This window comes from Brucella sp. LJL56, assembly GCF_054871705.1.
Window position 1 is genome coordinate 230,393 of record NZ_JBTXLQ010000002.1, and the last position, 57,671, is coordinate 288,063.

The following is a 57,671-nucleotide window of genomic DNA, read 5'->3' on the forward strand; positions in this document are numbered from 1 at the left end:
AACGGCCTCTTCCAGCATTTGCTGGTAAAGCTCGAAACCGACTTCCTTGATATGGCCAGACTGTTCTTCGCCCAGCAGATTGCCAGCGCCGCGAATATCCATGTCATGGCTGGCGAGCTGGAAGCCTGCGCCAAGCGTATCCAGCGATTGCAACACCTTGAGACGACGTTCCGCCATCTGCGTCAGCATCTTACCTGCCGGAAGTGTGAACAGTGCGAAGGCGCGCTGCTTGGAGCGTCCCACACGGCCGCGCAACTGATAGAGCTGTGACAGACCGAACATGTCGGCACGATGTACGATCATCGTGTTCGCAGTCGGAATATCGAGGCCGGATTCCACGATCGTCGTGGAAAGAAGCACGTCGTACTGGCCGTCATAGAAGGCGTTCATAATGTCATCGAGCACGCCCGGCGCCATCTGGCCATGTGCGACGGCGACTTTCAGTTCCGGCACGTTTTCTTTCAGGAATTCTTCGATATCCCCCAGATCGGAAATACGCGGGCAGACATAGAAGCTCTGGCCGCCGCGATAGCGCTCGCGCAGAAGTGTTTCTCGAATGACGAGCGGATCAAACGGGGAAACGAAGGTACGGACCGCCATGCGATCCACCGGCGGCGTGGTGATGAGCGAGAGTTCGCGCACGCCGGTCAGCGCAAGCTGCAAGGTGCGCGGAATTGGCGTTGCCGAAAGAGTCAGCACATGCACATCGGATTTCAGCTCCTTGAGCCGTTCCTTGTGCTTGACGCCGAAATGCTGCTCCTCATCGATGATGAGCAGGCCGAGATTCTTGAACTTGATCGAGTTGCCGAGCAACGCATGAGTGCCGACCACAATATCGACAGCGCCCTCTTCCAAACCTTTCTTGGTAGCAGCCAGTTCCTTGGTGCCGACCAGCCGCGAAGCATGGGCGACGGTGATCGGCAGGCCGTGAAAGCGCTTGGAGAAGGTCTTGAAATGCTGGCGCGACAGAAGCGTCGTCGGCACGACGACCGCCACCTGAACACCACTGAGAGCTGCGATGAAAGCGGCGCGTAGCGCCACTTCCGTCTTACCGAAACCGACGTCGCCGCAGATCAGGCGATCCATCGGTTTGCCTGCCGCAAGATCATCCGCGACGGCTTCAATGGCCGTCATCTGGTCATCGGTCTCGTCATATGGAAAACGCGCGGAGAATTCGGCATAGAGCCCATCCGGCGGCGTCATCACCGGTGCGCCGCGCATCTGGCGCTCGGCAGCGATCTGGATCAGATGGCCCGCGATCTCAAGCAACCGCTTCTTGAGCTTAGCCTTGCGCATTTGCCATGCGCCGCCGCCAAGCTTGTCAAGAACCGCATCGGAGCCTTCAGAACCGTAGCGCGACAGAAGCTCGATATTTTCAACCGGCAGAAACAGCCGGTCATCACCCGCATAGTGGATTTCAAGGCAATCATGCGGCGCGCCTGCTGCCGTGATGGTCTTGAGGCCAATAAAGCGACCAATACCGTGATCGACATGGACGACGACGTCGCCTGCCGTCAGCGAAGCCACTTCCGAGATAAAATCCTGATCGCGCTTGCGGCGCTTGGACCGGCGGATAAGACGGTCGCCCAGAATATCCTGTTCGGCAACGACTGCGAGATCACCGGCATCGAAGCCGCTTTCAACAGCCAGCACCGCAGCAGTCACCTTGTCACGCGACAGCGCCTTGACGGTTGAAAGACGATCAACCGTCTCGATCTTTTCCAGCCCATGCTCGTCGAGAACCTGCAACAGACGGTCAAGCGAGCCTTCCGTCCAGGCGGCAACCAGCACCTTCTTGCCGGAGGCGCGCAGATCGGCAATATGCTTCACCGCTGCCTCGAACAGGTTCACGTCGGTTGCAGCACGTTCCTCGGCAAAATTGCGGCCCTTATGCGCATCGGCATGAACAATGGTGCGGTTCGATGCTTCCGGAGCGCCAAAGGGCGTGAGGTCTATGCGAAGCCCGCTCGCCTGTACCGCATCCTCGACCGCTTGCGGCGTGAGATAGAGCGTTTCCGGCTTGACCGGCTTGTAGGGAACGGCTTCGCTGCCCGCTTCCTTGCCTTCGGCCTGACGCAGCCGCGCTTCATAATGATCCACCACCATTGTGTGGCGCTCGGTCAGCGCTTCGTGCACCAGATGATCGAACACCACCGGCATACCGCCCGCATGGTCGAAGACTGTTTCCAGCCGGTCGTAGAACAACGGCAGCCAGTGTTCCATGCCCGCAAAGCGACGGCCTTCGCTGATCGCCTGATACAGTGCATCGTCACGCTGCGGCGCGCCGAACATCGCCACGTAATTCTTGCGGAAACGGCTGATCATATCCGGCGAGAGCGTGATTTCGCTCATCGGCTGAAGCACAAATTCCTTGCGTGTGCCCGTGGTGCGCTGCGAAGCGGGATCAAAGGCGCGTATCGTTTCCAGCGTATCGCCGAAAAAATCAAGCCGCAGCGGCTCTTCCGCGCCGGGAGCGTAAAGATCGAGAATACCGCCACGCACAGCGAATTCGCCAATATCGCGCACGGTTGACACACGCTCGAAGCCGTTGCGCTCTAGCCTTGAAGCCAACTCGTTCATGTCAAGCTGGTTGCCCGGACGCGCCGAAATCACCTGTTCTGCGATGGCCGCTTGCGGCGGCAGTTTTTGCAGCACGGCATTGGCCGTGGTGAGAACAATGGCGGGATGCGGTGTCTTCTTGAGTGCCGCCAAAGCACCAAGCGCAGTCAGCCTGCGCGCCGATGCGTCGGCACCCGGCGATACACGGTCATAGGGCAAGCAATCCCAAGCAGGCAGATGCAGCACCGGCAAGTCGGGTGCGACAAAGCTTAACACCTGCTCCAGATCGGCAATGCGCTGCCCGTCGCGCACGATATACATGATAGGCCCGCGTTCACCGATCTCATCCGCCAGACGCGCGAGACAGAACGCCTCGAAGCCATCGGCAACACCATCAATGACGATGTGGCGTCCGGCTTTCGTATCCATACTGGGCTTGAGACCAAATTTGCTGAAAACGGGCATGGATTTTTTAAAACTCTATGCGGTCACGGAAAGCGACGATATCGCGGAAAAGGGGTGTGTCATGTTCTGCTGGGACAGGGCTTTCACCTGTCACCCATTTGAGAAGATCACGGTCCAGCACTTCCAGAATTTGTTCAAATTCATCCAACTGGGAATCGGTAAAGCTGGCAATATACTCATCCGCATATTGGCCCAAAATCAAATCCATCTCGCGCATGCCGCGATGCCAGGCGCGAAACAAAAGCTTGCGACGCCGTACATCCAGATTTCCCGTCGCAAGTGTGCTGCCAGTCATGTCGGAACTGCTCCATTTATCAAAATCGCTGCCGGTATATAGCATCTGGAACCAAACAGGGAACCTGTTTATCAGGCAAGAACAAAAAGAGCACGAAAAGATGATGGCGCAGGCTTGCACCTGACAGCGAAGCAGTTAATGCTCGCCGCCATGCGTCCATCCATGCTCGATCCGTTTTTTGCTTCCGTCCGTTCGCTTTCTGGCATTGGCCCGAAGGTGGCGGTTTTGCTTGGTAAACTTCTGGGCACCGAAGTGCCCGGCGCGGAACCGAAAGTCGGCCAGCTTCTGTTCCTGCCGCCGAACAGCGTCATCGACCGGCGCAACCGCCCCGGCATCGCGCTCGCGCAGGAAGGCGCTATCGTCACGCTGGAAGTGGTCGTCGATCAGCATCAGCCCGCGCCGCCCGGCAGAGGGAATGTCCCGCATAGAGTCTATGCCCATGACGATACCGGCGAGATTGCGCTGACTTTCTTCCATGCGCAATTGCCATGGCTGCAAAAAATGCTGCCCGAAGGTGAAACCGTCATCGTGTCGGGCAAGGTCGAATGGTTCAACGGGCGTGCCTCCATGGTGCATCCAGACTATATTGCGAACCTCCAAGATGCCACCAATCTGCCGATGGTCGAGCCGGTCTACCCGCTGACAGCGGGCTTGTCGCCGAAAACACTGGGGCGTGCCGTCAAGGAAGCGCTGACGCGTGTTCCGCCGCTGCCAGAATGGATTGACGGCCCCTTACTGGCGCGCGAGCGTTTTCCAGGCTTCCAGGATGCACTCAACACTTTGCACCAGCCGGAAGATCCGTCCGACATTGCGCTTGAAGGCATCACGCGGCGAAGGCTGGCTTATGATGAATTTCTGGCTGGCCAACTCGCCCTTGCCCTCGTGCGTGCCAAGACACGCCGATTGTCGGGCCGTCCGCTGGAAGGCACGGGCCGTATCGTAACCGAGATCATGCGCCACCTGCCCTATCGCCTGACCCAAGGGCAGGATCAGGCGGTTCGCGAAATCATCGCAGACCTCAAATTGCCGGAGCGCATGCTGCGGCTTTTGCAGGGTGATGTGGGGTCTGGCAAAACGGTGGTAGGTCTGCTCTCCATGGCACATGCTGCGGAATCCGGCGGACAATCCGCCCTGATGGCCCCAACCGAAGTGCTTGCTCGTCAGCATTTCGCGACCATCGCGCCGCTTGTCGAAAAAGCCGGGCTAAAAGCCGCCCTGCTGACTGGCCGCGAGAAAGGTCGCGACCGGAATGCCGTGCTGGAAGGCTTGAAGAATGGCGAGATCGATATTGTCATCGGCACGCACGCGCTGTTTCAGGAAAAAGTTGAGTATCACGACCTCGTTCTAGTCATCATCGACGAGCAACACCGCTTCGGTGTGCATCAACGCCTGATGCTGACCGCAAAGGGCTCAGCCCCCGATATGCTGGTGATGACAGCAACCCCAATCCCGCGCACGCTGGTTCTGACCGCCTTCGGCGACATGGACGTTTCCAAACTGACCGAAAAGCCCGCCGGACGCCAGCCCATCACCACGGCAATCCTGCCGATGGAGCGCATGGGTGAACTGGTGGAGCGCATCCGTAAAGCAGTGCAGGAAGGCCAAAAAGCCTACTGGATTTGCCCCTTGGTGGAAGAATCCGAACTCGTTGAACTGATATCGGCGGAAGAGCGGTTTGAAAGCCTCAAATCCATCTTCGGCGACCGCATCGGCCTTATCCATGGCCGCATGAGCGGCACCGAAAAGGACGAAGCCATGTGCGCCTTCAAGCAAGGCGAAACACGGCTTCTGGTTGCGACTACCGTTATTGAAGTCGGTGTGGACGTGCCCGATGCAACCATCATCGTCATCGAACATGCCGAGCGGTTCGGCCTGTCGCAATTGCACCAGTTGCGTGGGCGCGTGGGGCGCGGCGACAAGCCGTCGACGTGTCTCCTGCTCTACAAGGGACCGCTGGGCGAAATCGGTCAGGCGCGGTTGAAAGTGATGCGCGAGACAGAAGACGGTTTCCGCATTGCCGAAGAAGATCTGAAACTACGTGGCGAAGGCGAGTTGCTCGGCACCCGCCAATCCGGCACGCCGGGCTTCCGTCTGGCTTCCATCGAAGCACATGGCGATCTGCTGGAAATCGCCCGCAAGGACGCCCGCTATGTTTTGACCAGCGATCCCGATCTGGAATCCGAGCGTGGTCAAGCTTTGCGTGTGCTGCTCTATCTGTTTGGACGCGATGAGGCGATAAGGCTGATTCGAGCTGGATAAAAAATGGCCGCTGATGCGGCCATTCTATGAACTTATCAAGAAAATTCTATAACAAGCTGATTTTATTCAACTGTTACCGATTTTGCCAGATTGCGGGGCTGATCGACGTCGGTGCCCATCAGGATAGCGGTGTGATAGGCCAGCATCTGGATCGGCAGCGCATAGATCAACGGTGTAATGAATTCCGGCACGTCCGGTAGGACGATGGTCGCCATCGTATCGACGCTGGCGCTTGCTGCCCCCTTCTTGTCGGTGATCAGAATGATGCGACCGCCACGCGCAGCCACTTCCTGCATGTTGGAAACGGTCTTCTCATAGAGACGATCCGACGGTGCAATGACGATCACTGGCATGGTTTCGTCGATAAGAGCAATCGGTCCGTGCTTCAACTCGCCAGCAGCATAGCCTTCGGCATGAATATAGGAGATTTCCTTGAGCTTCAGTGCACCTTCCATGGCGAGCGGGAAAGACGTTCCGCGGCCGAGATAAAGCACATGATTGACCTTGGCGAGTTCATGGCAGACCGCAGCGATCTGGTCTTCCAGCTTCAGCACCTGATTGAGGAAACGCGGCGCTTCGGAAAGCTGGCGCACCAGCTCCTGTTCGCGCGCATCGTCAATCGTGCTGCGCGCCTTGGCGGCTGCGATGACCAGCGATGCCATAGCCGAAAGCTGGCAGGTGAAAGCCTTCGTAGAGGCAACGCCGATTTCTGGGCCCGCGAGCGTCGGGAACACGGCATCGGATTCACGCGCGATGGTCGAGCCGGTTACATTGACGATGGAAGCAATCTTCAGCCCTTGCGACTTGCAATAACGCAGCGACGCCAGCGTATCCGCTGTTTCGCCCGACTGCGATACGAAAATTGCAAGCGAATCCTTCGACAAGGGCATTTCGCGATAACGGTATTCGGAAGCGATATCGCTATCGACTGGCAAGCGCGCAATCTGTTCGAACCAGTATTTGGCAACCGAGGCGGCATAATATGCCGTACCACAGGCAGAAATCGTCAGACGGTCGATCTTGCTGAAATCAACGCCAACAGCTTCCTGACGCACTTTTCCGGTGGTGAAATCTAGATAATTGGCAAGCGTATGCGAAATCACTTCCGGCTGCTCAAACATCTCCTTTTGCATAAAGTGACGATGATTGCCCTTGGAAACGAGCATATTGGCCGTCTGCGTCTTCTGGATCGGGCGTTCGACCTGGTTGTTGTTCTCATCATAAATGGAAACGCCCTTGCGGGTCAGCACTGCCCAATCACCATCTTCGAGATAAGCAATGGTATCGGTGAACGGCGATAGCGCAATCGCGTCGGAGCCGAGGAACATTTCGCCATCACCATAGCCGACAGCAAGCGGCGGCCCCTGACGGGCGCCGATGAGCAGTTCTTCATCACCTTCGAACAGGAATGCGAGCGCAAAGGCGCCATGGAGCTGCGGCAGGCAATCGCGCACGGCTTCAACCGGCGACTTGCCTTTATCCAGTTCACGGGTCACCAGATGGGCAACAGCCTCGGTATCGGTTTCGGTCTGGAACTTGCGGCCCTCGGCTTCGAGCATGGCGCGCAGCTCGGCAAAATTTTCGATAATGCCGTTATGAACGACAGCAAGGCGCTCTGTAACATGCGGATGCGCATTGCGTTCTACCGGCTTGCCATGCGTGGCCCAGCGCGTATGACCAATGCCGATCACACCGGGAAGCGGCTCACCGGCCAGACGTTTTTCCAGATTGACAAGCTTGCCTTCCGCACGGCGGCGGTCGAGCTTGCCCCTCTGCAAAGTGGCGATACCAGCGGAATCGTAGCCGCGATATTCCAGTCGTTTCAGAGCATCGACCAGAAGCGGCGCGACTTCATCCTTGCCAATAATACCGATAATTCCACACATGCATCTGCTCCAGATCTGGGTCGCTTGCTTTTGCCAGCCGGTTTAAAGATTCTAGAACGGAACGACAAGTCACGCCATCCTCGCTCGGGTCGTCAGATAGTCGATTTACTTCGATGAGGTTTTAGCCGCTTTGATGGCGGCATACTTCTCCCGCAGGATCTTGCCCCGACCTTCCTTGGTTTCCTGCCGTGCGCGACCAAATGCCAGCGCATCAGCCGGAACATTGTCGGTGATCGTGCTGCCGGATGCGATATAGGCGTTGTCGCCGATTTCCACCGGGGCCACCAGCGAGCTGTTCGATCCGATGAATGCGTTCTCTCCAATGATCGTCTTGTATTTGTTGTAGCCGTCGTAATTGCAGGTGATCGTGCCTGCACCGATATTGCTGGATGCTCCGACAATCGCATCACCGATATAGGTCAGGTGATTGATCTTGGCACCCTTGCGCACATCGGCATTCTTCACTTCGCAGAAATTGCCGACCTTGGTTTTTTCACCGAGCTTTGCGCCGGGACGCAAACGCGCGAAAGGTCCGATTTCAGCCTTGGGGCCGACATTCGCCCCTTCCATATGTGAGAAGGAATGAATGAGCGCACCCGATGCAATATGAACGCTGGGACCGAAGAACACATTCGGTTCGATGATGACATCGGCCTCGACCAGTGTATCGTGACTGAAAAACACCGTTTCCGGCGCGATCAATGTCACACCGGCCAGCATCATCTCGCGGCGTTTGCGGCCCTGCCAGATGGCTTCCGCCTCGGCGAGCTCCACACGATTGTTGATACCGATGACATTGTCGACCGGCACTTCGATAGCCGTCACGTTGAGGCCCTTGTCATGCGCAATAGCTACAATGTCAGTCAGGTAGTATTCACCCTTGGCATTATCGTTTCCAACTGCATCCAGCAGCGCCAATGCCTCGCTTCCGCGCACGGCCATTAAACCACCATTGCAGAAGCCGATCTGCTTCTGGGCTTCAGTGGCTTCCTTTTCCTCGACAATAGCAACCAACTGGTCGCCCTCTTCAATCAGGCGGCCGTAACCATGCGGACTGGCCGGACGAAAGCCAATTACCACGATATCTGCACCATCGGCCAAGCGTGCACGGGCGGCTTGCAGTGATTGCGCTTCGATCAGCGGCGTATCGCCGAAGACAATCAGTAAATCGTCATAACCATTTGCAATCGCTTCACGTGCGGCGAGCACGGCATGGGCCGTACCAAGGCGTTCCGTCTGCTCGAACGCGGAAACCGAACCTGCGATTTTCTCGACCGCGCCGCGCACGTCTTCCGCCCCACGCCCGACGACCAGCGCAACATCGCTTTTGCCGGTCCCCTGGATCGCCTTGACCACATGGCAGACCAATGGCAGGCCCGCCACCTGATGCAGTACTTTGGGCAGGCTGGATTTCATGCGTGTGCCCTCGCCAGCAGCAAGTACAATGGAAAGGCAGGTACGATCTGTCATGGTGTCGTCCAGAAAATTGAGATGATCTTCGCTGATAACATCAAAGCATCTATGAAAACTTACGGATTGCCGTCGAACTCTAACCTAGTCGTCCAAGCGCCGGAAAATTTTCGAGCAGCCAGAACGAGAAGGATTGCATGCCACCGGTCAGGAACAAGACACCTGCAGCAACCAGAAGTGCGCCCATGGCTTTCTCCACCTTGCCGAGATGCACACGGAAACGCGAAAGAAACCGCATGAATGCGCCAGAAAAAAGAGCGGCAATCAAAAACGGAATACCAAGGCCAAGCGAGTAGGTCGCCAGCAATAACGCGCCCTCACCGACTGTGCTGCTGCCGCCCGCAAGTGTCAGGATTGGTCCAAGAACAGGTCCGATGCACGGCGTCCAGCCAAAGGCGAATGCGAGGCCCATAATATAGGCTCCAAGCGGCGATGCCGGAGCATTGCGTGCCTGAAAGCGCGCTTCGCGGGACAGGAACGACAGGCGCAAGATACCGAGAAAGTTCAGTCCCATCAGTATGATGACGATGCCGGCAACGATTGCTATCTCCTGCTGCCATGCCCGCAGGAAAGCTCCTATCGATGAGGCGCCCGCGCCAAGCGCCACAAAAACAGTCGTGAAACCGAGAACAAAACAGATTGCCGCAAAGGCGAGTGAACGGCGCGCAGAAGGTGCTGCCACAACCGCTGTGGCTTTCTCTGCGCGGAAATCCTCAACACTCACGCCCGCCATGTAACACAGATAGGGAGGCACAAGCGGTAGGACGCACGGCGATAGGAACGACAACGCACCCGCTCCGGCTGCGGTCATGTATGAAATATCGAGCACCAATACCTCTTTCAATTCATCAAATCACTTGCGGTTCGGCCCAACCGCAGGCTTATATAGACCAACTTCGGCTTTACTTAGAATATTTTCAATGCGGCATCTCGCTCGAACACAAGTTCGCCCTAAATCGAGATCATTGCGCGATTTATAATATATTGCTCCAACCGGACGATGTTCCTATGAGCCTTATTGATGATGACGTGCCTTCAACACCACCTGCAACGTCGACGAGACATTCCGGCTGGTTCAAGCGATACCAACATTTTCTGTTCCCGATAGCAGGTATCGCAATCGCGTTACTTGCGATCTATGTGCTGGAGAATCTGCTCCAGAACACATCTCGCACGGAAACACTCGCTGCGTTCCACAACATCTCGTGGACAACGCTTGGCCTGGCCGTGTTTTTCACGGCTCTTAGCTATGCCGCTGTTGCACTCTACGATGTCGTGGCGGTCGATACGATCGCGCCCAATCAGATACCGCGTCGCCTTGCTGCCATTGCGGGGGCCGCGGGCTATGCGATCTCCAATGCACTTGGCTTTTCCCTTCTGACCGGTGGCGCTCTGCGTTATCGCATCTATGCTGCGGAAGGCGTTAGCCTCGCCGATATCGGCAAGATCGTCGGAACATCGTGGTTCGCGATCTGGTTTGCACTGATCATCATGGTTGGTGCCGCGCTTCTCATCGACCCACAGGATGTTCCGTGGCTCTCCGCCATCGATTCCCGAATCGATATTGCCGCAGGCATCGTCATTCTGGGCGGCATTGGCTGGCTGATCTACTGGCTGTCGCATGGACAACGCAGTTTCACGATTGGTTCGTTCAGTCTGCGCCTGCCGAACTCCAAAGGAGCGTTGACCCAGATATTTGCAGGACTTGTGGATGTGGGCGCCGCAGCCGCTACTCTCTATGTCCTCATGCCCGCCGACGCTGTGCCAAGCTTTGCGGTTTTCGCACTGGTCTATGTCATCGCCATTGTACTGGGAATTGCCAGCCATGCTCCGGGTGGTCTTGGCGCATTTGAAGCAACGATCATTGCAGGTCTCGGCCTTGGCGGGAAGCCGGATGCGATTGCGGGACTTCTTGCTTACCGGCTTATCTATACCGTTATGCCACTCGTCGTGGCGACGGCAGGTATTCTCATATGGGAGATCATGCGTCGTCGCCATATGCTGGGGAAGCAGGCGCGTTTCGCCAAACGTCTGGTCGAGCCACTTATCCCCAGCCTGTCCGCCAGCATCATCTTTCTCGGTGGCATCATTCTTCTCGTTTCCGGTGCGACGCCGGACCTCCGCTATCGCGTGAAACTGCTTTCTGACATCGTCCCCGAGTCCTTGATGGAGATGTCGCATCTTGCCGCCAGCCTGGTCGGAGTAGCGCTGCTCATCGTCGCGCGCGGCCTGTCGAAGCGGCTTGCGCGCGCTTGGGTAGCCGCACAAATCCTTCTTCTCAGCGGCGCTGCTTTTTCTCTGGCCAAAGGTCTCGACTGGGAAGAAGCGACGATTCTCTGCATTTTCGCCTTCACGCTTTGGGGATTCCGCGACTCGTTCTACCGCCGCCCGATTTCTGGACCATTCGACTTAAGCTGGAACTGGATCGCGACCGTCGGCACGACGGTGCTCGTCTCCACCTGGCTCGGCTTTTTTGTCTATCGCCACGTGGAATACTCCAACGATCTCTGGTGGGATTTCGCCTGGAACGGTAACGCGCCTCGATTCCTGCGGGCGACGGTCCTTGTCTTTGCCGTTGTTGCGGCGGTGGGCCTTTATTCCATTATCAACAGAACTGGACACCGCAGACGGAAGGTGGATTATTCGATACCCGATGCCGTGCCAGCTCTCGTCGCTCAATGGCCGCATACCGATGCCGCTCTGGCCCTTCTCGGCGACAAACAATTTCTTCTCGCCCCCGACAAGAGCGCCTTCGTCATGTACGCGCAATCAGGAGGCAGTCTGATCGCGCTTGGGGACCCCATCGGTAATGAGTACACGGGTAAGGAGCTTGCCTGGTCGTTTCACAGTCTCGCCGACAAACTTGCCTTGCGAACCGTCTTCTACGGTGTTGGCCCGCAAAGTCTGCCCCTGTTTCTGGATATGGGACTGATTGCGCTTAAGCTTGGTGAAGTTGCCCGTGTCGACCTCACCAACTTCTCTCTCGAAGGTCCACGTCGTCAGCCATTCCGCTATGCCGATCGCAAGATCGACAAGGATGGCCTGACGTTTGAAATCATTTCGGCAGCGGATGTGCCGCCGCTCGTTCCACGCCTGCGCGAGATTTCCGACGCATGGCTCGATTTCAAGTCAGGCAGCGAAAAGGGTTTCTCTCTCGGTTATTTTGATGACGAGTACATGAAACGTTTCGACGTCGCGGTATTGAAAAGCGACGGAGAAATCGTGGCTTTCGCCAATATGTGGCGCGGTGCTGACAAGTATGAAATCACCGTAGACCTCATGCGTTACATGCCAAATGTGCATAAGCTCTTGATGGACGCGCTTTTCGCAAAACTGCTGATGGCCAGCAAGGAGGAAGGCTACAAGTGGTTCAATCTCGGGGCCGCCCCTCTTTCTGGCCTGAGCGGCAGCAGACTGGCATCCCGCTGGAACCGCTTCGGCTCCTTCATCTACAAGCGCGGCGCCGACCTCTATCATTTTGACGGGCTGAAAGCTTTCAAGGAAAAATTCGATCCGGTCTGGACCCCGCACTACATGGTTTGTCCGGGCGGCCTTGAGACACCGCGCGCCCTTCTCGATGCCACAACTCTCATCAATGGCAGCCCTCTGGAGTTCATCCGCAAATGAAGAAAAAACGCGTTCTCTTTACTGTGCTTGGGCTGGCGCTGGTGGCCGCTACGGGCGTGTATGGCGCAATGCATACAGGCAAAATCGCCCGCCTCTGGACGAAAATTACCGATTCCGACGAACCGGTTATTCATGCCAGCGCCGAAAGGCTGTCCAATATCCCGGTTTATATGCCGAAGAACGATCCCGTCGGCCTGGCAATTCTGTTGAGCGACGACGGTGGCGTTGGCGACCGGGAAAAAAAATTCATGGATGCAATGCTTGCCCGGAATTTGATCGTCCTGCCTGTCGATCTCGGCCCTTGGCGCGCCGCCCTCGATAAAGAGGACGGCGAGTGCAACTATCTGGACTCCGATTTCGAAGCCATCGCCAAGGAAGCGTTACGCGGGCTCGATCTGGGCGTCTATTTTCATCCGGTTCTGACAGGTATTGGACAGGGCGCTACCATTGCTTATGCGGCAGCCTCGGATTCCCCGGACGCGACCGTTGCAGGCGCTGTATCGCTTGATCCGGTTCCGGCCAAAACCCGTCTGCCTTCGTGCACGGAGAAGGCCGACGCCATCAAAGCTCCCGGTGGAGGCTTTACTTATGGCTTCAACGCAGCAATTCCAGCCCCCGCTCTCGTGATCGGTCCCACAGGATTCCCAGTCAACAATCCGGTTACGGCCCGCCAGGAAAATGTCGCCGTACTTCAATCCGCGCCGAAATTCCCCGCGCGTCTGAAAATGGCCGTCGACAATGTTGTCGCCATGGCGGATCAAGATGCGAAGAACGAAGCTCTACCTATCGTAGACCTTCCCGCCAAGGGCGGGAAAGCCGACATGGTTGCGGTTTTCTATTCTGGCGACGGTGGCTGGCGTGACCTCGACAAATCCATTGGTGAATGGCTGCAGGCCCATGGCGTTCACGTCATCGGCGTGGATTCGCTGCGCTATTTCTGGTCGGAGCGGACGCCGGAAGAAATTGCCAACGACACAACGGCCATGATCAAGAAAGCTGACCCGACAAACAAATTGCCGGTCACGGTGTTGGGCTATTCATTCGGCGCCGACACATTTCCGTTTGCATGGAAATATCTCCCCCCTGCCATACAAGAGCGGACAAAAATGATCGGGCTTCTCGGTGTTGAAACGACGACGACATTTCAGGTTTCCATCGAGGGCTGGCTCGGAATGGACGGTGACAAGGACGTAGTTCCGGCCATCTCTACGATCCCGCTTGATCGCGTGGTTTGTGTCTACGGCGAAGAAGAAGATGACACCGCCTGTACCGCTGCCGAGCTCAAAGGTATGGAAATCATGAAACTGGCTGGTGGTCATCATTTTGATGAAAATTATGAACCTATTGCTGCCAGCCTTCTGGAAAAAATGCGAGCCCGTGCCGGACTGCCCCCACGCCCGGCCAGTTGACGGCAACCAGAGCTGACGCCCGCCTGGCGGGCGTCAGCTTGATGCTTCAGCCAATAGCAGGCCTTTGGCCGGCGAATTGCCAGCGCACAAAATCAATCACCAGGAACGCAATCAGACTGATTCCGACCAGTGGCAAAGTCCAACCGATAGTAACAGAAACGATTGCAATCCCGATTTTCTGCAAGACAAAGAGGCGCTTCCAGCTTGCGATCAACGTTCTCGGCATTGATCCGGCAGGCGGACGCCGCTGCCACCAGATGCGATAGCCGTAGATAATCATCACAATAAGCGAAAGGCCAAGTGCACCCATCACGATCTGATTAGCCACACCGAACAGGACGCCCATATGAAGATCGATGCCCCAGCGGATCAATTTTGCGATGATGGGGAAGCTTTCAAAATCCGCACGACTGATAACTCTCATATCCCTTGGGTCGAGAGCAATAGTATCTACCTGTGTCGGCCAGGAACGGTCGTATTCACGCACTAGCCAGCCTTGATCCGATGAACGGGGCAGTCGGATCTCGACCATGGATGAATCGATTCCTGCCTGTCGTGCTGCCAGATAAACACCATCTATTTGCCTGACATAATCCTTCACATCCCCCGCGCCAGACGGCATCGGCATAGAACCATGGCCTTGATGTGAGCCATGTCCTTGCTCGGAATCTGTCACCGTGTTCAAAGCTGTCGAGACCGAAGGCGTAACCCAGCCTGCCGCAGCTCTGAACTGGTCAATTCTTGCCCCAGCCAGTTGTGACCACGTCATACCGGTTGCCGAGAGGAATAGAAGCCCGACAGCACTCCAGATTCCGACCTGACCGTGAAAACGACGAGTCTTCAGGTGTATGTTTTTCGTTTGTTTTTGTTTTCGCCGGATATCCCGCTTCCACCACCAAAGCAGTACACCTCCGAGCGCCGCCATCCAGAGCCAGGATGCAGCAAGTTCGCTGTAATAACGCCCGAAATCCCCGAGCATTAGATTACGGTGCAGATAGTCGATTGCCGCCCGAAACGGCAATGTTCCACTTGTGCCATAGGCAACGAGATCACCCTTCACGGCCAGTGTGACAGGATCAATGAAAACTGCCCGGCTTTCAGATTCTCCCAGTCCAGGCTGGTTGAACATGACCCTTGTGTTCCAGCCAGGGCCGGTCGAAGGCCTCACGGCGAAAAGTTTCGAGCCGTCCCCTATAAATGCCTCCGCGGCTTTCACCTGTTCTGCCAATGGTTGCGGCGTTCCAAGCGACGCGGTACGCAACTGATCACGATAGATGTAGTTTTCAAGCTGTGGCGTGAGAACATAAAGTGTGCCCGTCACGGCTGCGATCAGAATAAAAGGGCCGACAAACAAGCCGACATAGAAATGAAATCGAGTGATAAAGGCGTGGAAGCCGGAGGGCGCAGAACTCGCAGCATTCTGCTGCACCTGTATGCCAGCTTTTCCTTCAAGAAGCGTATTCGTCACCGAACCCTCCTTGAGCATGGAGGACAGCGCAGCGCGTGAGCGGTGTAGTTGCGGGCGCGGCCCGTCGCTACCACCACGATAAGATGATGATTTTGCATTGATATCTCCAAACGATATGAAATTGCCGTCGCGAAGCGGCGGCTTCTTTTTTCAAAGATCGTACGAAGCGGGTGGACCTCTGGCCTGCGCAGCAGTAACAAATTGACCAGGTGGCGCGCGAACAATCAGAGGAAAAGCAACTGTGTCTCTCGTCACAACTGAATCGAAAGACACAGTAAATGGCTGCTCCAGGAGCCCTGTTCCGACAGCACAGGCTGCCTGACACCAGGTCGAACAGCAATGTCTGGCAAGGTCTTTCAGAGGAACGTCGTCATCGCTCTGCGTCGAATGAACCGAACAGATCACAGATGATGGACCGGCACTCCACGCAGTCATGGAGGCTTGCGCATATGCCGTTACCAGCCCCTGCAGAAGAATAACAAGCGCCAACGATACGACCCAAAGGGCTGTATCCGACCGATCGCCAACAATTCTTCTACGCAAGGTCATGATGGCTCATGACATTCTTGCGAAGTAAAGTCACTGCGGCAAAGGTGAAATAAACGGATTTGGAGAAGTGGTGAGCGCGCAGGGATTCGAACCCTGGACCTACTGATTAAAAGTCAGTTGCTCTACCGGCTGAGCTACGCGCTCCCTAGAGGAGCAAATCGCCCCTGGAAGTGCGGCGGAACATAAGGGCGGCTTATTGATTGGTCAACACCATAAAATCAGGTTTCTCCAACATAAATTCAAAAAAAATAAGAGTCTGGGACAGACCGTGTCGTGCTGCGCTGTCATGATGTCGGTAAACTGGCACTTTCCATACTCGTTCAAGACTGACACTCACGGCGGAAAAGTGTTTCTGAAACGCCAGAGGCCCGATACGAGATCAGCCCAGCCTCTTCTCCATGCCAGGCCTTGCCGCCTGATCATGCTACGGCTAGTTTCAAGAAAATGATTTAACAGCGCGGTGTTTCATGTCTCTGGCTACCAAGGCATTTTCTCATTTCCGACGCTCTTTGTCCGGCGTAGGCATAGCACTCGGCACGTTATTTTTCGCTGCCGCACTGACACCAAGCCTCATTCCACGCGCCTATGTAATGCAAGGGATACTGGGAGGGGTCGCCTTCGGAGCCGGTTACGGCATCGGTGTGCTATGGCGGTGGCTGTGGCAATATTTAGAATTGCCCGAACCTCGAAATCGGTTGCGTAGCCGGGTCAATCTCGTCGTTAGTGTTGTCTGTTTTGCGGTGGCTATTACAGCGCTTTATTTCGCCGCAGGTTGGCAGAACTCAGTTCGCGCAGTCATGAACATGGAGCCAGTGCCTAGCGCATACCCAACAAGTGTGTCCGCTTTAGCAGTGCTGACTTTTTTTGTTCTGCTGATTCTGGTTCGTCTCCTCATCCGCTTGGGGAATTTCGTCTCCGCAAAAGTACAACTCATCATGCCGCGGCGAGTTGCAAATGTCCTGGGCGTTACAATTACGGTCGTGCTCATCTGGACCATCGCCAACGGTCTGCTCATCCAGTCTACTTTCAAGATTCTGGACCGTTCGTTTCGGGAATATGATGCTCTAATCGAGCCGGATCGTCCGCAACCCACGGCACCCAATGCCACTGGTAGCTCTGCTTCACTTCTACACTGGAACGAACTTGGGCGGGCCGGACGTGAATTCGTTTCCTCGGGTCCAATGGCTGCAGATATCACGGCATTGACCGGTGAAATGGCGGTCGATCCGATACGGGTCTATGCCGGTCTGCAAGTCGCTGATACGCCTGATCAACGGGCGAAACTTGCGCTTGATGAACTCAAACGGCAGAAAGGGTTCGAGCGCTCGGTGCTGGTGGTCATTACGCCGACGGGTACCGGATGGGTAGACCCTGCAGCGATGGATGGACTGGAATTTCTGCACAACGGCGATGTTGCCAGCGTTGCCATGCAATATTCTTATCTTTCCAGTCCCTTGTCGTTGTTTTTTCAACCAGAATATGGAGCAGAGGCGTCCCGAGCCCTGTTCATTACCATCTATAACTACTGGAAAAATCTTCCACACGACCAGCGCCCTCGTCTGTATCTCTATGGTTTGAGCCTTGGCGCAATGAACTCAGAAGTCTCGGCCGAACTTTTCGAAATGCTTGATGATCCGATCAACGGCGCATTGTGGAGCGGACCACCCTTCCCAAGCCGCGACTGGAAAGCCATGACCAGACGGAGAAACGAGGGAACACCTGAGTGGTTGCCAGTATTTCGTGACGGTTCCTTTGCACGTTTCATGAACCAGAATGGTCAAGCGCCAGGAAATGGAACACGCTGGGGTCCGTTGCGCGTGATTTATCTGCAATATGCCAGCGACCCGGTGACTTTTTTTGAAAGCCAATCGCTCTACCGGCAGCCTGACTGGATGCAGGAACCGCGCGGCCCGGATGTTTCACCGGAATTGCGATGGTATCCCATCGTCACCATGCTTCAATTGGCACTTGATATGGCATTTGGGACGACCACACCGATGGGACATGGGCATGTCTACGCTCCGGAACACTATGTCGAAGCGTGGTTGGAAGTGACCGGCGTTACGGGTTGGAACGCGGACAAGATCACGATGCTCAAGCAGCACTTGCGTCAGAAGATGGATGGGGAAAAAGTCGAAGGCTATGAACAGCGCGGCGGATAAGATGCGTTTCAAATCAAACAATTACCGCCCCGCTGTCCTTTGCTTCACCTATCAGTAATCAGGTGATTTCTGCTGCGTCTGGGAACTGTTCAAGTTCAGCATGGGGATCGCCCCGTTCGGCAGCATCGTGCTTGGCAACTGGCCGTCCCATCGTTCGGCCTGCGTCAGTGCGACAAGCCCCGGATTGTCACGAAGTGCATCGCCACGTGCCTTGATGGCGGTTGCTTCCGCTTCACCCTTTATCTGTATGGCTTCCGCATCGGCTTCAGCCTGAAGACGAACGGCATCGGCTTGAGCCTGAGCTTCGGCGCGACGTGCGTCTGCCTGCGCTTTTGCCTGCGTCACGGTGATTTCAGCCTGCACTTTTTCGCGCTCTGCATTCTGGCGGAGACGCTGCACCTCAACTTCGGCCAGCATGCGCTGTTCGATGGATTGCTCATAGGAATCCGAAAAATCGATATTTTCGATCTGCACTGTATCAATGATAACCGGACCACGTACGCTGTTCTGTATAGCCTCTGCAATTTCCTGATTGAGACGGCTACGCTCCTGAATAGCCTCAACAGCATTGAACTTGCCGAAAACAGTCTTGCTTTCCTCGAAAACGCGGCGCTCGACAAGGCGGGACAAGAGGCCCTCCTCGCCGCCATAGGTCGCGTAGACTTCTTCCACGCGGTCTGGTGGAATACGATAGTTGACCGACAGGTTCATCGTAGCAGGCTGCTGATCGCGGCTGTAGGCTTCCATGCTGTTGTAGATAGCAGCCTTGGATTGCACCGATATACGCACAATCGAATCGATCATAGGAATTTTGAAGCCCAGCCCCGGTTGTGCAACGCCGGAAACAGCACCATAGCGCAAAACAACACCGCGCTCGCCTTCGTCAATCGTGTACCAGGAACCAAGTACTACGCTCAGTATGCTGAGTATAACTATACCGGCCAATGCTTTGGGTAAAATCTGGCGCATCCCGTCTCCTCTAGAGCTTCGTTATGAAATGGGGAGACCGAAAGCGATTCAACAAATGCCCCTGGAATCTTACCCCGACCGCCTTTTAGAATGCACTGATATGGATGACAATTACTGATCGATGCAGTTGATAGACTTAGTCACAAAAACAAAGCCGCCCATAAAAGGGCGGCTCCATTGAGTTTAACGAATTTCCACTATCAGTATGGTGAATAACACTGTTGACGTGGACCGTTATACGGCTGGAACGTGTTGTCTGACGCCCGATAGGACCGATAACGATTATAGCACCACTGGACGTGTGAATTGCTGTAACCGTAAGCTGGCGCGCGGTAGACTGGCGGAGGCGGTGGCGGCGGAGCGGCAATCGCACCACCGATGATTGCGCCAGCACCGAACGCAGCGAGCGGGTACCACCATCCGTCATTATGGCGGCGATAGCCGTGGCGATAATAGCGGTCACCGCGATAGCCATTCCAATAACCCGGTCCCGGACGGTAAGGACGCCCGTGCCAGCCTGGACGAGGCCCAGGCCGGTAGCCGCCCCAGTGTCCATGGCTCGGTCCGCGACGCCAGCGGTCATCACGGACATGCTGAACATTTTCATTACTTGCCGCAGGCGCAGTTGACATGACAGGTGCAGCCGAGACCGGAACCATTGCGCCGATCAGAAAGCTTGCACCGACAAGGCCAACCATCATCTTTTTGAAGGTGTTCATCCTGTGCTTCTCCATTTCAATGATGTCATCATTGCCGTCCGTTTATGAATGCCCGCTGAATACTGCTGGAAAATTACGTGCGCACCTTATTTGCACCTTGCAACACGCAGATGTTTCCTCTGCTGTTTAACGGACGAAACGATAATTCGTTCTGGCTATTCCATTATTTTTGTTAGCAAATTAAGCAACAATCGGATAACTTGCGTGAAGTAGGACAGCTTGTAAGCGTTTTCAGCGAGTGGGGTTTACATTGGCAACAAAAGTACAGCCGTCCGTAAAAGTATTGGGAGCATCCTTCTCCCAGGAAGCGAATCCTTTCACGGCGGCCGTTGAATTGACGCCTATGCCAATGCTCATCACAAATCCCCGTCTGCCGGACAATCCAATCATCTTTGCAAACAAGGCTTTCCAGAACCTGACCGGCTATGAGGCCGATGAAATCATCGGAAAGAATTGCCGCTTCCTTCAGGGGCCTAGCACAGATCCGAGGCATATCGAGACTATCCACGCGGCGCTGGAAGCGGAGCAGTCAATCGATATCGATATTCTAAACTATAAGAAATCAGGCGAACCATTCTGGAACCGGCTACATATCTCCCCAGTCAAAACTGAGGCAGGTGAGCTTCATCATTTCGTTTCATCGCAGCTCGATGTGACACTGGAACTCGGAAAACTCGTTGAACTCGAAAAAGAACGCGAAACGCTTTCAATCGAAAAGCAACGTAGCAACGATCAGCTCCAATATATCATTGAGGTGGCGAATGTCGGTTTCTGGACGCGGGACTATCATACCGGAGAAATCAACTGCTCGGCGGAATACCGGCGCATTTTCGGACTGACACCCGACGAACCCGTTAACTACGACAAAATTATCGAAATGGTGGTACTTGAAGACCGAATGATGCTGATCCAGCGATCTCAGGAATCTTTTGCCACTAACAAGCCCTTCAAGGCTGAGTATCGCATCATCAACAGGTTGGGCCAGGTGCGCTGGGTTGAAACCCGCGCCAAAGCACTCCTCGGTAGGACCCCTGCGCTTCTGGGCATCGTCATTGATGTCACCGAACGCAAAAAAGTCGAGGCAGATAAGGCGCTGGTTACGCGCGAAATATCGCACCGCTTCAAGAACTCAATGGCTATGGTGCAATCGATAGCCAACCAGACCTTGCGCAATGCCACCAATCCCCAAACTGCCAACGAACTGTTCAGCGAAAGGCTTCGAGCACTCAGTCAGGCCCACGACATGCTGCTCAAGGACGATTGGACGGGGACGACGATCAGCCAGATTTGTGAAACCGCCCTCGTCCCGTTTAACAGTACATTCGGTCATCGTATCCGCATGAATGGTCCAGCGCTTGTGGTGAGCGACCGAGTGACAGTTTCACTTTCGTTAGGCTTATATGAACTCGCAACCAATGCCGTGAAGTACGGGGCACTCTCCAATGAAAGCGGCACAGTCGAGTTTGACTGGGAGGTCATAGAAAGACAGGGGGAGCGGAAATTTCACATGCGCTGGGTCGAAAGTGGTGGGCCGACAGTCGAACGTCCCGCACGCCGCGGGTTCGGTCAAAGGCTGCTGTATTCCGTATTGACCGGGGAATTGAAGGCCAATTGTGATGTGAACTTCGCGCCAAGCGGCCTCATCATTGATGTACTTGCGCCCATGACGCCGGATGTTTTCCCGCAAATCGACACTATTTCAGGCACACAAACCGAACCAGTATAAAAAGAGCAGCGAAACCGCTGCTCTTTTCTTTCTTTAATTATGCGGACCGCGACGACGCGGCTCGATATAGACCCGATCACGATGACGGTCGCGATCATGACGCCAACGGCGATCACGGTCCCGTTCTCGATAATAACGTGGTGAATGACGATCCCATCCACGACGATCATCACGCCAGCGGCGATCCGTGACGCAACGACCGCTCGGGGTGCGGACCATGCCGCGACGGCAGCGATAATCAACTTGAATAGCTGAGCCGGCGCTATCGGGCGCAATTACCGGAATCGGAGCCGGAGCAACGGGCGTACCCGCTTCGGCGACAGCGGTAACCGCGAAAAGCGCTACAACTGCAGAAAGTAACTTAAATCTCATTCCGGGTTCCTTTCGAGAATTGGCCAGAATTGGAATCTTGCCCGCAGATAGGTAGGCCAAACAGCCACATGGTAAAGTCACTTAATCTTACGATGCTCTATCAATCTCGAGCGCGACCTACAAAAAATGCCCTCGACTGATCCCAATTATTAACCTGCAATTTTGCGGAGAGATTCTTAAGAAAGTCGAGATATCAGGGGCTTGTTGAGTTCGCACACAGCCCCTTGAAACAAGGGGAAGACCGCAGAATCTCCGATTCGCGAAGCCGATCCGGCGCTGGTTCCAAACCGGTAGCGGGCGGAGCCTTGCGGTCACCGCAAGGAGTAGAAACATGGATTATTCGACCTCTGAAATCGGCGCTACATGGGGGTCGAAAACAGGACTGGGCACCACGCAACTCGAATGGATCGAGCTAATCAACAGCCTGCCCGAAGAACATGCGCGCCTTCTCCGCGATCTGATCAGCCGCCATCGCGAGCAATTTGTCGGCGTTTTCTATAGCCGCCTCATGAGCAACCGCGATGCCGCGACTTTTCTCTCCCAGAAAATGGTACAGGAGCGACTGCATAATTCGCTGAGCGACTGGCTTTTGAAAATGTTCCAGAGAAACGCATGCGATGTCGAAGCATTCATCCACGAACAGCGCAAGATTGGCGAAGTTCATGCCCGTATCGACGTACCGATCCATGTCGTTATGCAGGGCGCGCGTCTGCTCAAAAACGAGATCGTTCGTCAACTGAGTCTAGAGGTTGCTTCACGTGAGGTCCTGGCGCACCTTATCGTACATGTCAGCAATGCCATCGACATCGCGATTGAAATCATGAGCCAAGCTTTCGTCAAGGACGCGCGCGAAAGCGCCCAGACCGATGAAGCTTACCGGGCCTTCACGCTCAGCCACGATTTTCCTCTTGAGCGCGAATCGCAACGCGCCGCGCTCATGGAATGGAGCCAGTCACTCCTCTTCAACCTGTACGGCAATTCCGACAGTCCGCTTCACTCGCTCGCAAACTCGGATTTCGGATTGTGGTTACAGCACAAGGCCGATCTCATGTTCTCCAACTCCACTACATTGGAGAACATCCGCCGGAATGTAGAACATATAGACGATAATCTACTGCCGGCCATCAACAATGCACGCAAGGACAATCCCGTCGAACTGGCCACCTCCCTTGCACTGTTTCAAACCAAGATCGGTGAGGTGAAATTCCTGTTGTCTGAACTGTTTCAGGCGGCCGCAGCAATGGAGACGGGCCGAGATCCGTTGACACGTGCGCTCAACCGCCGTTTCATGCCCTCAATACTGACTCGCGAAGTACGTATGGCTTCACAAAAGGCTATGAATCTGAGCGTTCTGATGATCGACATCGACCATTTCAAGAACATCAACGACACCTATGGACACAGCGCTGGCGATGCGGTTCTTCAGCAAGTTGCCGGGGCGATCCTGTCACTATGCCGTCCAAGCGATTTCGTGTTCCGCTACGGCGGGGAAGAGTTTCTGGTCGCCCTTGTGGAGGCCGACGAAAGCAAGGCTTTTGCGATTGGTGAGGAACTGCGCAACCAGATAGCGCAGCAGCCAATGAATCTTCCCGATGGCGCACGCCAGTCTGTGACTTTGTCTATCGGTGTTGCAGCATTCAACGGCCATCCAGACTATAGTCATCTCGTCAACGCCGCTGACCGCGCCCTATACCGGGCAAAACAGGCGGGGCGTAATCGATGCGAAAAGGAAGTGCCGCTCGCGATTCATTGATCGGGGAGGCATTTTGACATCTGGTAGTCGCGCTACAAAACCGCCATATGCTTTCATCATGACGAATAGTTCCGCCTCCCCCATTTTCGAGAAAGATTCACAAAAGCCGCGTGAACGCGATGCACTGGAGACTCATTTTCTGCCACTCCTGGCGGATGCGCCTCCCGTGGACTGGGTCGTTACAGAAGGCCTTACGGACTATGAGGAAGCTCTCGCTTTCATGGAAACACGTGTCCAGGCTATTCGGGAAGGTACAGCAAATGAACTTGTTTGGCTGGTTGAACATCCGTCGCTATACACCGCAGGCACCAGCGCCAATGCAAGCGATCTCCTGACTCCAGACAGTCTCCCCGTCTTCAACACGGGGCGCGGCGGTGAGTATACCTACCATGGCCCCGGCCAGCGCATCGCCTACGTGATGCTTGATCTCAAACGTCGCCGCGAGGACGTACGCGCCTTCGTGACAGCTCTTGAACAATGGATCATTGAAAGTCTAGCCGAGTTCAACGTCAAGGGTGAACGTCGCGAAGATCGCGTCGGCGTATGGGTTACACGGCCAGAGAAGCCCCGCCTTGCAAATGGCACCATGTGCGAAGATAAGATCGCAGCCATAGGCATCCGCCTTCGCCGCTGGGTCAGCTTTCACGGCATTGCCATCAATGTCGAACCCGATCTCAGCCATTATTCCGGAATCGTTCCTTGTGGAATCGCAGAACATGGCGTCACCAGCCTTGTAGATCTGGGATTGCCGGTGACGATAGGTGACCTGGACGTCGCTATGGGAAAAGCTTTCGAGGCGGTCTTCGGTGCACGTCAGCTCAAATAGCTGCCTAGCCGCTAATCCACTGCATCAGCTTTCACGCGACGCTCGCGCATGAAAACATAGAAGCCTGATCCAACAATGATCGCAATACCGCACCATTTCGATGGCGTCGGGAAATCGCCGAACACGATCAGGCCAACCAGAACAGCGTTAACGATTTCCAGATACTGGAACGGTGCGAGCATAGATGCCGGTGCAAGCTTGAATGCCTGCACGACCATCAGATGGCTAACCGTACCGATCGTTCCTAGAAGCAACAAGAGCAGCCACGGCTGGATGCCACGCGGCAGGCCGAAACTCAGGTCGCCAAGACCCGCCGCAGTTCCGAAAATCATAGCAATCCCGGCAAGCACCCATCCGCCGACGCCCGCATAGAACTGCATTACAAGCGCACTCTCCTTGGTGCCGTATTTGCGGTTCAGGATCAGATAGATCGCGAAGGTTACGGCTGTTGCCAATGGCAGAAGCGAGACAGCACCGAAAATCTCGAAACTCGGCTGGATCACGATCATTGTACCAATGAGCCCGACACCGACAGCACTGAACCTTCTCCAGCCCACTTTCTCCTTCAGGAAAATGGCCGAAAAGAGCGTCAGAATAAGCGGCTCGGCAAAGAAGACAGCCATCGCATCCGCCAGCGGCATATATTTTATCGCCGTAAAGAAGCAGAGCCCACCGAACCCCATTAGCGCACCACGAATGAGATTGCCCGCCAGATGTTGTGTTCGCAGTGCAGCAAAACCGCCCACAACGAGCAGGACGAAGAACATCAACCAACACTGAATGAAGAACCGCATGAAGGTGACAGTTGCCGGAGGCATATTGTCCACCATGGCAAGCCACTTACCGATGGCATCCATCAGCGGCAGCAGAAGCACCGAGAGCACCATAATCGCCATGCCCTTTACGTGCGCTTCCATGCCGCTTGTTGCGCTGCTCTGCATTTCAAACTCTCGGTATTCTGAACATTCCCGTCATCGCTCTATGCGAACTGCCACAGCGTTTCCATCCAATTTGATCGGAAATGTCCTGCTTGTTTGACTTTCGCCTTCTTTCTGGTGCAAATCGGTTCCGTTCTGAACAAACCCCTTTGAAAAAGCAGTGTGAAAGCGGAACGTAAGGCGAACTTTAGTCGCCTTTCGCGGGCGCGCATGGCATCATTTAGGTGATTCGCGAACAATATTTTCCGGTCGATGGCGAGCAGGCTCGGCAGCGCCCCCTGAAATTCAGATAGAGAGCTTTTCGGAACAGATGGACGATAGCAACGATCTCTTCTCTAGAGTGGTCAGCAATGCCCGGGAACGGGAACAGGGGCGACAGGGTGAAAAACCTGTAGCGCCACAACCTGTTGCACAGCCGGTAGTAGCGCCGTCCCCCTCCGTTCCGAAACCGGTCGCGGTCAAGGCGCCGCCTGCTTCATCGGCAGGCGACGACTATAACGCATCATCCATCCGTGTTCTGGAAGGCCTGGAGCCGGTACGCCTGCGTCCCGGCATGTATATTGGCGGTACGGACGAAAAGGCGCTGCATCATCTCTTCGCTGAAGTCATTGACAACTCGATGGACGAAGCGGTCGCGGGGCATGCCAATTTTATCGAAGTCAGTTTTGATGCCGATGGTTTTGTTACTGTTTCGGACAACGGACGCGGCATTCCCGTGGATGAACATCCCCAGGTACCCGGAAAGTCTACGCTCGAAGTCATCATGACCAAGCTGCACGCGGGCGGCAAGTTCGACGGGAAGGCCTATGAAACGTCGGGGGGGCTGCACGGCGTTGGCGTTTCGGTGGTGAACGCCCTTTCCGATATGCTGGAAGTGGAAGTCGCACGCAATCGCCGACTTTATCGCCAGCGCTTCTCGCGTGGCATTCCGCAAGGTGGACTGGAAGAACTCGGCGAAGTGCATAATCGTCGCGGCACCCGCGTCCGTTTTCACCCAGACCCCGATATTTTTGGCAAGACAGCACAGTTCGACCCACATCGCCTCTATCGCATGGCCCGCTCGAAAGCCTATCTGTTCGGTGGGGTTGAAATCCGCTGGAACTGCGATCCATCCCTGCTCGATCCGAAGAAGGAAACGCCTGAAAAGGCCGTATTCCACTTCCCCGGTGGCCTGAAAGACTATCTTGAGGCGTCGCTTGGCAAGGAACATCAGGTCACACGGGAGATTTTTGCGGGCAAGACCGAAAAACAAGGCGGACATGGGGCCGTCGAATGGGCGGTTTCGTGGTTCGGTGGTGACGGTTTCGTCCACTCTTACTGTAACACCATTCCGACCGGGGATGGAGGTACGCATGAAGCAGGCCTGCGTATTGCCTTGACGCGAGGGCTAAAAGCCTATGCAGAACTGACCAACAACAAGCGCGCTTCGATCATTACCACTGATGACGTTATGGTATCGGCTGCGGGCATGCTGTCGGTTTTCATCCGCGAGCCGGAATTTGTCGGCCAGACCAAAGACAAGCTTGCGACCGTCGAGGCGCAGCGCATCGTGGAAAACGCTATCCGCGATCCATTCGATCACTGGCTTGCAGCCTCTCCGCAGGAAGCATCGCGCCTTCTGGAGTGGGTGATTGACCGCGCGGACGAGCGTTTACGCCGTCGTCAAGAGAAAGAAACGGTTCGCAAAAGCGCAACGCGCAAGCTGCGCCTGCCCGGCAAGCTTGCCGATTGCACGCAGAACGCAGCAGCCGGGGCAGAACTGTTCATCGTCGAGGGTGACTCGGCAGGCGGCTCAGCCAAACAGGCACGGAATCGCGCCAATCAGGCTATTCTGCCGTTGCGTGGTAAGATTTTGAACGTTGCCAGCGCCGGACGCGAAAAACTGACGGCAAACCAGCAGATTGCCGATCTGGTACAGGCGCTTGGCTCCGGCACGCGCAAGAATTATCGCGAGGACGACCTGCGTTATGATCGCGTCATCGTCATGACCGACGCAGATGTCGATGGTGCGCATATCGCGTCGCTGCTCATCACATTCTTCTATCAAGAAATGCCCGATCTGATCCGCAACGGTCATCTCTATCTGGCAGTACCTCCGCTTTTCCGCTTGAGCCAGGGCGGAAAGGTCGCCTATGCGCGTGATGAAGCGCACAAGGACGAGCTTCTGCGCACCATGTTCACCGGACGTGGAAAAGTGGAAATCGGGCGCTTCAAAGGCCTTGGCGAAATGCGCGCCGAGCAGCTCAAAGAAACGACCATGGACCCGAGGAAACGCACTCTGCTGCGTGTTCAGGTGGACGAAGATTATATCGATGAAACCCGCAACACCGTCGATGAACTGATGGGTACCAAACCGGAAGCGCGTTTCCGTTTCATTCAGGATCGGGCGGCTTTCGTGGAAGAACTGGATATCTAGAGCGCCTCTCCAGAGGTTTCTCTACGAATTCTGAGAAGTTAGTAGAGAAAACCTGAAATGCTGAGGTGGCATGAACGGCAATTCGCAAACGCAATGCCGTTCGTTTTCTTTTTCAACAGAACTTCATAAATTCCTGATAAATGGGGACTTCAAGCTTTTACATCGATACCGAGCTTGGCTTCGATCTCCTCGATCGATTCTTTAACAAAGAAAGTCTGATCCGTGCTCAGCGTCACAATGCGTGTGCCGGTTCCATAAGCATTATAGGAAAGAACGTGATTGAAATTCACGGCGAGCTTTTCACCGTTCACTTCCGTCAGCATGATCCACATCGCTTGCCCTCCTCCTGATATTATCCTCTCTAGAGAAGAATAGGCGTGACGGAACATTCGGCAACGGTTGCGACAGCATGGGCTTTCAAAGCTTGGTGCACATCCTCACTTTTTCGACTGTTCGTCCGAAGCTTTCAGACCATTCTTCGCCGCGCCAATCGGTCCGGAAGCCAGCCCTTTTGTAGAGGTTGAGAGCGGGAAGATTGTCCGCGTGAGTGCCGATCACCGCTTCGTCAAAGCCATCGAGTAGAATCTGTGCCATCAGCGCATCAAGAAGGTGTCTACCAATCCCCTGCCCTTGGCGAAGCGGATCAACCCATAAATCGGAAATGTAATTGCTTTGAGGCACCCTCGCGCCCCAGCCCGCAACGATCCCGGCCCTTTCGGCAATCAGGACACAATCTGTATTCGCGTGAAGGTCGCGCTGGAACTTGGCTTCCAGAACTTCACGCTTCTCGGCAGTTAGTTCAATATCGCGAGCCGCAATTCGCCAGGCTCGGACCGCTAACGCAGCCATAGAAACAAATTCGCCGGGGAAACCCCGGCGAACAAAAAGATCAGTTTTTACCACCATTTTGCCGGAGTAAACCGTCCGGCAGCCTGTTCAATGGCGTGCGCCGCCTGGAACAGTGTCTCTTCCTCGAACGGGCGTCCGATCAGTTGAAGACCCAGCGGCAGACCTTTCTCATTGATACCGGCAGGCACGGCAATACCCGGAAGGCCAGCCATGTTGACCGTCACCGTGAAGATGTCGTTGAGGTACATCTTGACCGGATCATTGGCGAGGTCTTCATCGGCCAGACCAAAAGCAGCCGACGGCGTTGCCGGGGTCAGGATCGCGTGTACGCCCTTGGCGAAAACGTCCTCGAAGTCCTTCTTGATCAACGTACGCACCTTCTGGGCACGCAGGTAATAGGCATCATAGTAACCAGCGGACAGCACATAGGTGCCAATCACGATGCGGCGCTTCACTTCCTTGCCGAACCCGGCTGCGCGGGTCTGCTCGTACATGTCGGCAATGTCCTTGCCAGGCACGCGCAGGCCATAGCGCACACCGTCATAACGCGCGAGGTTGGACGAAGCTTCCGCTGGTGCAACGATGTAATAAGCAGGCAGCGCATACTTCGTGTGCGGCAGCGAGATATCGACGATTTCGGCACCGGCATCCTTCAGATACTGAATGCCCTTCTGCCACAATTCTTCAATCTCGCCCGGCATACCATCGACCCGGTATTCCCGTGGAATGCCGATCTTGATGCCCTTCAGCGACTTGCCGATGGCTGCTTCGTAATCCGGCACCGGCAGATCGACCGAGGTGGTGTCCTTGAGGTCAAGCGACGCCATGGACTTCAGCAGAATGGCGGCATCGCGCACGTCGCGCGCAATCGGACCAGCCTGATCCAGTGACGAAGCGAAGGCAACCGTGCCCCAGCGCGATACACGGCCATAGGTCGGCTTGATGCCAACAGTGCCGGTGAAAGCTGCAGGCTGACGGATCGAACCACCGGTATCGGTTGCGGTTGCGCCGGCGCAAAGCTGTGCGGCAACAGCGGCAGCCGAACCACCCGACGAACCGCCCGGCACCAGATCGGCGTTGGAGCCATTAGCGCGCCACGGATTTTTGACCGAACCGTAATAGGAGGTTTCGTTGGACGAGCCCATGGCGAACTCATCCATGTTGAGTTTGCCGAGCATAACCGCACCATCAGCCCACAGATTGGCTGTGACGGTTGACTCATACTCCGGCTTGAAACCATCGAGAATGTGAGAGCAGGCCTGCGTATGCACGCCCTTGGTGGCAAACAGATCCTTCACGCCGAGCGGAATGCCTTCCAGTGCGCCCGCTTCACCCTTGGCAATACGCTCATCCGAAGCTTTGGCCATCGAACGCGCCTGATCGTGAGTCACTTTCACGTAAGCGTTGATGGTTTCATTCGCGGAATCGATAGCGGAAAGATAGGCGTCGGTGAGTTCGGTCGCTGTGATGGCTTTGGCCTTCAGCTTGTCGCGCGCCTCAGCAATGGTCAGTGCGGTCAGTTCGCTCATCGTCAAATCCTGTCAGTGCGCCTCAACGAGACGCTTTTCAAAAAAGGCGCTGTATTCGGAATCCGGATAGTCCAGAACCACACCGCAGCACGTAAAACCTGAATTCTCATAAAGCCGCCACGCTTCGTCGAAGCCGGGGCCCATACCCGTTTCGAGTACAAGACGGGACACGCCTTTGGTTTTTGCCAGATCGACAATCGCATCGACCAGAGCCGAACCAATGCGCTTTCCGCGCACTTCCGGCCGGGTGAACATGCGCTTCACCTCGCCGACGCCATCATCGTGCATCTTCAATGCACCACAGCCAACAGCCATGCCATCTTCGTCGCGCGCAACAAAGACCGTCGTATCGGCCCCCGCCATCTGCTCAACTGTCATCTTGAACTGGAATTCCAGCGGCGACAGCGGCAAAAGATGTATATTCAGACCATCGACCAGCGCGCGCACATCATCCTGCAACGGGGTCTCGACTGAAACCCGAATAGCCATGACCTACTCCACGACCTTTGGTACGACGAAGAAATTGTCTTCCGTAACCGGTGCATTAGCCACGACTGCGGCAGCAATACCGCCATCCGTTACCTTGTCTTCGCGCAGACGCATGTTCATCGGCGTCACAGAGGTCATCGGCTCGACGCCGTCGACATTGACTTCATTCAATTGCTCTACAAAGCCCAGAATTGCATTGAGTTCACCGGTCATACGCTCGGCATCGTCTTCGCTAACGGCTATACGTGCGAGATGCGCGACGCGCTTGACGGTAGAAATATCGACGGACATCCTGTTCTCCGCAAATGCTATATCAGGGCGGCGAACCGCCACCCTGAAGGTTCTTTGCTACGGCTATACCGGCGCGATTGTTGAAGCGCAACAATTCTTGCACTTCAACAGGCCATTAGAAGCTGTGAACCGTTCCTGCACGATCGGTCAGCACCTTGGCTTCCCGATGACCGGTCATTCCGGCCACGAACTTGTCCGCCGTCTGATCAATGATCGGGAACGAGCCATAATGGCACGGCAGTATGGTGCTGAAGTTGAAATAACGCTGGCATGCGAGAGCTGCAACCGCACCACCCATTGTGAAACGATCACCAATGGGAACAATTCCTATCTCAGGCTGATGAAGCTCGTTGATAAGCCCCATGTCCGAGAAGATATCCGTGTCACCCATGTGATAGAGCGTTGGCGCATCCTCGAAATGGAACACCAGACCATTCGGATTGCCCAGCGCCTGCGAGACGCCGTTTTCCGTCAGCATTGCCGAGGAGTGGAGCGCATTAACGAAGGTAACGGTGAACCCGTCATGCGCCACCGTGCCACCCGTATTGCCAGGATCGAGCTTTTCCACGCCCTGACTGCCAAGCCAGCTTGCAAGATCAGCATTGGCGATGACTGTCGCGCCGTGTTCCTTGGCGATTGCTACTGTGTCGCCGACATGGTCGCCGTGACCGTGGGTCAGCGCAATATGGGTTACGCCTTTGGTTGCTTCTTTGAAATCGATGCCCTTCGCACCGGGATTACCGTTCAGAAACGGATCGATGAGAATAACGGCCTTTGCGGTTTCGATGCGAAACGCCGCATGGCCAAGCCAGGTAAGTTTCATCAAGTCTCTCCTCAATCTTTGTTTCCGGCTCGATTTCCGGTTTGCGAACAGATATGACGCCGATAAAGTTGAAGGCAATATGAAACCACTTCAAAATCCTATGAGGTCCAATGGCTGTCGTTGAAATCGAGGAAATTCCAGCGCTGCTTCAGTCCGGGCAGACGATTGCCGGACTGGATCTGGGAACCAAGACTATCGGCCTTGCAGTGTCTGATCTCGGTCTTTCCTTCGCGCATCCGCGCCCCGTTATCAAACGGGTGAAGTTTTCCATCGACGCACAGATGCTTCTGAAAGCGCTCGACGCCGACAAGGTCGGCGTTATCGTCATCGGCTTGCCTATGAATATGGACGGAACGTCCGGCCCCCGCGTTCAGGCCACACGCGCATTTGTGCGCTCCATGCAGCCATTGACCGATTTACCCTTCGTATTCTGGGATGAGCGTTTGTCGACCGTCGCTGCCGAACGGGCACTGATTGGCATGGATGTTTCACGCGGCAAGCGGGCCGAGCGCATCGATTCGGCCGCAGCAGCCTTTATTCTCCAAGGTGCACTCGACCGCCTGCATAGCATCAGGCGGTCGGCATCTGATGATTACGACGCAGGATAGAGCTGGTCGAGAATCCTTTCGGCATTGTGGCGCGCGTCCAGCATGCCATAGGTCGAACGCCACTGACCGCCGAGACGGGTCTCGATGAACGCATCGGCCACATCGTCGGCCCCAAGCTGACGCAGTTCCGCTGCTGCTGCCGCATAGGCCAGTTGCTCAGTCAGAAGACGCGCGACACCCGGATCAGTTTCGGTAAGCTGTAATGCAGCACGCAACACATCAAGTGTCCCCTGCCCGCGTGGGCCAAGCTGTCCGCCGATCCATTCCAGCACTTCATCGAAAAGACCAGGCGCACGGGACAGCACCCGCGCCACATCCAATGCCATGACATTACCGGAACCCTCCCAGATCGCATTGACCGGCGCTTCGCGATAGGCGCGTGCGAGATTGCCTTCTTCGATGTAACCGTTGCCGCCGAGGCACTCCATTGCTTCATAGAGTAATGCAGGTGCGATCTTGCAAACCCAGTATTTCACCACCGGCGTCATGCAACGGGCAAAAGCCGCCTCGGCACGATCACTGGCAGCCATATCGAAAGCGCGTGCCAGCCGCATGGAAAGTGCAGTCGCACCGGCAACATCAAGCGCCATGTCGGCAAGAACGCGCTGCATCAACGGCTGCTCGACAAGAGCCTTGTCGAATACCTGACGATGACGGCTATGGTGCACGGCTTCGGCAAGGCCCGAACGCATCAATCCGGCCGACGCGACAGCGCAATCGAGCCGTGTCAGCGTGACCATATCCATGATCGTTTTGACGCCCTCACCCGGATTGCCGATCAGATGGCCGACCGCACCATCGAATTCAACTTCCGACGAAGCATTGGACTTGTTGCCGAGCTTGTCTTTCAGGCGCTGGAAAAAGAACCCGTTCCCGCTTCCCTCTGCAGTTAGGCGCGGGAGCAGAAAACAGGAAAGTCCTTCTTCCACCTGCGCGAGTGTCAGAAAAGCATCCGACATCGGCGCAGACATAAACCACTTGTGGCCGGTGATGGCATAGGTGCCATTATCGTTACGGGTTGCACGCGTCGTATTGGCGCGCACATCGGTTCCGCCCTGTTTTTCGGTCATGCCCATGCCGAGTGTAATGCCATGTTTGGCAAGAGCAGGTTTCTGCGAAAAGTCATACTTGCGCGACAAAATGGCTGGCGACCATTCCTTATAGGTCTCCGGCGATGCCATAAGTGCTGCAAGCGACGCGCTGGTCATGGTAAGTGGGCAAAGATGCCCCGCCTCAAGCTGAGCCGTCAGGAAAAAGCGCGATGCGCGTGCCTGATGACGGCGACCACTTTCGAGTGGATTGCCTTCCCATATCGAACAATGCAGGCCCGTCGCAATGGAACGGCGCATCAGCGCATGATAGGCCGGATGGTATTCGACAAGGTCGATACGGTTGCCCTGCCGATCGTGTGTGCGTAATTTCGGCAATTCTGTATTGGCGAGACGAGCGAGATCCTGTGCTTCAGCCGACAACACAAAACGGCCCGTCTGTTCCAGATCGGCATGCAGCTCCTTCGGGAATGGCGCCGCAATCTGCATCAGAAGCGGATCATCCAGATAGGCATTGTTGCCCGTCATGGGCGGCGTCTGGTTGGTAACGTCGTGCGTTTTCAAAAGCTCGTTCCGTATTGTGCGATTCAGTTCAATTTACGTTTCTTGCATTGCATTTGCTAAAATTTTGCCATCCCGAACTCAATTTGTCGTCAGGACAGCACAGGTTTTTCTTGGTGAATCGGTCGAAGCCATTATAAGGACGGTTGCGGGACCTGCCTCATGGTCCTATACGGGTGACTTGCCATGACAAATCAAACGGTCCCTCCGCTTTTCCCTCACCGCCACCTGCTGGGCATCAAGGGGCTTTCGCCCTTGGACATTCTTTGCCTTCTTGATCTTGCCGATCAGGAAGTCGCTGTTTCCAGACAGCCCGAGAAGAAAAAGTCCGTCCTGCGCGGTCGCACGCAAATTAATCTCTTCTTCGAAGCATCGACACGAACGCAATCGTCGTTCGAGCTGGCCGGAAAACGGCTCGGCGCCGACGTTATGAATATGTCGGTCGGCAATTCGTCGGTCAAGAAAGGCGAAACGCTCATCGATACCGCGATGACGCTGAACGCCATGCAACCGGACATATTGGTTATCCGTCACGCTTCGGCTGGCGCCGCTGCCTTGCTCGCACAGAAAGTTGGCTGTTCGGTGGTCAACGCTGGTGACGGCGCGCACGAACACCCCACACAAGCACTTCTCGACGCGCTCACCATCCGCCGTGCCAAAGGGCAGATCGAAAATCTGATCGTCGCCATCTGCGGCGATGTGCTTCATTCTCGCGTGGCGCGCTCCAACATCCTCCTTCTCAATGCGCTTGGCGCACGGGTGCGTGTGGTCGCACCATCCACGCTCTTGCCTTCCGGTATGGCCGATATGAGCGTCGAGGTTTTCAATTCGATGGAAGAAGGTCTGAAAGACGCCGATGTCGTCATGATGCTGCGCCTTCAGCGCGAGCGTATGGCCGGATCCTTCGTGCCTTCGGTACGTGAATATTTCCGATTCTACGGCCTCGATAAGGAAAAACTCAAAGTCGCCAAGCCTGATGCGCTCGTCATGCATCCAGGCCCAATGAACCGTGGTGTCGAGATCGCATCCGACGTTGCCGATGGGCCGCAGAGTGTGATCCAGCAACAGGTTGAAATGGGCGTTGCTGTGCGCATGGCCGTGATGGAAGCCTTGCTCGATCCGCGCCGCAACCCCGGTAATGGGCCCATCAGCGGAGAAGCAGCATGAGCGCGATCCTGTTTGAAAACGCGCGCATCGTCGATCCGTCGCGTGGTCTCGATGAAATCGGCAGCATGTTGATCCGTGACGGCAAGATCATTGCAGCCGGGGCAGATGCGCGCAATCAGGGCGCGCCGGAGGGTGCGGAAATCATCGATCTGGACGGAAAAGCCGTCCTGCCAGGGCTGGTCGATTCGCGCGTGTTTATCGGCGAGCCAGGCGCAGAGCATCGCGAAACGATCGCTTCGGCCAGCCGCGCTGCTGCTGCCGGCGGTGTCACCTCCATCATCATGATGCCGGATACCGATCCGGTCATCGATGATGTAGCTCTGGTGGAATTCGTCAAGCGGACTGCACGTGATACGGCTGTCGTCAATGTGCATCCGGCGGCTGCGATCACCAAGGGCCTGCATGGCGAAGAAATGACCGAAATCGGCCTGCTGCGCGATGCCGGTGCCGTTGCCTTCACCGAAGGTCGCCAGACAATAGCCAATACCCAGCTTATGCGGCGTGCGCTGACCTATGCCCGCGATTTCAACGCGGTCATCGCCTGTGAAACCCGCGATCCCTATCTCGGCGCGAACGGCGTGATGAACGAAGGCTTATTCGCAAGCTGGCTTGGTCTCTCTGGCAGTCCACGTGAAGCAGAAGTGATTCCGTTGGAACGCGACCTGCGTCTGGCGGCGTTGACTAACAGCAATTACCACGCGGCGCAGCTTTCTTGCGAAATGTCGGCTGAAGCCGTTCGCCGTACAAAGGATCTGGGCGCGAAGGTGACGGCTGGCGTGTCGATCAACCATTTGTCGCTCAATGAAAACGATATTGGGGAATTTCGCACCTTCTTCCGTCTGTCCCCGCCTCTGCGCAGCGAACAGGATCGCCTGGCCGTCGTCGAAGCCGTAAAAAATGGCACCATCGATATTATCGTTTCGGCTCACGACCCGCAGGACGTTGACACCAAGCGTCTACCCTTCGCAGATGCTGAAGCGGGTGCCATCGGCCTTGAAACATTGTTGGGTGCCGCACTTCGTCTTTATCACAATGACAGCATTCCGTTACTGCGGCTGGTTGAGGTTTTGTCGACCGCTCCGGCGCGTATTTTCGGTCTTGATGCCGGTACGCTGAAGCCGGGGGCCAAAGCCGACCTCGCTATTGTCGACCTGGACGAGCCATGGATCGTACGCGAGGAAGCCCTGCATTCTCTCTCGAAGAACAGTTGCTTCGAAAATGCGCGTTTTCAAGGTCGCGTCGTCCACACCTTAGTGGCAGGCAAAATCGTTTACTCGGCTTGAAAAACACCGCATAACCCGGAACAATCATTCGAAAATTCCGGGTAGGCGGAATCAAGAAACAACAGGGGACGTTCATGGCCGAACCGGGATTTCTTAGCATGACGCTCATAGGAGCGCTCGTCTTCGGTTATTTTCTTGGCTCTATTCCATTTGGCTTGATCCTGACCCGGCTCGCCGGGCTGGGCGATGTCCGTTCCATTGGATCGGGCAATATCGGTGCGACGAATGTGCTACGCACCGGCAACAAGAAGCTCGCTGCAGCGACGTTGATTTTTGACATGCTCAAAGGCACGGTCGCCGTTCTAGTTGCTTCACGTTACGGGCCGGACGCGGCCATCAGCTCAGGCTTCGGTGCTTTTATCGGCCATCTCTTTCCGGTATGGATCGGTTTTAAGGGCGGCAAAGGCGTAGCCACCTATCTCGGCGTCCTGATCGGACTTGCATGGCCCGGTGCACTGGTCTTCGCTGCCGTCTGGATCGTAACAGCCCTTCTGACGCGCTATTCCTCCCTCGCGGCACTTGTCGCCAGCATCGTTGTCCCCATCGCGCTTTATTCTCGTGGTTATCCTGCGGTGGCGGTCCTCTTTGCGATCATGACGGTCATCGTTATCATCAAACATAAAGCCAATATTGCGCGCCTCTTAAATGGCACTGAAAGTAAGATCGGAGCCAAGGGATGAAGGAAAGCGCGAATTCGAAAACTGGAATTCGCCTCTCTGATCACCAGCGGCTCAACTGGCTGCGTCTCATCCGAACGGACAATATCGGCCCCGTTACGTTTCGCGATCTGATCTTGTTTTGTGGCTCAGCCTCAAGTGCGATCGAAATGCTACCCGATCTCAACATCAGAGGCGGCAGTGCCCGCCCAATCCGCGTCACGTCCATGGACGACGCGGAGCGCGAACTTGAAGCCATCCAACGTGCCGGTGCCCGTCTCGTCGGAATGGGCGAGCCGGATTATCCATCGCAGCTTAAAAACTGCGAATCGCCACCGCCACTGGTTATAATCAAGGGAAATACCGCCGCTTTTGGCAAGCCACCGGTTGCCATCGTCGGCTCGCGCAACGCTTCGGTGATCGGCGCACGATTCACCGAACGTCTGGCACACGACCTCGGCGAAGCCGGGTTTGCAGTGATTTCCGGACTGGCTCGCGGTATCGATGCCGCTGCGCACCGCGCAAGCATGAAAACGGGAACCGTTGCGGTACTGGCTGGGGGACTCGATCGTCCCTACCCACTGGAAAATCTGCCCCTTTACCGTGATATACCGGAACAAGGTGGAGCACTCATAAGTGAAATGCCAATGGGAGCCGAACCTCGCTCCCGTGATTTTCCACGCCGCAACCGTATCATTGCAGGCTTGTCGCTGGGATTGATCGTCGTGGAAGCCGCCGAGCGTTCCGGCTCGCTCATCAGTGCGCGCATGGCCGGAGACATGGGGCGCATCGTGTTTGCTGTTCCCGGCTCTCCGCTTGATCCTCGTGCACGCGGTACGAATCTGCTTCTAAAACAAGGCGCAACATTGGTGACAGAAGCGAACGACGTTATAGAGGCCCTCCAGCCACTGGCTGGTTCAAGCATATATCGGGCAACCATGCCAATGCAGCCCGATTTGTTGTCTCCGCTTATGGACGAACCAGAATCGTTCCAACCGATCGCGACAGAGAAACAACGGGAAATCGTCGTTGATGCGCTTGGACCTGTACCGACCGATATTGACACGCTCGTTCGCCATACAGGTATGGATACTGGAGCTGTTCAGCTCGTTCTATTGGAACTAGATTTGGCCGGCAGGCTGCATCGCTATGCTGGGAATCAGGTGGCTTTGGTTTCTCCAGAATAACCATAATTATGCCTCGGATTCATTGTGGAGCACCTCTCGAGCTTCGACGAGAGCCATCTCGATCATATAGACAAGCAACGTATGATTCGTGTTCTTTGCCATTAAACTGAGTTGTTCAAGCATTTGTTCAATATATGTTACCGTCTCGAAGCGAGTCGCGGTTTTCAATTCCTCACCGTCTTCCGTGTCTGGAAAACCCGACGTATTGTCCATACCTATCTCCTCGAGAGATAAACTGATTTCTTCACTTCTTATGCTACTATTGGTTTCACTCTACTTAACAACAACTTTAAGTTGTATTTCGTGATTTTTGTCGTCCTGCTCTTGACCAAACGCTGCCCGCTGTTCATGTGAAGGCAACGAATTTCACGCGGAGAGGAGGTATTTTATCTCCATGGGGCGCGAATCTGGGCTGCTTTAAATGAACGTCGTCGTTGTCGAATCGCCTGCCAAGGCTAAAACCATCAATAAGTATCTGGGCTCGAACTATAAGGTTCTGGCCTCGTTCGGTCATGTGCGAGACCTGCCAGCCAAGGATGGTTCGGTTCGTCCAGATGAAGATTTTGCGATGTCGTGGGAGGTGGATAGCAATTCCTCCAAGCGTCTCGCTGATATTGTCAAAGCGCTGAAAGACAGCGACGGCATCATTCTCGCGACCGATCCGGATCGCGAAGGTGAAGCTATTTCCTGGCATGTCCTTGAAGTACTCAACCAGAAAAAGGCGCTTAAGGGCAAGACGGTCAAGCGTGTGGCGTTCAACGCCATCACCAAGAAGGCTGTTCTCGATGCTATCGCCAATCCGCGAGACATCGATGAACCTCTGGTCGATGCCTATCTGGCCCGCCGCGCGCTGGATTATCTCGTCGGTTTCACGCTTTCGCCCGTTCTCTGGCGCAAACTGCCAGGTGCACGTTCGGCTGGTCGTGTTCAATCGGTAGCGCTGCGCCTTGTTGCCGACCGCGAGTCGGAAATCGAGCGGTTCATTCGTGAAGAATACTGGAATATCGCAGCCCTTCTGAAGACGCCGCGCAATGACGGTTTTACCGCCCGCCTGACCGCAGTGGATGGCAAGAAGCTCGGCAAACTCGACATCAAGAATGGCGAACAGGCGACCGGCATTCGCACCATGCTGGAAGGTGCCATCTTCAAGGCCGTTTCGGTCGAAGCAAAGCCGACCAAGCGCAATCCGGGACCACCTTTCACTACCTCAACCTTGCAGCAGGCCGCGTCCGGCCAGCTCGGTTTCTCGGCATCGCGCACTATGCAGGTGGCTCAGCGCCTCTATGAAGGCGTGGACATTGGCGGCGAAACTGCCGGTCTCATCACTTATATGCGTACCGACGGCGTGCAAATGGCGCCGGAAGCAATCACTGCCGCGCGTCAGGCAATTGGCGAGACATTCGGCGCGAAATATGTGCCGGAAAAGCCGCGCTATTATTCCAGCAAAGCGAAGAACGCTCAGGAAGCGCACGAAGCCATTCGCCCGACCGAGTTTTCGCGTCATCCCAAAGACGTGCGCCGCTATCTCGATGAGGATCAGGCTCGGCTTTATGAGCTGATCTGGAAGCGCGCCATCGCCAGCCAGATGCAGGCCGCCGATATCGAGCGCACCACGGCTGACATCGAAGCCGTCAACGGCTCGCGCTCGGCAATGCTGCGCGCCAACGGATCCGTAACGAAGTTCGATGGCTTCCTCGCCGCCTATATGGATCATCGCGAGGAAGAGGACGACGACGAGGATAGCGCAAAGCTGCCGGAAATCCGCAACGGCGAAACGCTGGCCCGCGAGAAGATCGATGCCACCCAGCATTCGACCGAACCACCACCGCGCTATTCGGAAGCTTCACTCATCAAGAAGATGGAAGAACTTGGCATCGGCCGTCCCTCGACCTATGCCGCGACGCTGGCCACGCTACGTGACCGTGAATATATCACAATCGACAAGCGCAAGCTCATTCCCGAACCCAAGGGCCGTCTGGTCACAGCTTTTCTTGAAAGCTTCTTCAAGCGTTATGTGGAATATGATTTCACGGCAGATCTTGAGGAGAAGCTCGACCTCATTTCAGACGGCAAACTCTCTTGGAAAGATGTGCTGCGCGATTTCTGGCGAGACTTCTCCGGCTCTGTCGATGACATCAAGGAATTGCGCGTCACCAATGTTCTCGACGCCCTGAACGAAGAGCTGGCGCCGCTGGTTTTCCCGGCACGCGAGGACGGCAGTGACCCGCGCTCGTGTCCGACCTGCGGCACAGGCATGCTGTCGTTGAAACTTGGAAAATATGGCGCATTCGTCGGCTGCTCCAACTATCCGGAATGCAAATATACCCGCCAGCTCGGCGGCGATGCCAATGGTGAATCTGCGGCTGCCGACGAACCGAAGTCACTCGGCAAGGATCCGTTCACTGGTGAGGAAATCACCGCACGGACCGGTCGTTTCGGTCCTTATGTCCAGCGTGGCGAAGGCAAGGAAGCCAAACGCGCCAGCCTTCCGAAAGGCTGGACTGTCGATGCGCTCGACCATGAGAAAGCCGTTGCGCTTCTGTCTCTGCCACGTGATATCGGGCAGCATCCGGAAACCGGCAAGATGATTTCCGCTGGCATCGGCCGCTACGGTCCTTATGTCAGTCATGATGGCACTTTCGCCAATCTGGAAAACGCCGAGGAAGTTTTCTCGGTCGGTCTCAACCGTGCCGTTTCTGTGCTCGCGGACAAGCAATCTAAGGGCGGTCGTGGGCGGTCTACCCCAGCGGCATTGGCAACGCTCGGCGATCATCCCGAAGGCGGTTCGATCACCGTCCGTGACGGTCGCTATGGGCCCTATGTCAACTGGGGCAAGGTCAACGCCACCCTACCGAAGGGCAAAGACCCTGCAAGTGTCACGCTGGAAGAAGCATTGGCGCTGATTACGGAAAAAGCTGGCTCTTCCAAGAGTAAAAAAGCCCCTGCTCGCAAAGCTTCGGCCAGCGCTGAAAAGAAAACCGCTGCAAAGAAGCCTGCCGCCAAGAAAGCACCAGCAAAAACCCGGTCGACAGTCAAGTCGAAATCCAAGGCCGAGGCGGTAGAGGAGTAGCAATTGGCACGCCGTTTTTCCAAATCCGATACCGGTCGGTCCGCGCGGACCGAGCGGCGTGCAGCCCAAGCAAAGTCCATCGACGCTAAGAACGATCCCAATGCGTTCCTGCCGACCCGTGAAGAGGTTCTCAAATATATCGAGGAGAACCCGGACCGGGCAGGCAAGCGTGAACTGGCGAAAGCATTCAACATCAAGGGCGATGCGCGGGTCTATCTAAAAGATCTTCTGCGCGAGCTTTCGGACGAGGGCTTGGTTGAAAAACGCGCCCGCAAACTGTCCCGTCCCGGTGCATTGCCTGCCGTCACTGTGCTTGATATTACTGGGCGCGATGAGGATGGCGGATTGCTCGCTCGTCCGGCAGAATGGGACGAAGCTGGCTATGGCAAGCCGCCTGTTGTCCTGATCCGCCGCACTCGACTCAACAAAGCCTCTGAAGGCTGCCCGGCGGTCGGCGTCGGTGATCGGATCCTGGCAAAATTATTCCGCAATGACGATCATGACGGACCGGATTACACCGCCCGCGTGATGAAACGTCTCGAACATCGCACGAACGCAGTGCTTGGTGTTGTGCGCAAGCTTGGCAACGGTGAATGGCGACTGGACCCGGTAAACCGAAAGCAGCCGGAAGTGCAGCTCGATCCAGCCCAACTGGAAAATGCCGAAGCCGGAGATCTTGTCGAAGTAGACCTGATTTCATCGCGTCGCCACGGATTGCCGCGCGGCAAGGTTCGACAGGTGGTCGGATCTATAGACAGTGAAAAAGCCCTGTCAATGATTGCCATTCACGAGCATGAAATTCCGCATGCTTTTCCGACTGAGGCACTTAACGAAGCGGAAGCCGCCCAGCCTGCGACGATGGAAGGCCGCGAAGACTGGCGCGATATTCCGCTTCTGACCATCGATCCGGCTGATGCCAAGGATCATGATGATGCGGTTTACGCCGAGCCGGACAAGGACCCCGAGAATCCGGGCGGCCAGATTGTCATCATAGCTATTGCCGATGTAGCCGCCTATGTACGCCCTGATTCTGCACTTGACCGTGAAGCACAGAAGCGCGGTAACTCGGTTTATTTTCCGGATCGCGTCGTGCCGATGTTGCCAGAGCGGATTTCGAACAATCTCTGCTCGCTTCGTGAGTTGGAAGATCGCCCTGCCCTCGCCGTCCGTATGGTTTTTTCGGCGGATGGACGCAAGAAATCGCACAAATTCCATCGCGTCATGATGAAATCAGCGGCGAAGCTTGCTTATTCACAGGCGCAGGCCGCTATCGACGGTGCGCCGGATGACAAGACCGGGCCTATTCTCGACAGCATATTGAAGCCGCTTTGGAACGCCTATGCCGTACTGAAACGGGGACGTGATGTTCGCGAACCACTAGAACTAGACCTGCCGGAAAAGAAAATCCTGCTCACGTCAGACGGCAAGGTTGACAAGGTGATCGTTCCGGAACGGCTCGATGCGCACAAGCTCATCGAAGAGTTCATGATTCAAGCTAACGTCGCCGCCGCCGAAACGCTGGAAGCTCGCCGCCAGCCATTGATTTTCCGCGTTCATGATGCACCGGCACTTGCCAAGCAGGAAACCCTGCGTGAATTCCTGCGTACGCTTGATTTGAGCCTCGCCAAAGGCGCTGAACTTCAGCCAGCGCAATTCAACCGGATTCTTGAGGCTGTTGAAGGTTCGGACCATCAGGAGCTGGTCAATCAGGTGGTGCTGCGCACACAGAGCCAGGCGGAATATAGCCCTGATAATATTGGACATTTCGGTCTGCATCTGCACCGTTATGCACATTTCACCTCGCCGATTCGTCGCTATGCCGACCTCATCGTTCACCGCGCCCTGATCAAGGCCTTGAACCTTGGTAGCGATGGTCTGACCACGGATGAGGAAGCGAATCTGGAAGAAATTTCTGCGCTGATCTCCTCGACCGAGCGTCGGGCAATGCTGGCCGAGCGCGAAACCGTGGACCGTCTCATCGCGCACTTCCTCGCCGCGCATCTTGGTGATGAATATGAAGGACGTGTTACAGGCGTTACGCGAGCAGGTCTTTTCGTTAACCTTGCGACATATGGCGCGGATGGGCTGGTACCCATTTCAACTTTAGGTCATGAATACTATTTATATGACGAAGCGAACCATGCGATCGCCGGTGAACGGAGCGGTAAAGGCTTCCGGCTGGGCGATAAAGTGACGGTTCGTCTTGTAGAAGCGCTCCCCGTCGCGGGTGCGCTTCGTTTTGAGATGGTTTCGGAACCGCATCCTCTGCCAATGTCGACCCGTTCGCACCATAAGGCAAGTCGGACGATGCGTGGGCGAAGGGGTAAACCCGCGGGTATTCCGCGTCAGAAGAGAAGAGGTCGCTGATGAGCACGCTGGAGGCCAATTCCGCGCAAGATGTACAAGTTTTCGGTGGCGAAAGCCCCAAGGCTGCCCACCCGAAACGTCCTTTGGGTGAAGCCTTGTGGCGTGGCTTTCGCGGACGCTGCCCGCATTGTGGCGAAGGAAAGCTTTTCCGGTCATTTGTGAAACCGGTGGCACAGTGTTCCGTTTGTGGCGAAGATTACACGGAACAGCGTGCAGACGACCTTCCGGCCTACCTAACCATTTTGATCGTGGGACACGTGGTTGTCGGCGCCTTCATGGGTGTGGAAGCAACAACCAATCTGCCGCTTTGGGCGCATATGGCAATATGGGGTCCTTTGACTGTGATTTTGTCGTTGCTCCTCTTGCAGCCGATGAAAGGGGCGACCATCGGTCTGCAGTGGGCACTTTACATGCATGGTTTCGGCGGCAAGGGCGAAGGCGAATATGGCGACGTGACCTGAACGTCACCATGATCGCCATGATTCAGCCTCCCTCCTCTCCAGCCAAAATTTTGCGGCCACGCGATGCCGCATCCCTACTGCTTGTCGACAGGGTCGGCAGTAAACCGCGCATTCTCATGGGTAAGCGCCACGCAAGCCTTGCTTTCATGCCCGGAAAGTTCGTTTTTCCGGGCGGGCGAGCTGACCCCGCAGATGGTGCTATTGCGGCTTCTGCCGAGCTGAATGACACCGATATTATCAAACTGCTCGCGGGCATGGGCTCGCGCGCGTCGCTACGTCGCGCCCGTGCACTCGGCCTTTGTGCTATTCGCGAAACTTTCGAAGAGACAGGACTTCGCATCGGGCGAGCAGCTTCGGCACCAGTTTCTTCGCCCTCTCATGAGGACTGGTCTGCATTCCTCGACAGCGGCATGGTACCGGCGCTGAATAGTCTGCGTTATTTTGCACGAGCGATAACACCACCGGACAATGTGCGTCGCTTCGATACCCGTTTTTTTATCGCGTTTCGCGATCATATACCGGAACTGGATCAGCAACCGCTCGTTCCCAGTGGTGAACTGGAAGATCTGGACTGGGTTTCCATCGACCACATCAATGAACTTGACGTTGCCCCTATTACGCAGGCGATCCTGAAAGAAGCGCGTGTGCTTTTGGTGGATACCGAAGCCGAACTGCCTGTCACCTTACCGGTGGTGCAATATACCAAGCGGCATGGCCGCTTTGTTCGCGAAGTGATCTGAATCCGATGAATAAAGAAATCCAACCCGCCGATCTTGTCCCGCAAGAACCAGGCGGCGGACAGGCACAGGGCCAGATGCACTGGCGTTCGCTTGCTGCAGCCATAGCCACCATCAGTGCGGTTGGTGCAGCAATCGGCCTGGGCATTCCGCTTTTGAGCGTCCTGCTGGAGAGCCGCGGTTACTCGGCAAGTTTGATCGGTGCCAACACTGCCGCTGCGGGTCTGGCTTCCATCGTTGCTGCTCCTCTTGCCGCCCCCATCGCCGCACGACTGGGCGTGGTCAAGGCGATATTTCTCATGCTCCTCATCGGGAGCGCCGCCTTTCTCGGTTTCCACTTCTTTCAAGCCCTATGGACGTGGTTTGCACTGCGCATTGTGCTGCATTTCGCACTGACAGTGCTCTTCGTTTTGTCAGAATACTGGATCAATGCTTCCGCACCGCCTGAAAAGCGTGGGCTGGTGCTTGGTATCTACTCCACATCCCTTTCACTGGGCTTTGCGCTCGGGCCATGGCTGTTCTCGAAGATAGGAAGCACCGGGGGCCTGCCCTTCTATGTCGGCTTTGTCATTATCATGATTGCCCTTATACCGGTTGCATTCGCATGGCGTGACAGCCCGGACTTTGAAGAAGGCGAACACGTTCCCTTTCTCCCTTTTATCTTCGCTGTTCCAACAGCAACCATGGCCGTCTTTGTTTTCGGTGCGGTGGAGACTGGAGGCTTTGCCCTCTTTCCTGTTTTTGGCGCACGCATCGGTTATCCCGAGGCAGATGCAGCCTTGCTGCTTACGATGATCGGCCTCGGCAATGTGCTGATGCAGATTCCATTGGGCATTGTCAGCGACCGCATTTCAGATCGCCGCAAGCTTTTGCTCATCTGCGCCACTACTGGCCTGATCGGCATGATCGCCCTTCCATACCTCATGCAACATTGGTACCTCTTGGCGGCCGTTTTGTTCCTGTGGGGTGGCGTGGTAGCAGGCCTCTATACGATCGGCCTTGCGCATCTCGGGTCGGAACTGACTGGCCGTGAGCTTGCATCCGCCAATGCCGCTTTTGTGTTCTGCTATGCCATCGGCATGCTTGCCGGACCACAAGCCGTCGGCGTCGGTATGGACATGCTGGGGCCACAAGGATTTCCGATGACTCTCGGTATGTTTTTTGCTGCATATGCACTCTTTGCAGCAGGAAGACTGCTTTTGCGGAAGAAGCAGGCTTGACTTTTCGCCACCAATACGTAGTGTCGCGCCAAATTTCCGCTGCCGGATGAGATTACCGGAATCGCTGGAGGTTTCCATCCATTGAGCATGATCCCGAGAGTTGGGAACCGGTTTTCGGAAAGATCATGCTCCGGCAAAGATACAGAGCAGGTAATTCGATATGGCCAAGGCTACGACGATCAAGATCAAGCTTTTGTCGACCGCTGACACCGGCTTCTTCTACGTAACGAAGAAGAACAGCCGCACGATGACGGAAAAGATGACAAAGACCAAGTATGACCCGATTGCGCGCAAGCACGTCGATTTCAAGGAAACGAAGATCAAGTAATTCGCTTCCGATCGTCATCGACAAGACGATTGAAATAAAAAGCCGTCTCGAAAGAGACGGCTTTTTGCTTTCCATCCCGCGCTTAATCTTAGGCTGCAGAGGAGACGATGCGGTTACGACCGCCTTTCTTTGCCTGATAAAGCGCGACATCTGTCCTCGAGAAAAGAGCGTCGGCGCTGTCTCCCATCAACCTCAGTCCAGCGACCCCCATGCTGATGGTCAGATTAACCTTGTGCTTGCCGTTGGCGACAATAAAGGACGTGTCCGACACAGCAATGCGGATTCGCTCTGCGACAGCCTTCGCGGCTTCCACATCACTGTCCGGCAGAACTACGACAAATTCCTCTCCGCCGTAGCGACACATGAGATCCATCCCGCGGATATTCTTGCGCAGACGCGCTGCAAACTCACGAAGGACATCGTCACCGGCATCATGCCCATATTGGTCATTGATCCGTTTGAAGTGATCGAAGTCGAGCATAATGACTGACAATGGACGCTCACGCCCAATGGCGCGTGTCAGCAGGACAGGCATGTGCGTATCAAGATAACGGCGGTTGTGCAGCCCTGTAAGACTATCCGTCACCGCCATGGTGATTGTGCGATTGAGGCTCTGCCGCAAAAGATCATTGTAGCACTTCCGCTTGATCTGGGTCCGCAGACGAGCGAAGAGTTCCAGCTTCTCAAGCGGGCGCATCAGATAGTCGTTCACGCCAAGTTCCAGCGCACGCACCACGAGCGCTCCTTCATCTTCTCGAACGACGAGAATGATCGGCACCAGTCTGGTGCGTTCTATGGTTCGTAGCTGCGAACAAAGACGAAGCGGATCGTAGTAAGTGAAGTTGGCCGAAACGACGATGCTATCGTAATCGGTATCTATCGCCCGGATCAATGCCGTGTTGGCATCGCTGGCCACATCAACACGGTAGTTCTCACCAAGAATGAGCCTTAGACGTGCAGCAGCCAGTTCATCCTCATCAACGATGAGAATACGCGCGACCTCGTCCTCATCGGCATAATTACCGCCCATCTTGCTTGCCAGCAGCGTTTCCACCTCGGCATCGGCAATTGTACCGGTCCGTTGGAACAGCTCGTCAGAAACCAGTTTCAGCCGTGCCAGGCTCTTCACACGCGACATAAGTTGAAGATCACTGACAGGCTTGGACAGAAAGTCATCGGCGCCGGCTTCGAGACCACGAATCTTGTCTTCGGAACCATCGAGCGAAGTGACCATCACAACCGGAATATTGGATGTGCGCGGATCATCCTTTAGACGACGGCACACTTCAAAACCGTCCATATCCGGCATCAATATGTCAAGGAGCACGACATCAATCTGCCCGCCCAGGCAAATTTCTATGGCCTCGGGTCCATTATAAGCCGTAACAACTTCATAATATTCAGATAGCAGCCGTGCCTCGAGGAGCTTTACATTGGAATCCACATCGTCAACGACGAGAATTCGTGCAGTCATGATGCCCCTCGCCCTATTTTCCGCTAAGCGTCGCCCAGATAGGATTTAATTGTTTCTATGAAGCGTGGAACCGATATCGGCTTGGATATATAGGCTTCACAGCCTCCCTGCCGAATGCGTTCCTCGTCGCCCTTCATTGCAAACGCCGTTACGGCAATAACCGGAATATGTCGTAATTCGTCGTCGTCCTTCAGCCATTTGGTAACTTCCAGCCCCGACACTTCGGGTAGCTGTATGTCCATAAGAATCAGGTCAGGTCGATGTTCACGTGCAAGATCAAGCGCCTCAAGCCCGTTTCTCGTCCTGATGGTCTCATATCCGCTGGCTTCGATAAGATCGCGAAACAACTTCATATTCAGCTCGTTGTCTTCGACGATCATTACGCTTTTCGGCATCGAAAGTTCCTTGGTCTTATTCCCTGTAGCAACCCGGCATTTGCTCGATTTTCTTATCTGCCAGAATGTCCCCACTTTTTAGACTGCGAATAGTTTAACCTCATTTCATTGATGAAAGGCAAATAATTCCATTGTTCCTCGACAAGTCGACCGGTACACATTCGGCGAAACCATGGGAAAAGCGGAGAAACCACATGAAAGAGCCGATGGGCCAAGCGGATGCCGAAGCAATCGCTATTGAGGCGTTGGGGTGGCTGGCGCAGGATAAGGACCTGCTGCCTCGCTTTCTCGCACTGACAGGCATAGAGGCCACGTCGATTCGACAAGCAGCGCTAGAGCCCGGCTTTCTTGCCGGTGTATTACAGTTTTTTCTCGCGCATGAGCCGACATTGATTCGCTACTGCGAAGACGCAGGTCGTGATCCGGGAACAATCGAAAAAGCTCTGACGTACCTGCCTGGAGGAGTAAACCAGCACCTTTAGCTCAATGTCCCAATCGATATATTGAAAAGCCCGGCTTGCCGGGCTTTTTATTGACTATTCAGCGGCAGGATTTGCCGTAGCGGCCTCAGCTTCATCTGAAACCGACAACACGTTCAGCTCATGCTGCTTGCCATCGCGTGCAGTCCAGGAAATTGACTGGCCAGGAGCAAGGCCGATCAACGCAGTTCCGATAGGCGTGAGAATCGAAATCTTGCTTTGTGCGATATCCGCCTCGCCTGGATAAACCAGCGTCACCCGGCGTTCTTGTCCATCATTGGAACGAAACTCCACGGTAGAGCCCATGTGAATCACGTTCTGCGGCAAACGCTTCGCGGGCACCACTTTCGCACGATCGAGTTCGACCATCAGTTCCTCGGCAATCTCCTCGAGACGTTCGGAAACATTGGTGGCCAACCCCATCAGGCGTTCATAGTCGATTTCGCTGACGACGATATTGGGCTTCTTGCGATTCTTTCCGCTCATGGCGAGTGCTCACTGCTGTTGAAAGGTAATAAATCTCCGTGCTGTCTTTCGGCACGAAGCTGTTCAGATTGATTTTGGTGAAAGCGCTTATTTGAAATCCGCTGTCGAACAGGCGGCGTACCGTCCCCCGGAGTTCCCCTGCGCTAGGCAGAACTCGAGGGTAGCTATCCCGTGATCGGATAAACCCGATGAAGTATGGATGCAAAACGGTTGTTCATGGCGCTAAACTTGGTGATATTCCCGGCAATGTCAAGTGTAAGACCAGCCAGCATCATATATCCCGGTGGCGTTCCGGCCTTTCGATGCTATAAAAGGATGTTCCTTTTATGTTCATCAGACGGCTCGTCCTCATGGCTGACACCACTGCCCCCAACAATCCGGAAAAAGGTGTATGCCGCGATTGTCTTTCGCCGCAGAAATCGGACGCGATCAGGCGATGCCATGCATGTGGCAGTCCCCGCCTTCTACGCCATAAAGAGCTTTATAAGCTCACCTTGGCACATATTGATTGCGACGCATTTTACGCCTCGGTTGAAAAACGGGACAATCCTGAACTGCGAGACAAACCGCTCATCATTGGCGGCGGGAAGCGCGGTGTTGTGTCGACCGCCTGCTATCTTGCTCGCATTCACGGCGTACGATCAGCAATGCCTATGTTCAAGGCGCTGGAAGCGTGTCCTGACGCAGTCGTCGTCAAGCCGAACATGGAAAAATATGTCCGCGTCGGTCGCGAAATCCGACAGATGATGCGTGACCTGACACCGCTCGTGGAGCCTCTGTCCATTGATGAAGCTTTTCTGGACCTGAGTGGTACAGAGCGCCTGCATAAGGCGCCACCTGCTATTGTTCTCGCCCGCTTTGCCAAACGAGTAGAGGATGAAATCGGCATTTCCGCTTCGATTGGGCTATCTTACTGTAAGTTTTTAGCCAAAGTTGCGTCCGACATCGAAAAACCGCGGGGGTTCTCTGTCATCGGCGAGGTGGAAGCACTGACATTTCTGCGGGACCGATCTGTCAGCACAATCTGGGGTGTCGGCAAGGCCTTTGCAGCCAAGTTGGAAAGCGACGGAATTCGGTCTATTGGCCAGCTACAGACAATGCAGGAAGGGTCGCTCATGAAGGCCTATGGCGCGATGGGACAGCGTCTTTATCGTTTGTCCCGAGGCCAGGATAGCCGCAAAGTTGAGCCGGACCATGACATGAAAAGCGTTTCAGCCGAGACGACCTTCAACAACGACCTGTCAGAGGCCTGCGACCTCATTCCGGTTCTTCGCGCGCTCGCCGAAAAGGTCTCGCGGCGGCTGAAAGCAGGAGAAATCGCCGGTCGCATCGTCGTCCTGAAGCTGAAAACGCAAGATTTCAAATCGCGCACGCGCAATCGTCAGCTTGCCGACCCGACCCAGCTAGCCGACAGGATCTTCCGCCACGGATTACAGCTTCTTGAAAAGGAACTAGACGGGACTCGATTTCGGTTGCTTGGAATTGGGGTTAGCGAGATTTCTTCAAGTGATCGGGCCGACCCACCTGACCTTGTTGACACCCAGGCCACCAAACGCGCCGTCGCCGAAAACGCTGTTGACCGGTTGCGAAACAAATTTGGGTCAAGTGTCGTCGAAACAGGCTATACTTTTTCCAAGGGTAATCTTGCGCGTCCGCAAATGCCGCCTGACCGAGACGAACAGCCTTGAGTTTTCCGGGGGCACATAAACCTCTGTAGAAAATTTCGACATTTGCCTCTAACAGCTTGACGAGACCAGTCTGTATCAATATTGGAACGGACCAAGGCACTGCCAACTGATTTGGTAGCGGCTTTACGGATGGCCTCGTGGCGGAGTGGTTACGCAGAGGACTGCAAATCCTTGCACCCCGGTTCGATTCCGGGCGAGGCCTCCAAATTTCCCAAATAAGAACAATATTTTATCTGCTGCGATGATGAAAATCGCGCCGAAACTCTAATTGCAAAGTGCTTCGAAATGCACACAATGGGGCACTTAGAGTTACCAAACTGGCCGAAAACAATTCGGCTTTTGTCACAAGCGCAAACAACAAGGCGAAGACTTGTTCGCCTGGATGCGGTTGAAACGCCAGAAAGATCACCTCGCGTGAACCTGGCAATCCAACTCAACCTTCTAACATGGTCAGTCCGCTAGAGCATATAGGGCCGCGACCCAAGAGAAGAGTATCCTGGATGAGCAACTGACTACCATCGTAGCGGTCATTTTATCGGATTTCACCACTTTGGTGCGGGAACCAACATCTGCCGACGCTACGGCACAGATGCCGCCCGCAATACAACACGCATACCGAATTTCAGTAGGGCTGAACTTCGAAAAAGAAAGCGTTATTTGCGACCGCGTTGCTGTTCAACGCACTTTTTTGCATCCTGTCCCGGCGCACATTTATCCCGTTCAGGCCTTGGAAGCCGGTCCTGTTTCTGTGCCCCAGACTTTTGAGGAACGTAAACACTATCTGGGTCGGAAGGCGGCTGCGCGGGTGCAGGTGGCGGATTGCCAGGCGCTTCGGGTTCTTGTGTGCCTGATTGCGTTGGCATCCCCGATTCCTGTGCGAAAGTCATGCTCGAGGAGAACAATAGTAGCGTCATCACAATTGCTGCTCGTTTCATTTCCCTACTCCGACAGTTGGGCTGATAAAAGAGTCAACTGAATTCAGAGCCAAATGTTCCTTGCGCTGCATTTCTGAAAAACCCACGTAATCTCTGGTGGTTTCTTAGAAGCTCCCGGGGAACTCCGAAGTCTTTTCACATTTTGTCAAATCTCTAGCAAATTTCACCAATAACGAGTCTTAATCAGGCTCTTCGGCTCTGCCACTTTTAACGTCTTCAGATGTTGTATTCGAAATTTTGATGAGTGAATCAGTCGTAACATCGCAACTGTGAAACGGCTGACAGTATGCGGAGCTGGCGCTTGCAGTTTGTCACCACTCCGACTGAGCGTACTCGACGGGTCCTGTCGGCTTCGTCTCCATTTGCGACAACTAACTCCGTAGGCCTACCATCAAAATTTCACCCAGTTCGATGTAGGTCGACATCCCAGATGCAACAATATTAGAAGAGCCGACGCACCTACCTACTTAAGCGTCAGCAAAGGTAGGCAATGCGACAATTGAAGATATGTGCACCAAAACAACATGAGCCCGCAAACGCATAGTTCATTCCACAAAAACCCGGTTGCCATCTTGTACCGGCATTCATTTCTCCCATCTGGGATAGACCAAATGAGTGCTCACACACCTGTTCTGATTCTCTCAACAGTTGATTTGAGTGTCGATCTGATTATTTGTTTTAATGCGAATCTTATCCGAAAACCGTTTCACACTTTTCGGTACGCGCTTTAAGCCGCGCGGTCTTCCGAAACAAAAAATGTCCGGAAGGTCAATAAGTATCGGACATGGTCCTACTGCGTCATCTTCGTGATAAACCTTGCAGCAGCCAGCGATCTCACCAACGCGTCATTAGATGATCACTTCCCACAGAAGCTACTGGCAATTTGGTCGATCTGCTATTCGCGATCGCCTGCGCCGTAACCTTATTGAAAAATGCTCCGTCCAACTATCGGATCAACTGAACAAGCACGTGAGCACAAACCGCTATCACAAAAACAGCGGCAAAGCCGGACTCGAGACGAAAATACCAAGGCATTGCCATTCTCCAATCATGGTTAACCAATAGCCAACCAACGCACGAAGCACGATTTGGTTCAACACGAACGGGAGGAATCGATATGCACACGACATGAGGAACTAATATTATGAAAGATACACTTCCGACGGACTTGAGCCGAGCGTTAGCGAGCAGATATGTAGCCTGATTTCAATAGCCTAGGGAGCGTCGCAGTTTGCCGCCTATGTGAGTAACTCCAAAACCATTCATTTCGTTCGATCATCACAGGACGCAGATAGCCGGAAGCATTGATCCCGCTAAAAAAAACGACAGGCGGACAGTTCTCGTCCTTCAAGGCGGAGGCATTGTGTTTGCTCTGCGTACCGTGGTGTGCACCGTCGAAAACTTCAGTCGTCAAAACATTGGAAAATAAGCAACTTCAAGATTGAAGTGGCTCCCCGGGCCGGATTCGAACCAGCGACCAACCGGTTAACAGCCGGTTGCTCTACCACTGAGCTACCGGGGAACAGGTGCTCGTTGCGTCAGCGATGTGGCGTATAGCAAAAGGATTTCACGTTTGCAAAGGGCTAAATCCATTTTTTTTCATCTTTTTGCGTTATGTCCTCGAAACCCTATATTCTCTGGGACGTTTTCCTCCTGTGAATGGCAACATACCAGCCTAAGAGATCCGCCTGTGAGTAACCAATACACCGAAACAACCATCAAAAAAACCATTGTGATTCTCGGACGACGAATCCCAATACCGCAATCGGTCATGATGCGCCGTATGCTTGGCGGCACACTCGTAGTCGGTGGCTCGCTCGGCTTTCTACCGATTCTTGGCTTCTGGATGATCCCACTCGGACTTATTGTCCTTTCTCATGACTCACATCGCGTCCGTCGCTGGCGCCGCAAAAGTGAGGTTCACATCTGGCGCAAATGGCGGAAGCGCAAGTCAACAGACACTTAAGCTGAATACGTTTTTTTAAGCGGCGCTATGTTGCCATCATTCGAGCCCGATGAAAGCTAGGTAGGTTTTTGGAAAGAAGCCTTCCTAAACCTCTATCTACGCAACTCTCCAGGAGTTGCGTGTCGATATTTCCGTAAAGCGGTCGTTAGATGACTTTGGCTGGAAAAGTTTAAATGGCGCGCAATCTCGCTTATTGTCATAGATGTTTTTCTGAGGCACCGCTCAGCCTCATCAAGTCTTAATCCCATCAGATACTGGTGTGGCGTCTGCCCAAAACTAATTCTAAAACATGTAGAAAAATGCCCTGCTGAGATTCCCAGCAACTCAGCCATGTCAGGAACTGAAAGAGGCTTGTGAAAGTTCTGGTCGAGATATGCTTCGATTTGGTGAGACGCTATAGCGCTAAGCCCGCCCCTGCTATCAATTAAAGCCCTATCATTTAACAGGCTGAGAGCTATCGTGCGGCTCAGAACCAAGCCAAGAGCATTCAAGTAAGACTCACCTTGCCCACTCCGCTGGCAGATTTCCTCCCAGATCATATGACATATTGGCAGACACTCTTTGCATGAGAACTTTATAGCACTTCTGAATCCGTCGATCTCCCCAAATGATGAACTCTCAAAAAGTGCGTCCTGCACGAGTTGCTCATCAAATTGCCCGATAACGATTTCGGCTCGCTCAGGCCAATAGATTGATAAGTCCGTAGAAGCTGGAATGATGAAGACAGTTCCGGCTGAACAACTCGATTTTTCACCTGCCCATACAGAGGAATACCATCTTAGATTGTAAACTGGTTCTCTGAGAATGATGAAGGTCGTACCGTTTCCGTGATAGCTGACCGGTCCTATCGGAGTCGTGGCGCAAGTTAAACCACATTTAGTCCCGGCCACCTCCGCTTCCTCATTCTCGTTCCTCTCAGCACTCTCATCCGATGAAATAACCGATGTTAAATCAATTGCTAAGCTCATATCGACCTCGTTCCCTCAATCTGAGAACAGGGAATACAAACCCCAGTCTATACCGAGACCGCATGACCTTCCCTGTCGCTCGCCCATCACAGACAATACACCCCGGCGACGCATTCATCTCTGTCTACGCAATTTATACGTGTAAACACATTTTGCAATCGGAATTTTGAGCGCCGGATACCATTCCACTCTTCTTGCAAATGACTTGCAAAAAGATTTGCCCTTAGATGATTAATCATTTATGCAATTGCAAACTATTGGCAACAAGGAGTTGGATATGCTGCGCCGTATTAAACGATCAATAGCTCTCGGTCTGATGGGTGGGTCCCTTCTCTGGATCAGCACCAGCGGTGCGCTTGCAGAAAAATTCAAGGCCGTGACTACGTTCACCGTTATTGCCGATATTGCCCAGAATATTGCGGGCGATGCCGCAACTGTTGAATCGATTACGAAGCCAGGCGCAGAGATTCACAACTATCAACCAACGCCCGGAGATCTGATCAAAGCGCAAGACGCAGAATTGGTTCTCTGGAACGGTCTTGGACTGGAGCTATGGTTCGAGAAATTCTTCTCGCGGCTCAAGAATGTTCCGAGTGCGGTTGTCTCTGACGGTGTTGAACCGATCGACATCAGCGAGGGGCCTTATGGCGGCAAGCCAAATCCGCACGCCTGGATGTCGCCAAATGTGGCCTTGATCTATGTCGACAATATCCGGGATGCTTTTGTCAAAAACGATCCCTCGAACGCGGATATCTACATAGCAAACGCAGAAGCTTATAAGGCGAAGATTAAAGCTACAGTCGATCCTATCCGAAATGAATTGGCGACCATCCCAGAGGATAAGCGCTGGCTCGTTTCCAGTGAAGGCGCATTTTCATATCTCGCACGCGACTTCGGCTTGAAAGAACTTTACCTTTGGCCGATCAATGCAGATCAGCAAGGCACCCCTCAGCAGGTGCGCAAGGTGATTGACGCAGTGCGCGAAAACGACATTATTGCTGTCTTCTCCGAAAGCACTGTATCTCCTGCCCCGGCCAAGCAAGTAGCACGCGAAACCGGGGCGAAATATGCGGGTGTTCTCTATGTCGATTCACTTTCGGAGCCAGATGGGCCCGTGCCGACATATATTGACCTCCTTAAAATCACCTCCAGCACGATCGCTGAGGGACTCAAACAATGAATGCTCCCATAGACCTTCACGAAGACACACCTGCTGCGATGGATAAAAGCACAGTCGTCGGTATCAATGTTAAAGATGCAACCGTCACATACCGAAACGGCCATACGGCTTTGCATAATGCAAGCTTCACTACCCCAACCGGCACAATTACAGCACTTGTCGGTATCAACGGATCAGGTAAGTCGACCCTGTTCAAAGCGATCATGGGGTTTGTGAAGCTCGCCAAGGGTGAAATATCTATTCTTGGAATGCCGGTTGGAGTCGCATTGAAGAGAAACCTCGTAGCTTATGTCCCGCAAAGTGAGGACGTTGACTGGAATTTTCCGGTTCTCGTCGAAGATGTCGTCATGATGGGTCGCTACGGCCATATGGGCATGATGCGCATTCCACGCCGCGCAGATCGGGACGCCGTAGAAAAAGCACTTGCTCGCGTGAACATGATCGAATTTCGCCAACGGCAGATCGGCGAGCTTTCGGGAGGGCAAAAGAAACGCGTATTTCTGGCCCGAGCCCTCGCACAAGACGGACGAGTGATCCTTCTGGACGAACCATTTACTGGAGTGGACGTCAAAACAGAAGAAGCAATCGTCACCCTTCTTCGCAGCCTCCGGGATGAAGGGCGCATCATGCTGGTTTCGACGCACAATCTAGGCAGTGTTCCCGAGTTCTGCGACCGAACGGTCTTGCTGAAACGAACGGTGCTTGGTTACGGGCCGACGGCTGAAGTGTTCACACAGACCAACCTCGAAAAAACATTCGGTGGTGTACTGCGCCACCTCGTGCTTGCTGAGACTGACCGCTCAGGACGAGCTGTAGTAGGCGTTATAACAGACGATGAACGACCGTTCGTTGTATACGAGAATGATGGCTCCTCCGCCCGGGAAGGGAGCCGGAAACAATGACCGTGCTGCTTGAACCATTCAGCTACAATTATATGCTGAATGCCATGTGGGTTTCGGCATTGGTTGGCGGTGTCTGCGCCTTCCTGTCAGTCTATCTCATGCTGAAAGGATGGTCGCTCATCGGCGATGCTCTTTCCCATTCCATCGTGCCGGGTGTCGCAGGCGCCTATATGCTCGGTCTGCCCTTCTCCATCGGTGCGTTCTTTTCAGGAGGCCTTGCCGCAGCGGCGATGCTCTTTCTCAACCAGCGCACGAAGCTGAAGGAAGACGCGATCATCGGCCTGATCTTCTCGTCATTCTTCGGGCTCGGCTTGTTTATGATCTCGCTCAAGCCGACGGCTGTCAGCATTCAAACCATCGTTCTCGGCAATATCCTTGCCATCACGCCGGAAGACACCCTGCAACTGGCGATTATCGGTTTCGTTTCCCTGTCGCTGCTTCTTTTGAAATGGAAAGACTTGATGGTGGTGTTCTTCGATGAGAATCATGCGCGTTCGATCGGTCTCAAACCCAACCTCCTGAAGATCATGTTTTTCACGCTTTTGTCGGCATCCACAGTCGCTGCTATGCAAACAGTCGGTGCGTTTCTCGTCATCTGTATGGTGGTCACACCAGGCGCTACCGCTTATCTACTAACCGATCGCTTTTCTCGCTC

47 protein-coding genes and 3 tRNA genes (2 of these 50 running past the window's edge) are annotated in these 57,671 nt (G+C 54.7%); 26 read left to right on the forward strand and 24 right to left on the reverse strand.

Features of this window, described 5'->3' with window-relative positions; genetic code table 11:
* Window positions 1-3,024, reverse strand: the 5' portion of a protein-coding gene (gene mfd / locus ACYSN1_RS09705) for a transcription-repair coupling factor (protein WP_461725476.1). It extends 489 nt beyond the left edge of the window; the window shows 3,024 of its 3,513 coding nt (coding positions 1-3,024); its start codon is at window positions 3,022-3,024; its stop codon lies off the left edge, out of view.
* Between the two features lie 7 nt (window positions 3,025-3,031).
* Window positions 3,032-3,319 carry an FAD assembly factor SdhE gene (locus tag ACYSN1_RS09710; RefSeq protein ID WP_461725477.1) on the reverse strand — a complete coding sequence of 96 codons (288 nt, stop codon included), beginning with the start codon at window positions 3,317-3,319 and terminating at the stop codon, window positions 3,032-3,034.
* 138 nt (window positions 3,320-3,457) lie between these two features.
* On the opposite strand from ACYSN1_RS09710, the gene recG reads away from it, so the two are divergent.
* On the forward strand, window positions 3,458-5,578 hold the full coding sequence (gene recG / locus ACYSN1_RS09715; RefSeq protein ID WP_461725478.1) for an ATP-dependent DNA helicase RecG: 2,121 nt from the start codon (window positions 3,458-3,460) through the stop codon (window positions 5,576-5,578).
* A gap of 62 nt (window positions 5,579-5,640) precedes the next feature.
* Here recG and glmS read toward each other — a convergent pair whose 3' ends face one another.
* From glmS to ACYSN1_RS09730, 3 genes are all read right to left on the reverse strand, one after another.
* Window positions 5,641-7,464, reverse strand: coding sequence for a glutamine--fructose-6-phosphate transaminase (isomerizing) (glmS, locus tag ACYSN1_RS09720; RefSeq protein WP_461725479.1), 1,824 nt, complete (start codon window positions 7,462-7,464; stop codon window positions 5,641-5,643).
* A gap of 105 nt (window positions 7,465-7,569) precedes the next feature.
* On the reverse strand, window positions 7,570-8,934 hold the full coding sequence (gene glmU / locus ACYSN1_RS09725) for a bifunctional UDP-N-acetylglucosamine diphosphorylase/glucosamine-1-phosphate N-acetyltransferase GlmU (protein ID WP_461725480.1): 1,365 nt from the start codon (window positions 8,932-8,934) through the stop codon (window positions 7,570-7,572).
* Window positions 8,935-9,013: 79 nt separating this feature from the next.
* Window positions 9,014-9,763, reverse strand: a complete 750-nt coding sequence (locus ACYSN1_RS09730; RefSeq protein ID WP_461725481.1) for a cytochrome c biogenesis CcdA family protein — start codon at window positions 9,761-9,763, stop codon at window positions 9,014-9,016.
* Window positions 9,764-9,942: 179 nt separating this feature from the next.
* Here ACYSN1_RS09730 and mprF point away from each other — a divergent pair, with 179 nt between their 5' ends.
* Entirely contained in the window at window positions 9,943-12,561 is a 2,619-nt protein-coding gene (gene mprF / locus ACYSN1_RS09735) for a bifunctional lysylphosphatidylglycerol flippase/synthetase MprF (RefSeq protein WP_461725482.1), read from the forward strand.
* Window positions 12,558-13,970, forward strand: coding sequence for an AcvB/VirJ family lysyl-phosphatidylglycerol hydrolase (locus ACYSN1_RS09740; protein WP_461725483.1), 1,413 nt, complete (start codon window positions 12,558-12,560; stop codon window positions 13,968-13,970). Before mprF ends, ACYSN1_RS09740 begins: the two co-directional genes overlap by 4 nt.
* A 46-nt stretch (window positions 13,971-14,016) precedes the next feature.
* Here ACYSN1_RS09740 and ACYSN1_RS09745 read toward each other — a convergent pair whose 3' ends face one another.
* Window positions 14,017-15,438 (reverse strand): PepSY-associated TM helix domain-containing protein, encoded by a 1,422-nt coding sequence (locus ACYSN1_RS09745; protein WP_461725484.1) that lies wholly within the window; start codon window positions 15,436-15,438, stop codon window positions 14,017-14,019.
* 617 nt (window positions 15,439-16,055) lie between these two features.
* Window positions 16,056-16,131 (reverse strand) — tRNA-Lys (locus tag ACYSN1_RS09750).
* 323 nt (window positions 16,132-16,454) lie between these two features.
* Here ACYSN1_RS09750 and ACYSN1_RS09755 point away from each other — a divergent pair.
* A complete protein-coding gene (locus tag ACYSN1_RS09755) occupies window positions 16,455-18,149 on the forward strand; it encodes an alpha/beta hydrolase (protein ID WP_461725485.1) in 1,695 nt (564 codons plus the stop codon).
* Window positions 18,150-18,200: 51 nt separating this feature from the next.
* Here the strand turns inward: ACYSN1_RS09755 and ACYSN1_RS09760 are convergent, their stop codons facing one another.
* Both ACYSN1_RS09760 and ACYSN1_RS09765 read right to left on the reverse strand, forming a co-directional pair.
* A complete protein-coding gene (locus ACYSN1_RS09760) occupies window positions 18,201-19,118 on the reverse strand; it encodes a prohibitin family protein (RefSeq protein ID WP_461725486.1) in 918 nt (305 codons plus the stop codon).
* Between the two features lie 200 nt (window positions 19,119-19,318).
* Window positions 19,319-19,837 carry a BA14K family protein gene (locus ACYSN1_RS09765; RefSeq protein WP_461725487.1) on the reverse strand — a complete coding sequence of 173 codons (519 nt, stop codon included), beginning with the start codon at window positions 19,835-19,837 and terminating at the stop codon, window positions 19,319-19,321.
* A 283-nt stretch (window positions 19,838-20,120) separates the two neighbouring features.
* On the opposite strand from ACYSN1_RS09765, the gene ACYSN1_RS09770 reads away from it, so the two are divergent.
* The gene (locus ACYSN1_RS09770; protein WP_461725864.1) at window positions 20,121-21,563 is read left to right on the forward strand and encodes an HWE histidine kinase domain-containing protein; all 1,443 of its coding nucleotides are present in this window, start codon (window positions 20,121-20,123) and stop codon (window positions 21,561-21,563) included.
* A 33-nt stretch (window positions 21,564-21,596) separates the two neighbouring features.
* On the opposite strand, the gene ACYSN1_RS09775 is transcribed toward ACYSN1_RS09770, so the two are convergent.
* Window positions 21,597-21,935, reverse strand: a complete 339-nt coding sequence (locus tag ACYSN1_RS09775; RefSeq protein ID WP_461725488.1) for a hypothetical protein — start codon at window positions 21,933-21,935, stop codon at window positions 21,597-21,599.
* Window positions 21,936-22,266: 331 nt separating this feature from the next.
* Here ACYSN1_RS09775 and ACYSN1_RS09780 point away from each other — a divergent pair, with 331 nt between their 5' ends.
* Together ACYSN1_RS09780 and lipB are read left to right on the forward strand one after the other, a co-directional pair.
* Window positions 22,267-23,688: a GGDEF domain-containing protein gene (locus ACYSN1_RS09780; protein ID WP_461725489.1), complete on the forward strand. Its 1,422-nt coding sequence runs from the start codon at window positions 22,267-22,269 to the stop codon at window positions 23,686-23,688.
* 58 nt (window positions 23,689-23,746) lie between these two features.
* Window positions 23,747-24,514 (forward strand): lipoyl(octanoyl) transferase LipB, encoded by a 768-nt coding sequence (gene lipB, locus ACYSN1_RS09785; protein WP_461725490.1) that lies wholly within the window; start codon window positions 23,747-23,749, stop codon window positions 24,512-24,514.
* 11 nt (window positions 24,515-24,525) lie between these two features.
* On the opposite strand, the gene ACYSN1_RS09790 is transcribed toward lipB, so the two are convergent.
* Window positions 24,526-25,455, reverse strand: coding sequence for a DMT family transporter (locus ACYSN1_RS09790; RefSeq protein ID WP_461725491.1), 930 nt, complete (start codon window positions 25,453-25,455; stop codon window positions 24,526-24,528).
* Window positions 25,456-25,762: 307 nt separating this feature from the next.
* Here ACYSN1_RS09790 and parE point away from each other — a divergent pair, with 307 nt between their 5' ends.
* Window positions 25,763-27,868 (forward strand): DNA topoisomerase IV subunit B, encoded by a 2,106-nt coding sequence (gene parE / locus ACYSN1_RS09795; protein ID WP_461725492.1) that lies wholly within the window; start codon window positions 25,763-25,765, stop codon window positions 27,866-27,868.
* A gap of 149 nt (window positions 27,869-28,017) precedes the next feature.
* Here parE and ACYSN1_RS09800 read toward each other — a convergent pair whose 3' ends face one another.
* From ACYSN1_RS09800 to ACYSN1_RS09825, 6 genes are all read right to left on the reverse strand, one after another.
* Window positions 28,018-28,200 carry a flagellar FlbD family protein gene (locus ACYSN1_RS09800; RefSeq protein WP_010658857.1) on the reverse strand — a complete coding sequence of 61 codons (183 nt, stop codon included), beginning with the start codon at window positions 28,198-28,200 and terminating at the stop codon, window positions 28,018-28,020.
* A gap of 85 nt (window positions 28,201-28,285) precedes the next feature.
* Entirely contained in the window at window positions 28,286-28,717 is a 432-nt protein-coding gene (locus tag ACYSN1_RS09805) for a GNAT family N-acetyltransferase (protein WP_461725493.1), read from the reverse strand.
* A 47-nt stretch (window positions 28,718-28,764) separates the two neighbouring features.
* Window positions 28,765-30,246 carry an Asp-tRNA(Asn)/Glu-tRNA(Gln) amidotransferase subunit GatA gene (gene gatA / locus ACYSN1_RS09810; RefSeq protein ID WP_461725494.1) on the reverse strand — a complete coding sequence of 494 codons (1,482 nt, stop codon included), beginning with the start codon at window positions 30,244-30,246 and terminating at the stop codon, window positions 28,765-28,767.
* A 12-nt stretch (window positions 30,247-30,258) separates the two neighbouring features.
* Window positions 30,259-30,735: a GNAT family N-acetyltransferase gene (locus tag ACYSN1_RS09815; protein WP_461725495.1), complete on the reverse strand. Its 477-nt coding sequence runs from the start codon at window positions 30,733-30,735 to the stop codon at window positions 30,259-30,261.
* 3 nt (window positions 30,736-30,738) lie between these two features.
* Window positions 30,739-31,026 (reverse strand): Asp-tRNA(Asn)/Glu-tRNA(Gln) amidotransferase subunit GatC, encoded by a 288-nt coding sequence (gatC, locus tag ACYSN1_RS09820; RefSeq protein ID WP_461725496.1) that lies wholly within the window; start codon window positions 31,024-31,026, stop codon window positions 30,739-30,741.
* 115 nt (window positions 31,027-31,141) lie between these two features.
* Entirely contained in the window at window positions 31,142-31,849 is a 708-nt protein-coding gene (locus ACYSN1_RS09825) for a metal-dependent hydrolase (RefSeq protein ID WP_461725497.1), read from the reverse strand.
* Between the two features lie 110 nt (window positions 31,850-31,959).
* On the opposite strand from ACYSN1_RS09825, the gene ruvX reads away from it, so the two are divergent.
* Window positions 31,960-32,457 carry a Holliday junction resolvase RuvX gene (ruvX, locus tag ACYSN1_RS09830; RefSeq protein ID WP_461725498.1) on the forward strand — a complete coding sequence of 166 codons (498 nt, stop codon included), beginning with the start codon at window positions 31,960-31,962 and terminating at the stop codon, window positions 32,455-32,457.
* Here the strand turns inward: ruvX and ACYSN1_RS09835 are convergent.
* A complete protein-coding gene (locus tag ACYSN1_RS09835; RefSeq protein ID WP_461725499.1) occupies window positions 32,442-34,070 on the reverse strand; it encodes an acyl-CoA dehydrogenase family protein in 1,629 nt (542 codons plus the stop codon). The two genes, ruvX and ACYSN1_RS09835, sit on opposite strands and share 16 nt — an antisense overlap.
* Before the next feature lie 183 nt (window positions 34,071-34,253).
* On the opposite strand from ACYSN1_RS09835, the gene ACYSN1_RS09840 reads away from it, so the two are divergent.
* From ACYSN1_RS09840 to dprA, 4 genes are all read left to right on the forward strand, one after another.
* Entirely contained in the window at window positions 34,254-35,234 is a 981-nt protein-coding gene (locus tag ACYSN1_RS09840; RefSeq protein WP_461725500.1) for an aspartate carbamoyltransferase catalytic subunit, read from the forward strand.
* Entirely contained in the window at window positions 35,231-36,517 is a 1,287-nt protein-coding gene (locus ACYSN1_RS09845) for a dihydroorotase (protein WP_461725501.1), read from the forward strand. Before ACYSN1_RS09840 ends, ACYSN1_RS09845 begins: the two co-directional genes overlap by 4 nt.
* Before the next feature lie 74 nt (window positions 36,518-36,591).
* Complete coding sequence (gene plsY, locus ACYSN1_RS09850; protein ID WP_461725502.1) at window positions 36,592-37,197, forward strand: glycerol-3-phosphate 1-O-acyltransferase PlsY; 606 nt, start codon at window positions 36,592-36,594, stop codon at window positions 37,195-37,197.
* Window positions 37,194-38,360: a DNA-processing protein DprA gene (gene dprA / locus ACYSN1_RS09855; RefSeq protein ID WP_461725503.1), complete on the forward strand. Its 1,167-nt coding sequence runs from the start codon at window positions 37,194-37,196 to the stop codon at window positions 38,358-38,360. Before plsY ends, dprA begins: the two co-directional genes overlap by 4 nt.
* Before the next feature lie 6 nt (window positions 38,361-38,366).
* Here the strand turns inward: dprA and ACYSN1_RS09860 are convergent, their stop codons facing one another.
* Entirely contained in the window at window positions 38,367-38,573 is a 207-nt protein-coding gene (locus ACYSN1_RS09860; protein ID WP_461725504.1) for a hypothetical protein, read from the reverse strand.
* A gap of 208 nt (window positions 38,574-38,781) precedes the next feature.
* On the opposite strand from ACYSN1_RS09860, the gene topA reads away from it, so the two are divergent.
* From topA to rpmG, 6 genes are all read left to right on the forward strand, one after another.
* Window positions 38,782-41,430 (forward strand): type I DNA topoisomerase, encoded by a 2,649-nt coding sequence (gene topA, locus ACYSN1_RS09865; RefSeq protein ID WP_461725505.1) that lies wholly within the window; start codon window positions 38,782-38,784, stop codon window positions 41,428-41,430.
* A gap of 3 nt (window positions 41,431-41,433) precedes the next feature.
* Window positions 41,434-43,797, forward strand: a complete 2,364-nt coding sequence (gene rnr, locus ACYSN1_RS09870; protein ID WP_461725506.1) for a ribonuclease R — start codon at window positions 41,434-41,436, stop codon at window positions 43,795-43,797.
* Window positions 43,797-44,258: a DUF983 domain-containing protein gene (locus ACYSN1_RS09875; protein ID WP_461725507.1), complete on the forward strand. Its 462-nt coding sequence runs from the start codon at window positions 43,797-43,799 to the stop codon at window positions 44,256-44,258. Before rnr ends, ACYSN1_RS09875 begins: the two co-directional genes overlap by 1 nt.
* Before the next feature lie 8 nt (window positions 44,259-44,266).
* On the forward strand, window positions 44,267-44,998 hold the full coding sequence (locus ACYSN1_RS09880) for an NUDIX hydrolase (protein WP_461725508.1): 732 nt from the start codon (window positions 44,267-44,269) through the stop codon (window positions 44,996-44,998).
* 74 nt (window positions 44,999-45,072) lie between these two features.
* Window positions 45,073-46,215, forward strand: coding sequence for an MFS transporter (locus tag ACYSN1_RS09885; RefSeq protein WP_461725865.1), 1,143 nt, complete (start codon window positions 45,073-45,075; stop codon window positions 46,213-46,215).
* A gap of 160 nt (window positions 46,216-46,375) precedes the next feature.
* A complete protein-coding gene (gene rpmG / locus ACYSN1_RS09890; RefSeq protein ID WP_007878621.1) occupies window positions 46,376-46,543 on the forward strand; it encodes a 50S ribosomal protein L33 in 168 nt (55 codons plus the stop codon).
* 88 nt (window positions 46,544-46,631) lie between these two features.
* On the opposite strand, the gene ACYSN1_RS09895 is transcribed toward rpmG, so the two are convergent.
* Window positions 46,632-48,017, reverse strand: a complete 1,386-nt coding sequence (locus tag ACYSN1_RS09895) for a PleD family two-component system response regulator (protein ID WP_461725509.1) — start codon at window positions 48,015-48,017, stop codon at window positions 46,632-46,634.
* Between the two features lie 23 nt (window positions 48,018-48,040).
* Entirely contained in the window at window positions 48,041-48,412 is a 372-nt protein-coding gene (locus ACYSN1_RS09900) for a response regulator (protein WP_010658876.1), read from the reverse strand.
* 194 nt (window positions 48,413-48,606) lie between these two features.
* On the opposite strand from ACYSN1_RS09900, the gene ACYSN1_RS09905 reads away from it, so the two are divergent.
* A complete protein-coding gene (locus ACYSN1_RS09905; protein ID WP_461725510.1) occupies window positions 48,607-48,894 on the forward strand; it encodes a DUF3572 domain-containing protein in 288 nt (95 codons plus the stop codon).
* A gap of 54 nt (window positions 48,895-48,948) precedes the next feature.
* Here ACYSN1_RS09905 and rnk read toward each other — a convergent pair whose 3' ends face one another.
* A complete protein-coding gene (gene rnk / locus ACYSN1_RS09910) occupies window positions 48,949-49,377 on the reverse strand; it encodes a nucleoside diphosphate kinase regulator (RefSeq protein ID WP_461725511.1) in 429 nt (142 codons plus the stop codon).
* 350 nt (window positions 49,378-49,727) lie between these two features.
* Here rnk and ACYSN1_RS09915 point away from each other — a divergent pair, with 350 nt between their 5' ends.
* A complete protein-coding gene (locus ACYSN1_RS09915) occupies window positions 49,728-51,065 on the forward strand; it encodes a DNA polymerase IV (RefSeq protein WP_461725866.1) in 1,338 nt (445 codons plus the stop codon).
* A gap of 131 nt (window positions 51,066-51,196) precedes the next feature.
* Window positions 51,197-51,270 (forward strand) — tRNA-Cys (locus ACYSN1_RS09920).
* Window positions 51,271-53,447: 2,177 nt separating this feature from the next.
* On the opposite strand, the gene ACYSN1_RS09925 is transcribed toward ACYSN1_RS09920, so the two are convergent.
* Window positions 53,448-53,522: transfer RNA gene (locus tag ACYSN1_RS09925), tRNA-Asn, on the reverse strand.
* A 249-nt stretch (window positions 53,523-53,771) separates the two neighbouring features.
* On the opposite strand from ACYSN1_RS09925, the gene ACYSN1_RS09930 reads away from it, so the two are divergent.
* A complete protein-coding gene (locus ACYSN1_RS09930; RefSeq protein WP_461725512.1) occupies window positions 53,772-53,966 on the forward strand; it encodes a hypothetical protein in 195 nt (64 codons plus the stop codon).
* A gap of 92 nt (window positions 53,967-54,058) precedes the next feature.
* Here the strand turns inward: ACYSN1_RS09930 and ACYSN1_RS09935 are convergent, their stop codons facing one another.
* Complete coding sequence (locus tag ACYSN1_RS09935) at window positions 54,059-54,934, reverse strand: AraC family transcriptional regulator (RefSeq protein WP_461725513.1); 876 nt, start codon at window positions 54,932-54,934, stop codon at window positions 54,059-54,061.
* A gap of 316 nt (window positions 54,935-55,250) precedes the next feature.
* Between ACYSN1_RS09935 and ACYSN1_RS09940 the strand changes: the two genes are divergently transcribed.
* The 3 genes in view from ACYSN1_RS09940 to ACYSN1_RS09950 are tightly spaced (each overlapping or abutting the next) and all read left to right on the forward strand, a layout consistent with a single transcriptional unit that may run on beyond the window.
* On the forward strand, window positions 55,251-56,114 hold the full coding sequence (locus ACYSN1_RS09940; RefSeq protein ID WP_461725867.1) for a metal ABC transporter substrate-binding protein: 864 nt from the start codon (window positions 55,251-55,253) through the stop codon (window positions 56,112-56,114).
* A complete protein-coding gene (locus tag ACYSN1_RS09945) occupies window positions 56,111-57,016 on the forward strand; it encodes a manganese/iron ABC transporter ATP-binding protein (protein ID WP_461725514.1) in 906 nt (301 codons plus the stop codon). The genes ACYSN1_RS09940 and ACYSN1_RS09945 overlap by 4 nt, the downstream gene beginning before the upstream one ends.
* A protein-coding gene (locus ACYSN1_RS09950) for a metal ABC transporter permease (RefSeq protein ID WP_461725515.1) crosses the window boundary here: on the forward strand, window positions 57,013-57,671 show its 5' portion. The gene runs 202 nt beyond the window's last position; 659 of the gene's 861 nt are visible here — the first part of the coding sequence; the start codon lies at window positions 57,013-57,015; its stop codon lies beyond the right edge, outside the window. The genes ACYSN1_RS09945 and ACYSN1_RS09950 overlap by 4 nt, the downstream gene beginning before the upstream one ends.

Bases quoted from the DNA above. Each gene is read 5' to 3' on its own strand.
- ACYSN1_RS09710 (WP_461725477.1), bottom strand. From the start codon at position 3,319: ATGACTGGCAGCACACTTGCGACGGGAAATCTGGATGTACGGCGTCGC.
- recG (WP_461725478.1), top strand. From the start codon at position 3,458: ATGCTCGCCGCCATGCGTCCATCCATGCTCGATCCGTTTTTTGCTTCC.
- glmS (WP_461725479.1), bottom strand. From the start codon at position 7,464: ATGTGTGGAATTATCGGTATTATTGGCAAGGATGAAGTCGCGCCGCTT.
- glmU (WP_461725480.1), bottom strand. From the start codon at position 8,934: ATGACAGATCGTACCTGCCTTTCCATTGTACTTGCTGCTGGCGAGGGC.
- mprF (WP_461725482.1), top strand. From the start codon at position 9,943: ATGAGCCTTATTGATGATGACGTGCCTTCAACACCACCTGCAACGTCG.
- ACYSN1_RS09740 (WP_461725483.1), top strand. From the start codon at position 12,558: ATGAAGAAAAAACGCGTTCTCTTTACTGTGCTTGGGCTGGCGCTGGTG.
- ACYSN1_RS09755 (WP_461725485.1), top strand. From the start codon at position 16,455: ATGTCTCTGGCTACCAAGGCATTTTCTCATTTCCGACGCTCTTTGTCC.
- ACYSN1_RS09760 (WP_461725486.1), bottom strand. From the start codon at position 19,118: ATGCGCCAGATTTTACCCAAAGCATTGGCCGGTATAGTTATACTCAGC.
- ACYSN1_RS09765 (WP_461725487.1), bottom strand. From the start codon at position 19,837: ATGAACACCTTCAAAAAGATGATGGTTGGCCTTGTCGGTGCAAGCTTT.
- ACYSN1_RS09775 (WP_461725488.1), bottom strand. From the start codon at position 21,935: ATGAGATTTAAGTTACTTTCTGCAGTTGTAGCGCTTTTCGCGGTTACC.
- ACYSN1_RS09780 (WP_461725489.1), top strand. From the start codon at position 22,267: ATGGATTATTCGACCTCTGAAATCGGCGCTACATGGGGGTCGAAAACA.
- lipB (WP_461725490.1), top strand. From the start codon at position 23,747: ATGACGAATAGTTCCGCCTCCCCCATTTTCGAGAAAGATTCACAAAAG.
- ACYSN1_RS09790 (WP_461725491.1), bottom strand. From the start codon at position 25,455: ATGCAGAGCAGCGCAACAAGCGGCATGGAAGCGCACGTAAAGGGCATG.
- parE (WP_461725492.1), top strand. From the start codon at position 25,763: ATGGACGATAGCAACGATCTCTTCTCTAGAGTGGTCAGCAATGCCCGG.
- ACYSN1_RS09800 (WP_010658857.1), bottom strand. From the start codon at position 28,200: ATGTGGATCATGCTGACGGAAGTGAACGGTGAAAAGCTCGCCGTGAAT.
- ACYSN1_RS09805 (WP_461725493.1), bottom strand. From the start codon at position 28,717: ATGGCTGCGTTAGCGGTCCGAGCCTGGCGAATTGCGGCTCGCGATATT.
- gatA (WP_461725494.1), bottom strand. From the start codon at position 30,246: ATGAGCGAACTGACCGCACTGACCATTGCTGAGGCGCGCGACAAGCTG.
- ACYSN1_RS09815 (WP_461725495.1), bottom strand. From the start codon at position 30,735: ATGGCTATTCGGGTTTCAGTCGAGACCCCGTTGCAGGATGATGTGCGC.
- gatC (WP_461725496.1), bottom strand. From the start codon at position 31,026: ATGTCCGTCGATATTTCTACCGTCAAGCGCGTCGCGCATCTCGCACGT.
- ACYSN1_RS09825 (WP_461725497.1), bottom strand. From the start codon at position 31,849: ATGAAACTTACCTGGCTTGGCCATGCGGCGTTTCGCATCGAAACCGCA.
- ruvX (WP_461725498.1), top strand. From the start codon at position 31,960: ATGGCTGTCGTTGAAATCGAGGAAATTCCAGCGCTGCTTCAGTCCGGG.
- ACYSN1_RS09840 (WP_461725500.1), top strand. From the start codon at position 34,254: ATGACAAATCAAACGGTCCCTCCGCTTTTCCCTCACCGCCACCTGCTG.
- ACYSN1_RS09845 (WP_461725501.1), top strand. From the start codon at position 35,231: ATGAGCGCGATCCTGTTTGAAAACGCGCGCATCGTCGATCCGTCGCGT.
- plsY (WP_461725502.1), top strand. From the start codon at position 36,592: ATGGCCGAACCGGGATTTCTTAGCATGACGCTCATAGGAGCGCTCGTC.
- dprA (WP_461725503.1), top strand. From the start codon at position 37,194: ATGAAGGAAAGCGCGAATTCGAAAACTGGAATTCGCCTCTCTGATCAC.
- ACYSN1_RS09860 (WP_461725504.1), bottom strand. From the start codon at position 38,573: ATGGACAATACGTCGGGTTTTCCAGACACGGAAGACGGTGAGGAATTG.
- topA (WP_461725505.1), top strand. From the start codon at position 38,782: ATGAACGTCGTCGTTGTCGAATCGCCTGCCAAGGCTAAAACCATCAAT.
- ACYSN1_RS09875 (WP_461725507.1), top strand. From the start codon at position 43,797: ATGAGCACGCTGGAGGCCAATTCCGCGCAAGATGTACAAGTTTTCGGT.
- ACYSN1_RS09880 (WP_461725508.1), top strand. From the start codon at position 44,267: ATGATCGCCATGATTCAGCCTCCCTCCTCTCCAGCCAAAATTTTGCGG.
- ACYSN1_RS09885 (WP_461725865.1), top strand. From the start codon at position 45,073: ATGCACTGGCGTTCGCTTGCTGCAGCCATAGCCACCATCAGTGCGGTT.
- rpmG (WP_007878621.1), top strand. From the start codon at position 46,376: ATGGCCAAGGCTACGACGATCAAGATCAAGCTTTTGTCGACCGCTGAC.
- ACYSN1_RS09895 (WP_461725509.1), bottom strand. From the start codon at position 48,017: ATGACTGCACGAATTCTCGTCGTTGACGATGTGGATTCCAATGTAAAG.
- ACYSN1_RS09900 (WP_010658876.1), bottom strand. From the start codon at position 48,412: ATGCCGAAAAGCGTAATGATCGTCGAAGACAACGAGCTGAATATGAAG.
- ACYSN1_RS09905 (WP_461725510.1), top strand. From the start codon at position 48,607: ATGAAAGAGCCGATGGGCCAAGCGGATGCCGAAGCAATCGCTATTGAG.
- rnk (WP_461725511.1), bottom strand. From the start codon at position 49,377: ATGAGCGGAAAGAATCGCAAGAAGCCCAATATCGTCGTCAGCGAAATC.
- ACYSN1_RS09915 (WP_461725866.1), top strand. From the start codon at position 49,728: ATGGCTGACACCACTGCCCCCAACAATCCGGAAAAAGGTGTATGCCGC.
- ACYSN1_RS09930 (WP_461725512.1), top strand. From the start codon at position 53,772: ATGATGCGCCGTATGCTTGGCGGCACACTCGTAGTCGGTGGCTCGCTC.
- ACYSN1_RS09935 (WP_461725513.1), bottom strand. From the start codon at position 54,934: ATGAGCTTAGCAATTGATTTAACATCGGTTATTTCATCGGATGAGAGT.
- ACYSN1_RS09940 (WP_461725867.1), top strand. From the start codon at position 55,251: ATGGGTGGGTCCCTTCTCTGGATCAGCACCAGCGGTGCGCTTGCAGAA.
- ACYSN1_RS09945 (WP_461725514.1), top strand. From the start codon at position 56,111: ATGAATGCTCCCATAGACCTTCACGAAGACACACCTGCTGCGATGGAT.